Here is a 57671-nt window from a genome sequence, read left to right as displayed (position 1 = left end):
GGCCTGGAGACGACCCGGGTGGAGGGCCGCAGCGGGGTGTGGGTCCTCGGCGACCCCGTCGCGCAGCGTCCCTCGCTCGGCGGACTGTCCCTCGACCTCGACCCGCGTCTCCACGACGAGGAGTTCGACCCGCGCCTCGACGGCCCCGAGTACGCCCCCTCCAACGCCGGCCAGCGCCGCGAGGACCGCAAGATCGCGGCGATCGGCATCCGGGTCGCCAAGGGCGTCACGATGCACGGCTTCTCGCTCAACGTGAACCCCGACAACGCGTGGTTCGACCGGATCATCCCGTGCGGGATCCGGGACGCGGGCGTCACCTCGCTGGCCAACGAGCTGGGCCGGGACCTGACGATCGAGGACGTACTGCCGGTCGCCGAGCGGCACCTGCGGGATGTGCTGGAGCACGCGGAGCTGAAGCCGCGCGAGATCGAGAGGACGCCGGCATAAATCCGGCCGGCCGGGCGTTCGAGGTCATGGTGCTTCAGGTCGTAGGACCTCCGTCGTGACGAGCCGGGTCGCAGCCGATCAGGCGGTGGCGGGGCCCGGGGCGGCAGCCTTCGGCAGGATCCGCACCGGCGCCGGGAAACCATCAAAAGCACGGGCGTACCCTGGTGGACGCCGAAGAATCAATCGCTAGGGAGCCGGTCGTGTCCGCAGTCGCACCCGACGGACGCAAGATGCTGCGCCTGGAGGTCCGCAACAGCCAGACCCCCATCGAGCGCAAGCCCGAGTGGATCAAGACCCGGGCGAAAATGGGTCCCGAGTACACGAAGATGCAGAACCTCGTGAAGAGCGAGGGCCTGCACACGGTCTGCCAGGAAGCCGGCTGCCCCAACATCTACGAGTGCTGGGAGGACCGCGAGGCCACCTTCCTCATCGGCGGCGACCAGTGCACCCGGCGCTGCGACTTCTGCCAGATCGACACCGGCAAGCCGGAGGCCCTGGACCGCGACGAGCCGCGCCGGGTGGGTGAGTCCGTGGTCACCATGGACCTGAACTACGCCACCATCACCGGCGTGGCCCGCGACGACCTGGCGGACGGCGGCGCCTGGCTGTACGCGGAGACGGTCCGCCAGATCCACCAGCAGACCGCGGAGCGCGCGGAGGGCCGTACGAAGGTCGAGCTCCTCGCCCCCGACTTCAACGCGGTCCCGGAGCAGCTGGCGGAGGTCTTCTCGGCCCGCCCCGAGGTCTTCGCGCACAACGTCGAGACGGTCCCCAGGATCTTCAAGCGGATCCGCCCCGGCTTCCGGTACGAGCGTTCACTTAAGGTCATCACCGAGGCCCGTGACGTCGGCCTGGTCACCAAGTCGAACCTGATCCTCGGCATGGGCGAGACCCGCGAGGAGGTCAGCGAGGCGCTCAAGCAGCTGCACGACGCAGGCTGCGAGCTGGTCACCATCACGCAGTACCTGCGCCCGTCCGTGCGTCACCACCCCGTGGAGCGCTGGGTCAAGCCGCACGAGTTCGTGGAGCTGAAGGAGGAGGCCGAGCAGCTCGGCTTCTCCGGGGTGATGTCCGGCCCGCTGGTCCGCTCCTCGTACCGCGCCGGGCGGCTGTACCGGATGGCGGTCGAGAAGCGCGGGGAGTATGTCGCCTCGCAGGCCGTCTGACCCGACGCACCGGTCAGGCCGTCCGGTGGCTCCGACGGGCTGACTCTCCGTCACCCGCCTTTCCCCACAAGGAGTGCGGCAAGCGTGTGAACTCACGCACAAGCGACTACTCGCCGGTAGCGGCCGATATGACGCGGTCCTGACCGTCCTCGCAGCTGAGGGCGCCTGTCAGGGCCGCGTCCCCGTTCGGAGGCCCCGCATCAAGGTTTCATTGGCGTTTGACCGGTCGGTCATGCCCTGGTAACACCAAACAGTGACCCTGGACTCACAGCACGTAAACCCGTACCCGCAGGGGTACCGAGGGGGGACCTCCATCATGCAGGCCGCGCCCGTTCGCGCCACCGCCATTCCGACGTTCACCGACGCTCTGCGCGCGGTCGAGTCGCTGCTCCTGAGCAGTGGCCAGCGCACCGCCCGCCGTAACGCGTGGACCTCCGTCCTGGAGGACCGCCGCCGCGCCAAGGACCGTGTCGAGGCGCAGCTCGTGCTCGAGCAGACCTTCGCCGCCCGCTCCTGAACCCGCCCCTCCCCTTCCCCGCGGGCACTGCCGTCGTCGCCGCTTCCGGGGCCACGTAGACTTCACGGCATGGCGAGGAAGGACACGGCAGCGGACGCTGCGAACCCCGGGCGACTCAAGCAGATTGCCCTGACCTACAAGATGACCCGCAAGGCCGACAAGAAGATCGGTCTTGTACTCGCGGGTGTCGGCATCATCACCTTCGGTGTCTTCCTCGCGATCGGTCTGCTGATCGGTCACCCCATCTATCTCGGCATCCTGGGCGTGCTGCTCGCCTTCCTCGCGACGGCGATCGTGTTCGGGCGCCGGGCCGAGCGGGCGGCCTTCGGTCAGATGGAGGGCCAGCCGGGCGCCGCAGCGGCCGTGCTGGACAACATCGGCCGAGGCTGGACGACGACGCCCGCGGTGGCGATGAACCGCAGCCAGGACGTGGTGCACCGGGCGGTCGGCAAGGCCGGCATCGTCCTGGTGGCCGAGGGCAACCCGAACCGGGTGAAGAGCCTGCTGGCGGCCGAGAAGAAGAAGATGAACCGCATCGTCGCGGACGTGCCGGTGCACGACGTGATCGTGGGCACCGGCGAGGGCCAGGTCGAGCTGAAGAAGGTCCGCACGACCCTGCTGAAGTTCCCGCGCGTGCTGACCGGGCCGCAGGTCACCACGACCAACGACCGGCTGCGGGCCATGGGCGACCTGATGAACAACATGCCGTTGCCGAAGGGCCCGATGCCCAAGGGCATGAAGCTGCCGAAGGGCGGCCCGAAGGCCCGCTGACCTCCCTCCCACTTCGCCTTCGAACGTCACACGTCGTCGAAGCCTCGAGCCGAGAGAAGGGGCCGCCCGGATCACTCCGGGCGGCCCCTTCGTCACGTCATGCGGTCGCGCGTCGTACGCAACCGGCGGTGCTCAGATGCGGACCTCGACCGTGCGGGCCAGCCGGTCGTGCAGGCCGCGGCCGTCGCGGTCCCAGATCAGGGCCGGGACGGCCAGGCAGAGCAGAACCGTGCGCGCCATGGCACGCAGCGGGCTTACGGTGCCGGTGTCGAGGGACACCACGCGCAGGCCGAAGAGGCGCTTGCCCGGAGTGGAGCCGACCGTGCCGACCGTCAGGACGCTCAGCACGAAGAAGACGAGCAGGGCCCAGTTGCCGGTCGCCGGCCGGTAGCCGTCCGTGATCAAGCTGTATGCGATCAAGACACCGAAGCCCCAGTCCACGGCCAGGGCGCCGAGCCGCCGGCCCGGGCGGGCGATCGAACCCGGTCCCTCCTGCGGCAGACCGAGTTGCTCGCCCCGGTATCCGAAGTCGGCACCGGCTTCCTCCATGGCCGAGCGGGGTCCGGACAGCCACGATCCGATTGCTTGCCTGTTGTCCACCCGTCCACGGTACTGCGCCCATATATGCCCCCGGGACGGCGGGGTGTCGACAGGCTAGGCTCGAACCCGAGCCGGTTAACTTCTGCGAAACAAATGAGTCACGCCCGAGAAACCACCCGTCCCTAGGGTCGAGGTCAGCGTGTGCCACCGCACTGGCCGCACGAACGAACTACCACCCCGGCACGGGAACGGCCGGGAGTAGGAGGAGCTGGATGTTCCAGAACGCCGACGAGGCCAAGAAGTTCATCGCGGACGAGGACGTCAAGTTCATCGACGTCCGTTTCTGCGACCTGCCGGGAGTCATGCAGCACTTCACGCTGCCGGTGGAGGCCTTCGACCCGGACGAGGAACTGGCCTTCGACGGCTCCTCCATCCGCGGCTTCCAGGCCATCCACGAGTCCGACATGGCGCTCCGCGCCGACCTGTCCACCGCGCGCGTCGACCCGTTCCGCCGCGACAAGACGGTCAACATCAACTTCTTCATCCACGACCCGATCACGGGCGAGCAGTACTCCCGTGACCCGCGCAACGTGGCCAAGAAGGCCGAGGCCTACCTCGCGTCGACCGGGATCGCGGACACCGCGTACTTCGGCCCCGAGGCCGAGTTCTACGTCTTCGACAGCGTGCGCTTCCAGACCTCCGCGAACGAGTCCTTCTACCACATCGACTCCGAGGCGGGTGCCTGGAACACCGGTGCGCTGGAGGACAACCGCGGTTACAAGGTCCGCTACAAGGGCGGCTACTTCCCGACCCCGCCGGTCGACCACTTCGCCGACCTGCGTGCGGAGATCTCCCTCGAGCTGGCCGCCTCCGGCCTCCAGGTCGAGCGCCAGCACCACGAGGTGGGCACGGCCGGCCAGGCCGAGATCAACTACAAGTTCAACACGCTGCTCGCCGCGGCCGACGACCTCCAGCTCTTCAAGTACATCGTGAAGAACGTGGCCTGGCGCAACGGCAAGACCGCGACCTTCATGCCGAAGCCGATCTTCGGTGACAACGGCTCGGGCATGCACGTCCACCAGTCGCTGTGGAGCGGCGGTTCCCCGCTGTTCTACGACGAGGCGGGCTACGCGGGCCTGTCGGACATGGCCCGCTACTACATCGGCGGCATCCTCAAGCACGCCCCGTCGCTGCTGGCCTTCACCAACCCCACGGTGAACTCCTACCACCGTCTGGTCCCGGGCTTCGAGGCGCCGGTCAACCTGGTGTACTCGCAGCGCAACCGCTCCGCCGCGATGCGTATCCCGATCACCGGCTCGAACCCGAAGGCCAAGCGCGTCGAGTTCCGCGCGCCCGACTCCTCCGGCAACCCGTACCTGGCGTTCTCCGCGCTGCTGCTCGCGGGCCTGGACGGCATCAAGAACAAGATCGAGCCGGCCGAGCCGATCGACAAGGACCTCTACGAGCTGGCCCCCGAGGAGCACGCGGGCGTCGCCCAGGTCCCGACCTCGCTCCCGGCCGTCCTGGACCGCCTCGAGGCGGACCACGAGTTCCTGCTCGCCGGTGACGTCTTCACGTCCGACCTGATCGAGACGTGGATCGACTTCAAGCGCACGAACGAGATCGCGCCGCTCCAGCTGCGTCCGCACCCGCACGAGTTCGAGCTGTACTTCGACGTGTGATATCGCCCCAGGTCAGAGCACCTGTGTGCTCTCCTGGGCCGCCTGTGGGCCGTCGGCCGCGCTCTTCCCACTCTGGGAAGCGCGCGGCCGGCGGCTTTTGCGCTCAAGGTCCGGGAGACACTCTCTTGCCGAACACTGAGTCAATGGCCCGGCGCGCCCTACGTCGTCAGTCAAGGCCCGCGCACGGCGCAGGCGTGCGCCACTCTGCGGCGCGCTGTGTGGTGCAGGCGGACGAGATCAACGTCCACCATGCCGACCATGGGTTGGTAGGTGACCACGGGCTCCTGCGTCGCCGGGCACGTGGCGCAGGGCGCAGACTTCGTGTCGAGTGCGTCCTCATCACCGTGAGGTCGCCAGTCCTTTCGCCCTCTTCATCTTGGCCTCGTGGAAGTCGGCGTCGGCTGTCTTGGCTCCCGTCAGGTTCGCGTCGGTGAGATCAGCGTGGGATAGGTCTGCGGCGGTCAGATCGGCGTCACTCAAGTCGGCACCACGAAGGTTTGCCCCTGAGAGGTTGGCGCCCTTCAGATTAGCTGCGTTCAGGTACGCTCCTGTGAAGTTTGGGCATTGTGGCTCCGTGAAGACTTCATCCTGCTCCAGGCACAGAAGGGCACCGGATAGGTCCGACCCGACGAGAACGGCTCCGCTCAAATTTGCATCAGAGAGCACTGCGCCTGTCAGCTTCGTCTCACACCTGTCGCCGCCGGACTTGATTCCGCCTTCTGTATAGGTTCCTGCGCAGAAGTCAGTGTCAATAGCGTTCACGCCTTGAAGGTCGGCGTCCGAAAGATCAGATCCCCATATGATGGCCCCAGACAAGTTTGAATAGTCAAGGTACGCACCGCGAAGATCTAGACCTTCTACAGTCGAGCTGGAAAGGTCTGACTTGCTGAATAGGGCGCCCCGAAACTTTTTCGTCGGCGGGAACTCCAGGCCCTTCAAATCGGCACGCCGCAAATCCAGGCTATATCTATCGCGCTCTGGGTTGCGGCTGGTAAGTGCGTTGACTGCTGCGTCAATGTCAGGAGGTGGAGGATTGCCATCGTTGGCGGGTTCACCAATCTTTTTGAGGTCAGCATCGGATGCGGGCGCATGTTCGCGCACGTAAGCAGCGATCACGGAAACAATTGTTGCTTGATAATCTGGCGAGTCGTGCATGATTTGCTCAAGCGCGAATATTCCGCCAAGGCGTGTGTCCAGTGGTGCGGAACCGAGGTTGGTGACTGCAGAATTGAACCTGCCAGTGATCTGCCCCCGCTCACTGATCGTCAATTCCTTATTGGCCTGAGAGACTTGCATCCAAGTGAAGAGAAGGGCCAGCAGTGCGGCCAATCCCGGAAGGCTAGCTGCGAGTAGTCCTCCCCAACGCATCGAGCCTGCGCCTTCACCTCTGTTTTGGCGTGAAGAGTGCTGACTCCGCCTTGCGCGCTGAGCTGCCACACTGCGGAGTCGTGTGCGGTTTGGTTGCCAGAGCATGGTTCTTCTATGGCAGCACCGTCTCGTCTAGTGCGCCACCGCTCACTCAGGCGGCAGCGGGACTCCACCATTAGGTTCCCCATAGTCCTGCTCGTGAGCTTTGAGACGGCAAGCGGCAGGCAGCTCGCCGGCCAGTAGGCGACAGCCATGAGGGCGCCCCGCGTCCACGCGCCGAGGGCGACGTGTTCGCTGTCGCTCGTGGCATAGCACCCTGGACGATATGCGGACGGTGCGCGCGCACCAGCAGCCGGGTCGCCTTGTTCGCGCTGATTAGGCACCCACATAACACGGTATCCCGGCAATTCGTTCGACGGGTCTCCTGGGTCAAAGAGCACGATCGCTCCGAGCAGCCGGATGGCACGTACAAGACTTCGGCTGCGTCTGAGACTGTGGACCCTCGCACGTCTGCGGGAGTCTGGGGCGGGTTGACGGAGCGCGCTTGGGGGCATCCCTTCCCGAGCCGAGTAGCCCACGCCGCGAGGCCTACGGGCGGCAACAGCCCGGGCCTCTCGTGCTGGCCAACAACAGCGGGACACGGCATGCCTTGGGCCGTCTGTGGGCCGTCCAAGGGTGGCCGACCACGACCCGCGACGACAACAACCACAGCATCCGCGCTGGTTAGAGCGAGGCAGCAAACCCGCCCGCAAGGTACCGGCGTCGGGGCACCACTTCTTCGACGTGTGATCCGACCGACGCGTCACCGGCGCCCCGTCTCCCTCCCGGAGGCGGGGCGCCGTCGTTTTCGCGGAACTCGCTTCACAGACCGGGCACGGTCGGGGGATCATCCATACCGACACAGTTGTTCGAGAAAGGTAAACGGGGATGGCGCAACAGGACGACGAAGAGCGCGAGTTCGACCTCCGATGGGCGGACACCGCCGAGCACAAGGAGCCCTCCGCACGGGCCCGGATGCTCGCCGCGCGCTGGAAGGAGAACCCTCCCGCCCCGCAGCCCTTCCGCGCCGACCCCGAGCACTCGGGGCCCCGCCGGTCGTCATGGGTCTCCACCACCATCGTGCTGGGCAGCGTGCTCGCGATCATCGTCCTGCTGGGGTACGCGAACTTCCGCGCGCCGTACTGAGGGGACGGGCATGCGCGAGGAGATGCGGCGCGGGATCGAGGCCGCGGAGCGGCTGGCGCGGGGGGCGTCCGTGCGGGACACGATCGCCGCGGTCGACACCGACGCGTGGCCGGCGCTGGACGCCGCGGTCCGCGAGATCGACTGGTCCACGCCCGACGCGGGGTATGTGCCGGCCTGGGAACGGATCGCGGGCGGACGCTCGATGACCGCCGTGCTCCGCACCGGCCGGCTCACCGAGCCGCTGCTCGCGCTCGCCCTGTGCCACCGGGACGGCCGGATCCGCGACCGGGCCGTGCGACAGGCCACCGGGCACCGGGATCTGCTGCCGCTGGTCGTCCTGCGCTGCGCGGGCTGGGTGGAGCCGGTGCGCGAGCGGGCCCGGGCGCTGCTGGCCGAGGTCCTCGACCCGGGGTCGGCCGTGCCACTCACCCCGCTGATCCTGCGCGTCGGCCGCCGCGACCGGGGCGACTTCGCCGTGCGCCTGGTCGGCGACGTACTGCGCCGGACACCCCGCGAGCGACTCGGGCGTCTGCTCACCGACGCCGACCGCACCGTGCGCCGGTTCGCCTACCGCCTCGCCGTCGAGGAAGGGTTCCTCTCCCCCGCCGAGCTGGCCCGCGCCGGCGCCCAGGACGACGACGTCGTCGTGCAGAACCTGTGCGCCGAGGCCGCCCTGGCCGCCGTACGGGAGGACGGCGATCACCGCGACGTACTCGAACCGTTGCTCGGTGCCCGCAACCCGCGCGCCCGTTCGGCCGGGGTCACCGCGCTGCGGCGGGCCGGTCTGCCTGCGGAGGCGGAACGGTTCCTCGTCGACCGGTCCGCGGTGGTGCGCGCCTGCGCGCGCTACGTCGTGCGGCAGTACGGGACCGATCCGCTGCCCCTGTACCGCGCCTGGTGCGCCGCCGCCGACGGCCCCGCGCCCGGGGCGGTGTCGGGGCTCGGGGAGTGCGGGAACCGGGCGGACGCCGAGCTCTTGTGGTCGCTGACCGGGCATCCGGAGGCGATGGTACGGGCGCGGGCGGTGGCCGGGCTGCGGCTGCTGGACCTGGCCGACGTACGACGGTTGCGGCCGCTGCTCGACGATCCGGCGCCCGGCGTCGTCGGCGAGACCGCCCTCGCGATGCTGCCCTCGGTGGAGCTGGTGCCCGAAGAGTGGCTGATGGAGCGGCTCGGAGACGGGCGCCCGCCGCACGTCCGGGCGTCGGCGTTCCGGCTGCTCGACGCGCGGGGCGGGCTCGTCCGGCTGCGGGCCGCCCTCGCCGTGCTGGACGGCCCGGACGAGCGGCTGCGCCGGCGGGCCGAGTTGTCGGTACGGCAGTGGCGGCGTTCGCCGGAGGGGGCGTACCGGGACGCGGAGGCGGAGGCGCTGTTGGAGCGTGGTCGGCTTCTTCTGCGGGGGTGACCTTCGGCCGGGAGCCTTTGCTGGTCCTAGGGTCGATCGGGGGCTGTCCATGGAGGGGGCGGGTGCACACTGGCAGTGGGACGAGTGCCTGACTGCGGGGTGGTGCAGATGCAGAGCCGATTCCGGAGCGACCGGCGGCTGACCGTGCGGATGACGGTCACGCTCTTTCTGCTCGGGCTGTTGTACGTGGCGTTCATCGCCGCGTTGGTCGTGCTGCTGAAGTCCTGGGTGCTGGTCGTCGTCGTCGCTGCGGGGATGCTCGGTGCGCAGTACTGGTTCTCCGACCGGATCGCGCTGTTCGCGATGCGCGGCCGGGTCGTGGAACGGGAGGAGTATCCCGAGCTGCACGCGGTGATCGACCGGCTGTGCGCGATCGCGGACATGCCCAAGCCGGTGGTCGCCGTGTCGCACATGGACATGCCGAACGCGTTCGCGACCGGACGCAACCCGGACAACGCCGTGGTCTGTGTGACCACCGGGCTGCTGCGGCGGCTGGAGCCGGCGGAGCTGGAGGGCGTGCTCGCGCACGAGCTGTCGCATGTGGCGCACAAGGACGTGGCCGTGATCACCGTCGCGTCCTTCCTCGGTGTGATCGCGGGACTGATCGTGCGGTTCGCCTTCTACTCGCAGCTGTTCGGCGGGAGCCGGCGGGACCAGAACACCGCCGTCGTCTTCGCCGCCGTGATGGGGGTGTCCGCGGCCGTCTACGCGCTCAGTTTCCTGCTCATCCGGGCCCTGTCCCGGTACCGGGAACTCGCGGCGGACCGTGCGGCGGCGCAGCTGACGGGGCGCCCGTCGGCGCTGGCCTCCGCGCTGACCAAGGTCTCCGGTGACATCGCCCGCATCCCCACCAAGGACCTGCGGACCGCGCAGGCCTTCAACGCCTTCTACTTCGCCCCGGCCCTGGGCTCCGGGTCCGATCTGGCACGGCTCTTCTCCACCCACCCGAGCCTGGAGCAGCGGCTCGACCAACTGGGCCGGATCTCCGCTGAGTTGGGCGAGGCGGCGAGGCCGGGGAAGGCGGGCTGAGGATGGGATTGCTGGACATCCTGCTCGGCCGAACCAAACCGGTGGCCGCGGATCTCGACCAGCTCTTCGCGCTGCCGTCGGCCGCGGTGACGCTGGAGGCGGCTGCCGGGTTCACGCCGACCGGGGCCGGCGCGGTGTGCTTCGCCACGGTCGAGGGCGCGGCCTTCGAGCAGACGCACCGGGAGGTGCAGGCACTGCTCGACGCCGACGCGGACCGGGACGGCCCTCCGGTGGAGCTGCGGCGGGACGAGTTCGGCTACTCCTGGCTCGTCTCGCACCGCTCCTCCGCACAGCTCCCGCTGCTGGTCAACGACCTGCACGCGGTGAACAGTTCGATGGAGGTCAACGGCTTCGGCCCGCAACTGCTGTGTTCCCTCGCAGGTTTTCACGACCCGGAGGGCCGGCGGCTCGGACTCGTCTACCTCTACAAGCGCGGCACGTTCTACCCCTTCGCGCCGCTGCCCGGTGCGGAACAGCGGCGCGACAACCCGCTGGAACTGCGGATCAGGGCGACGCTCGCGAGCGACCTGCGGATCGAGCAGGACCTGAACCGCTGGTTCCCGGTGTGGGGAGCCCCGGGTCTGTGACCGGTGACGCCCGGCGGCGCCACCGGTCCTCGCGCCGGTCTCACTGGCTCTTCCCGCGCTCCTGACGGCGGGTCTCGAACGGGTGCTCGCGGCGGTAGCGGCGCTCCCAACGGGCCTGCTGGTCACGGCGCTCGCGGTAGGCGCGGTAGCTCCCGGGCCCGGCCGCCCCCGAGGGCGAGCCGCCCGAGGTGGACGCCGAGGACGAGCCGCGCCCGTACTGCGTGTAGAGGAAGAGGACGGCGACGGCGGCGAGCCACCAGACGTGGTTTCCGAATCCCAGAACGACCAGGACGACAGTCCCGGCTATGACGATGGTGCCCATCACGGGCCTCCGTGTGCGTGGGTTGGTCCGAGCGGTGATCGATGGGTCCGGCGGGACGCTGGGGAGGGTGTCCGGCCGCGGGTGCGTAGAGAGTAGCCCCGAGTCCGCCGGGTGATGCCGGTCGTGCGGGAAGCGGTGGCGGGCTGCTCCGTAACGCGTCTCCAGCGTAGGGAGGCGGTCACAGGGCGTGCATCTCCTTTTCCCGCGGTCGGGGCGGCGTGAGTGAATGAGGGCATGAGTGAGCTCCTCTTCTTCACGCACACCCACGACGGTGAACGACTCGCCTGCGTGTACGGCGACGGCGGTGGTCCGCAGGCGGCCACCGCCGTCGTGTTGCACGGCGCCGGCAACGGCAGCAAGGAGCGGTTGCTGCCGCTGCTCGGGGACTTCGTGGCGCACGGCTGCGACGCCCTCGCCCTCGACTTCTCCGGACACGGCGAAAGCAGCGGCGAGTTGAGGGAGTTGAGCCTGCGACGGCGCTTCGAGCAGGCGGTGGCCGTGATCGACGCGCGGGTTCCCGAGGACGGTCCGCTGGTGCTGGTCGGGTTCAGCATGAGCGGGCAGACGGTGGCGGACCTCGCCGGGCACTACGGGGACCGGGTGGCGGCCCTCGGGTTGTGCGCGCCCGCCGTGTACGCGGCGGAGGCGTGGGAGGTGCCGTTCGGCGAGGGGGACGGCCGGTTCAGCGAGATCATCCGCAGGCCGGACGGCTGGCGCGCGGCGCCCGCGCTGGACGTGTTGCGGGCGTACGGGGGCCGGGCGGTGCTCGCGGTGCCCGGCACGGACGCGATCATCCCGCCCGCCGTGACCGAGGCGGTCCAGGACGCGCTGGCCGTGCGCTCGCGGCTCACCCGCTTCGAACTCCCCGGCGCGGACCACATGCTGGGGCTCTGGTTCCGCGAACACGCCGAGGACCGGCGGGAGTTCGTGGACACGCTGCTGAGCGGCCCCGGCTACCCGGACGGCGCCCCGGAATCCGATCGGGAGCAGGGCCGGGGGCGGGGTCGCCGAAGCAGTACGCCCGCCGTGTGACCTGGCCGTCCCGGACCGTCGGTCGGATACCCGGGGCGGCCCTCGCCACCGCCGGTCGGATACCCGGGGCGGCCCTCGCCACCGCCGGTCGGATGCCCGGGGCCGCGGTCAGATACCCGGGGCCGCCCTCACCACGCCCGCCGCGACGGCCGCGCACAGCGTCGCGTGATCAACCGCCGTCTGGTCGGCGTAGCTCAGGGCGAAGTCCGCGACGGCCCGGTCGAAGGTGTCCGTGTCGCCCAGGTACCCGGCGATCGCGACACGGTCGCCGGAACGGGCGTGCGCGCGGGCCAGGGCGGTGCCGCACAGCCGGACGTACGCCACCAGGTCGGCCGGGGACATGCCGGCCACGTCCGCGGAGCCCTTCGGGTCGCGCAGCCGGCGCCAGTAGAAGGCGCGGCCCTGCGGCCCGGTCATCCACCCGAGGAAGATGTCGCCCTCGGCCTGCAGCAGTCGCTGCCCGGCGACGACCCGGTGCCCCGGATGGACGTACGGCCCGCCCGGCAGATGTTCCTCCAGGACGGACCTCCGGGCCTCCTTGATCTGGAGGAACAGCGGGTCGTCGTGGTCTCGGCCGGCGAGCAGTACGAGGAAGCAGCGGGTGCCGACGCTGCCCACGCCGACGGCCTTGCGGGCCACGTCCACGAAGCGGTAGCGGTCCAGCAGCATCCGGCGTTCCTCGGAGAGCGTCGAGCGGTAGTCGCAGAAGATCTTGCGCAGGGCCGCGGTGTCGGAGGCGCCGGCGGGTTCGAGGAGCGGCGGGTCGCTGATGATGCGCCGACGGCCGTCGACGACCTCGGTCAGCTTGCCGAGGGCCTGCAGGCTGGTGCGGCGGCGGGCGCGGGTGAGGCTGGACTCGACGTGGCGGCGCAGGCGGGCGGAGCGGACCAGGGGCAGCAGACGGTCGGCGTCGATGCGCTCGTGCCAGACGTCGAGTTCGCCGCGTGGCGCCAGTCGCCGCATGGTCGTGCGGTAGGCGGCCACCGCCTCCTGGGCGGCCCGGCGCACCTTGGCCTCGCCGTGACCGTTCTCGCGGGCGGCGACGGCGACGCTGGCGGCGAGCCGTTTGACGTCCCACTCGAAGGGGCCGGGGAACGTCTCGTCGAAGTCGTTGAAGTCGAAGAGCAGGGAGCGCTCCGGGGAGCTGTACAGGCCGAAGTTGAGCAGGTGGGCGTCGCCGCACAGCTGCACGGTCAGCCCGGAGTGCGGCTGGGCGGCGAGGTCGGCGGCCATCACGGCGGCCGCCCCGCGCAGGAAGGCGAAGGGGGAGGCGGCCATGCGCCCGTACCGGACCGGCAGCAGCTCGGGCAGCCGGTCGCGGTCCTGCCGTTCCAGTACGGCGACGGGGTCGGGCCGCTCGACGGAGGGTATCCACAGGGCGTGCGCGGAGCGGGGTACTCGTTTGCGGGCGGCCCTGCCCCGCTGCACGCGCTGAGCGGGGCCGGCGGGAGCGGTCATCTGCCCTGCCTCTGCATCACGCCTCCCGGTCGTCGCCTGGCTCTCCTGGCTTCCGTCACCTCCTGAAGGCAGTGAAGGCCAGGCGTGGGGGCGCCCGCATGCGGGGTACGGCGTTCGGGTGACGGCGGTTGTCAGTGGCGTCGGGGAGGATCGGCTCAGGGCGATACGGGTGGAGGTCGGCATGGCGGGCGAGGAGCGGTACATCGGAGTGGCGGAGCGCCGGACGAGGCTCGCGCTGCGGCAACGGGTGGCCGGGCCCGCGCGGGCGGCGAGCCCGGAGGAGGTCGCCGGTTCGCTCGTCGCCCTGCACGGCACCGATCCGGCGACGGTGTACCTGGCCGTGGGCGCGCGCCTGGCGGACCCGGCGAAGACGGTGCCGGACACCGGCCGCGCCCTCTACACGGACCGCACGCTGGTGCGTATGCACGGCATGCGGCACACCGTGTTCGTGTTCCCCACGGACCTGACCGCGGTCGTGCACGCCTCGACGGGTCTCGCGGTCGCCGCCCGCGAGCGTGCCGCGCTGCTCAAGGACATGGCGAAGGCCGGGGCGCCGGACGCGGCCTGGCTGAAGGAGGTCGAGGAGTCGGCCTTGGCCGCGCTGGCCCGGCGGGGCCAGGCGACGGCGGCCGAACTGGCGCAGGACGAGCCGCGCCTGCGCGAGCAGTGGGTGTACGCGGCGGGCAAGAGCTACGAGGGGCTGCACACCGTCTCGACGCGGCTGCTGAGAGTGCTGGGCGTGGAGGGGAAGGTCGTACGGGGACGGCCGCTGGGGTCCTGGACGTCCAGCCAGTTCCGCTGGGCGGTGGCTCCCGAGCATCCCGAGCTGGACGCGGCCGGGGCGCAGGCGTCGCTGCTGGGGAGGTGGCTCGCCGTGTGCGGGCCGGCCACGGAGGCCGACCTGAAGTGGTGGACCGGATGGCGGGTGACGGAGGTCCGCCGGGCGCTGGCGGCGATCGGGGCCCGGCCGGTGGCCGTGGACGAGGGCACGGGGTACGTCGTCGACGGCGACACCGGCCCGATGGCGGAGGCCGTCGAGCCGTGGGCCGCTCTGCTGCCGGGACTCGATCCGACGGCGATGGGCTGGCAACAGCGGGACTGGTACCTCGCGCCCCGGCTGCGCCCCCTGCTGTTCGACGGCAGCGGCAACGTGGGGCCGACCGTGTGGTGGGACGGGCGGGTGGTGGGCGGGTGGGCCCAGCGGCCGGACGGGGAGATCGCGTGGCGGCTGCTGGAGACCGACGGGGTCGGCCGGGAGGCACGCACGGCGATCGAGACGGAGGCCGAACGGCTGCGCGGCTGGGTGGGTACGACCCGGGTGACACCCCGGTTCAGGACACCGCTGGAGAAGGAGCTGTCGGCGTAGGGGCCGGCCGACGGGTGGCGCCGGGCACGCCCGGCAGGTCGGCGTACGGCCCGATCCGCACGTCAGCGCAAGGCATGCTCGCAAGTCGGCAGCGGCGCACGGCAGTTCGTCCTGGTCGATACGAACGCCGGGCGGGCTCGCGACGCGGCCCGCCCGGCGTTCGTTCAGCGCGAGTAGCGGATCAGCGCTCGCACCATGTGGCACGTCGTGTCCGACGGCGGGTGGACGCCGATCGTCTCCGCCGTGCTCCGTATCGTCTCGTTGCGGGCCTGGTTGGGTACGTAGACGCCCGAGTCGAGCAGGGCGATCGCCAGGCGCAGGGCCTTGAGACGGCGGTTGTGCGTGACGTACCACTCGCGCGGCCGGCCCGGCGGCAGCGCACGCTTCTCCACGGGCGCGTAGGGCAGGTCGAGCAGCACGGGGTGCTTCGCGGTGGACTGGGTGGACAACGGCTTCGGCTTCAGTGCGGCAGCGGGCACAGGCATCCTCCTGTCGCGGTCAGGGTCTCTCTCCCGGAGTTCGGCCACCCCGGCGACACCCTCGAACACTGCTTCTATTCTACTGCCCGGCGCTGACAAACACCCCTGGCCACAAGGGCTTTCGGGGTTGTAGTGACGCAGGTGGAGGACGGGTTTTCGCGTACCGTGGACGGTATGGAGATCTGGATCAATCCGGCCTGTTCGAAGTGCCGCAGCGCGGTCAGCCTGCTCGACGCCGAGGGTGCCGACTACACCGTCCGCCGCTATCTGGAGGACGTCCCGAGCCGGGACGAGATCCGCGAGGTCCTGGCTCGCCTCGGGCTGGAGCCGTGGGACATCACCCGCACCGAGGAGGCGGCCGCCAAGGAGCTCGGGCTCAAGGAGTGGCCGCGGGACGACACGTCCCGTGAACGCTGGATCGAGGCCCTGGCCGACCACCCCAAGCTGATCCAGCGCCCGATCATCACGGCCGACGACGGCACGGCGGTGGTGGGCCGCACCGACGAGGCCGTACGGGACGCCCTGTCACGGTAGTTGGCGGTATGACCCACGGCGATGTGGCCCACGTCACTTCGGTTGACTCCTGTAACCGCTGAGTAACCTCGTTCGGTATCTCGTACATCACGACGTACGCTCCCCGACCCCTCCAGGAGGCGCGCATGTCCCGTAGGAGAACTGTCAGTACGAAGAAGAAGCTCGCGCTGCTGGTGAGCGCGGCGGCGGTGGCGGGAGGCGGTGCCTTCGCCATGGCGAACACCTCGAACGCCGCGCAGACGCCCCGCACGCTGTCGGCCGCGGAGTCGACCGTCTGTCAGGGGCTGGCCACCGCGCTCGGCAACAACCAGACGTTCATCGACGGCCAACGGGCCCAACCGGACGCACAGTCCGCGGCGCGGATCGCCAACCGTGAGGCCGTCATCGCGCAGATCAAGGTTCAGCAGAAGGCGTCCGGTTGCGCCGTTGGGGAGTCGGCTCAGGGCTCCCAGGCGACGCAGCCGGCGCAGGGCGGACAGCAGGCGGGAGGCGCCCAGCAGACCGCGCAGCCCTCGCAGACGGCCTCCGCGGCGGCCCCCGCGGGAAACGCCGGCGGTGGCGCTGCGTCCGGCCAACAGGTGTGCAACGGCTCCACCGTCACTCTGTCCGGCGAGGCCGGAGCGCCTGCCGCGTCCAGCAACCAGTTCCCGGCGGGGACGAAGCTGAAGGTCACCAACCTGGACAACAACAAGTCCACGACGGTGGAGGTCACTTCGGTCTCCGGCAGCTGCGCACTGCTCAACAACGCGGCTTTCGAACAGGTCCGTGAGCCCGGCAAGTTCCTGATCCGCCGAGCGTTGATCGAGAAGGTGGGGTGAGGCGCGACCGCCGAGAGGATCGCTGAGGCGGCGGCCCCCGGCCGCCACCTCCCAGGTACGTGTCACGGGCCCGGTTGCTCCCGGCCAGGAGCAGCCGGGCCCCGCCGTGTCAGGACCGGCACCATCGCCACCCATCGCCCCATACAGCGGGCACAGCCGTACACGGCGGGCATCGAGCGCGAACGCTCTGCCCGGCGGCGGCCTACCCCTCGTACGCCGCTCAATCCCATCGCATACGAGCCGCCGGGACACCGCCCGTCAGGGCGTGCGGACGATCTCCTTCCGCGTCCCCCGGTCGACATAGGCGCCGGGCGCCTTCCCTCACTCCGTGAATCGCGGCACACCACCACCAGGTAACACGGGGTTCACGTTCGAGCAATGATCGGGAAATCGCCTGTTGACAGGCTGCCCGGCATCGAAAGCGGTGCCTCAGTGCCGCAGCACCGCAGCACCGCAGCACCGCAGCACCGCAGCACCCGCAAGTGCGCCCAGACCACCCCCGAAGGATGTGGCCCGTGACCTTCAAGGCTGAGTACATCTGGATCGACGGCACCGAGCCGACGGCCAAGCTGCGCTCCAAGACCAAGATCCTGGCCGACGACGCCAAGGGCGCCGAGCTGCCGATCTGGGGGTTCGACGGGTCCTCCACGAACCAGGCCGAGGGTCACGCGTCGGACCGGGTCCTCAAGCCGGTCGCCACCTTCCCGGACCCGATCCGCGGCGGTGACGATGTCCTCGTCATGTGCGAGGTCCTCAACATCGACATGACGCCGCACGAGTCCAACACGCGTGCCGCGCTCACCGAGGTCGCCGAGAAGTTCGCCTCCCAGGAGCCGATCTTCGGCATCGAGCAGGAGTACACCTTCTTCGACGGCTCCCGTCCGCTCGGCTTCCCCGAGGGCGGCTTCCCGGCCCCCCAGGGCGGCTACTACTGCGGTGTCGGCGCCGACGAGATCTTCGGCCGCGAGATCGTCGAGGCGCACCTCGACAACTGTCTCAAGGCGGGTCTGGCCATCTCCGGCATCAACGCCGAGGTCATGCCCGGCCAGTGGGAGTTCCAGGTCGGCCCGGTCTCCCCGCTGGAGGTCTCCGACCAGCTGTGGCTGGCCCGCTGGCTGCTCTACCGCACCGCCGAGGACTTCGGCATCTCCGCCACCCTCGACCCGAAGCCGGTCAAGGGCGACTGGAACGGCGCCGGGGCGCACACCAACTTCTCCACCAAGGCGATGCGCGAGGGCTACGACGCGATCATCACCGCGTGCGAGTCGCTCGGTGAGGGCTCCAAGCCGCTGGACCACGTCAAGCACTACGGCGCCGGCATCGACGACCGTCTGACGGGCCTGCACGAGACCGCCCCGTGGAACGAGTACTCCTACGGCGTCTCCAACCGCGGCGCCTCGGTCCGTATCCCGTGGCAGGTGGAGAAGGACGGCAAGGGCTACATCGAGGACCGCCGTCCGAACGCCAACGTCGACCCGTACCTGGTGACCCGCCTGATCGTGGACACCTGCTGCACCGCGCTGGAGAAGGCCGGCCAGGTCTGATCCGCCCCGCATCCCGGGGAAGGGGCGTCCGCCGTCACGGCGGGCGCCCCTTCCGCGTGCCCGGCCGCCGTCAACTTCGGGGCGGGAAGCGTCCAAGCAGTGAGAGGAGGGTCCTGCCGACGGCGTCGTTCTGCTTCAATGGGCTCATGGCCACCTACCAGAAGCACACCGCGACGGGTCGACATGACCTCGAGCCCTTCTGGCCCTCCCGTCAGCACCACGACTTCGACCGGGTGTGTTGCCGCGCGACGAACGCGCCGGCCCTCTAACGCCGTACACCCCCGGCCTTCGGCCAGCGCGAAACGACGTACGTCCTCGACGAGCCCGACCACGAACTCGGGTCGTCGGCCTCCCTGACGAACTCCTCGCGCGAAAGAGCTGACCTCTCATGGCGACCACTCGTTCTTTCTCCACCGCCACTCTTCCCTCCCCGTCCACCCCCGCGGCGGCCGGGACCGCCCGGCACCGGCTGCGCGCCGTCGACCGGGACGAGGTGATCGACGTCGCGGACTTCCTGCCCCCGGGTGCCACCTGGCTGCCCGCGCCCCAGCACACCCTGCCCACCCTGCCGGGCCGGCCGCCGATGATCGGCTACCTGGTGCTGGTCCCCGCCGACCAGCGGCCGCCGTTCCTGCCGGTGGCGGTGCCCGACCAGCCGGAGGCACCCCCGGCGGCCGGCCTCGCGGGCGACCTGCTCGTGCGCGTCGACACCGTGCAGCGCACCGCCGAGGTGGACGGACGCGCGCTCGACCTCACCTACCTGGAGTTCGAGCTGCTCTCGCACCTCGTCGCGCACCCGAACCGGGTGCACACCCGCGACCAGCTGGTCACCACGGTGTGGGGCTACGGGCACGTGGGCGACGGCCGTACCGTCGACGTCCACATCGCCCGGCTGCGCCGCAAGCTGGGCGCCGAGCACCGGTCCGCTATCCAGACGGTGCGCCGGGTGGGCTACAAGTACACACCGCCGACGGGGCACTGACCCGCTTCCTCTGCCGACGGCAGAGCACCGTTCCCCGCCGCCTCCGGACCGGGCACGATCACCGGTATGAGACTTCTGGTGCTGGGTGGTTCGGAGTTCGCGGGACGGGCCGTCGTCGAGGCGGCCCTCGGGCGCGGCTGGGACGTGACCGTTCTCAACCGGGGGCGGCACGCACCGGCCCCCGGCGCCCGGTCGCTGACCGGTGACCGCACCGCGCCCGGAGGCCTCGACGTCCTGGCCGAGGGCGACTGGGACGCCGTCGTCGACACCTGGTCGGCGGCGCCCCGCGCGGTGCACGAGGCGGCACGGCTGCTGCGCGGCCGCGCCCGCCGGTACGTGTACGTGTCGAGTTGCTCGGTGTACTCCTGGGCCCCGCCCGCCGGGTACGCCGAGAACGCGCCCGTGGTCGAGGGGGCCGACCCGGACGCCGGACAGACCGACTACGCCCGGGACAAGCGCGGCGGTGAGCTGGCCGTCGCCGACGCCTTCGGCGCGGAGGCCTCCGTCCTCGTACGGGCCGGGCTGATCCTCGGCCCGTACGAGAACGTCGGCCGGCTGCCCTGGTGGCTGACCCGGATCGCCCGCGGCGGCCAGGTCCTCGCCCCCGGCCCGCGTGATCTGCCCCTGCAGTACGTGGACGTCCGCGATCTCGCCGAGTGGATACTCGGCGCGGTCGAGCGGGAGCTGAGCGGGCCGTACAACCTGATGAGCCCGCAGGGACACGCGACGATGGGCGAACTGCTGGAGGCGTGTGTGCGGGCCACGGGCTCGGACGCCGTGCTGCGGTGGACCGCCCCGGAGATCATTCTCGACGCGGGCATCCAGCCGTGGACCGAACTGCCCGTGTGGGTGCCGCCGGGCACCGACATGCACGACGCCCTGCACGCGGCGGACGTCTCACGGGCGGTGGCGACGGGGCTGTCCTGCCGTCCCGTCGAGGAGACCGTCGCCGACACCTGGGACTGGCTGCGGTCGATCGGCGGTACGGCACCCCAGCGTCCGGACCGCCCCCGCAAGAGCCTGGACCCGGAGGTGGAGGCGAAGGTGCTCGCGACGGCCACCGCTGGCGGATCGAGGTCCGGGGGTGTACCTGGCACCACCCCCTGACCGGGGGTGTCGGGCCAGTGACCGGCGGTCCGCGGCTCGGCCAGACTGACGGCATGACCAACACCAAGGGCGCCGACGGCCGTTCGAGGGCCCGGGAGACGGTGCTCGCCGCCGGGCGGGGCCTCGCGCTGGCCGTCGTGTCGCTGCCGTCGGCCGTCCTCTGCCTCTGCCTCTGCCTCGTGTCCATGGCCCTGATACCGATCGGGGTCGGAGCCTTCACCACGCCGTACGTGGTGAAGGGAGTGCGCGCCTACGCCGACCGGCGGCGGGCGCTCGCCGAGCGGTGGGGCGGGGTGCGCATCCCGTCGGCGTACCGGCCGGTTCCCGAGACCGCCAACCCGTTCAGGCGCACCTCCGCGCTGTTGCGCGACCCGTCGACGTGGCGGGACCTGCGGTGGCTTCCGGTGGACATGACGGCGGGCTTCCTGACCGCTCTGCTGCCGGCCGTCCTGGTCCTCTATCCGCTGGAGGGGTTCGCGCTGGCGGCCGGTCTGTGGCGGACCATGACGGCGGGACCGTACGGCGCGTACGGACCGTACTGGTACGGCTTCGTGCCCGTCAGCGATCAGGCGACCGCGTTCGGCGCCGCCGCCCTGGGGGCCGTCATCCTCGTCGCCGCCCCCCGCTTCACCGGGCGCGCGCTCCAGGTGCACTTCCGCCTCACCGAGGCCATGCTCGCCCCGGGGCGGGCCGAACTGGCCCAACGTGTAAGAGCGTTGACCGAGAGCCGGCGGGACGCCGTGGACACCTCGGCCGCCGAGCTGCGGCGTATCGAGCGGGATCTGCACGATGGCGCCCAGGCCCGGCTGGTCGCGATGGGCATGGATCTCGGCACCGCCGAGATGCTCGTCGACAAGAACCCGGAGCAGGCCAAGGAGCTTCTGGCGCAGGCCCGTCATTCGTCCGCCGAGGCGCTCTCCGAACTGCGCGATCTGGTCCGTGGCATCCACCCGCCGGTGCTGGCCGAGCGCGGACTCGGCGACGCGGTACGGGCGTTGGCGCTGCGGCTGCCGGTCACCACCGAGGTGAGCGTCGATCTCGGGGCCGGCCGCGCGGACGCGCCCGTGGAGTCGGCGGCCTACTTCGCCGTGAGCGAGCTGCTCACCAACGCGGTCAAGCACTCCGGCGCCGACCGGATCTGGGTCGACCTCCACCACGAGGCGGGTCGGCTGCGGATCTCCGTCACCGACGACGGCGCGGGCGGCGCGGCGATCGGGGCCGGCTCGGGTCTCGCCGGTGTCGAGCGGCGACTGGGTACATTCGACGGCGTCCTGGCCGTCAGCTCCCCTGCCGGCGGTCCCACCATGGTGACCATGGAGATCCCTTGCGTGTTGTCCTAGCCGAGGACCTCTTCCTGCTGCGGGACGGTCTCGTCCGGCTGCTGGAGGCCTACGACTTCGAGATCACCGCCGCCGTCGAGAGCGGACCCGAACTGGAGCGGGCGCTCGCCGAACTCGAACCGGACGTCGCCGTGGTCGATGTGCGGCTCCCGCCCACGCACACGGACGAGGGCCTGCAGTGCGCGCTCCGGGCCCGCCGCGAGAAGCCCGGGTTTCCGGTCCTCGTCCTGTCGCAGCACGTGGAGCAGCTGTACGCGCGTGAGCTGCTCGCCGACGGGCAAGGCGGAGTGGGCTATCTGCTCAAGGACCGGGTGTTCGACGCGGAGCAGTTCGTGGACGCCGTACGGCGGGTCGCGGCGGGCGGTACGGCCATGGATCCGCAGGTGATCCAGCAGTTGCTGGCGCGCCGGGCGGCCGGCGACCGGCCGCTGGGGCGGATCACCCCGCGCGAGCTGGAGGTGCTGGAGCTGATGGCGCAGGGCCGCTCCAACGCGGCGATCGCCGGGCAGCTCGTGGTCACGGAACGGGCCGTCGCCAAACACACCTCCAACATCTTCGCCAAACTGGGACTCGAGGTGTCGGACGACGACAATCGCCGCGTACTGGCGGTGCTGGCCTATCTGGACCGTGGAGCGGCCCAAACCCCCTGACGGCATCGAATTCCGTGACGTGTGCGGGAGTTGGGGCCGAATTGTCTGACGAATCTCTCATCAATTTCTGAGTCGGCTGAACACCTGTGGGACCCCCCTCGTATGAATGGGAGCCGCTTCACTCCTGTCGGGCGCCTCGATGCTGCCCCGCAAGGAAGTCAGAGGAGTTCCATGGGACGCAACACACGCAAACGCCGCACGCCGCTGGCCAACAAGGCCATAGCCGCATCTGCGGCCCTAGCGCTCGGTGGGGGCGGGCTGATCTGGGCAAACTTCTACGCTTCTGCGCATGAGTCCAACAGCTCGTCGCAGAACCAGACGAAGGCCGCCGCCGCGCAGGTCGCGACGATTTCCTGCCCCGACGTGGGCCAGAAGCTGACGAACGTGCCCAACGGGGCACGTTCCGGCGTCGACAAGGAGTTGGCGAACCTCGACAAGCAGATCACCGAGGCCTACGCCCGCCTCGCCTCCACGCGCCAGGCACAGACGAACGACGCGAGCTTCGTGCAGAACGCGATCGTCGGCCCGCTCAAGGAGAAGCGGAACGCGACCATCGACCGCATCCGGATCAACATCCAGCGGGTCGGCGGCACGTTCAACAACTCGGTGAGCCAGCTCGCCGCCTGCACCACCCAGAACGCGAACAACACCACCGCGGGCGGCCAGCAGAACGGCGGCCAGCAGAACAACAACGGTGGTCAGCAGAACAACGGCGGCCAGCAGCAGGGCGGTGGCGCCACCGCCAGCGCCGCTCCCAGCCAGGGCGCCGGCCAGAACAACGGCGGCCAGCAGGCGGGCAACGGCGGCCAGGCCGGCAACGGCCCGGTGGCGGCCGACTTCGTGGACATCACGAAGGTGCAGGCGAACGTGAAGGCCAAGCCGCGCAAGTCCGGCAACGCCTCCACCGGCACCTTCACCACCAGGTGCGGTGTGAACGCCAACGGCAGCCACAACACCGACAACGTGATCGTGGCGCCCGGCGTGAAGAACGGCGCGCACCACCTGCACGACTACGTCGGCAACCAGACCAACGACGCCTTCTCGAACAACAACACGTTCGCGGGGGGCGAGACCACCTGCCAGAACCAGCAGGACAAGTCGCTGTACTACTGGCCGGTCGTCCGTGTGCAGGACGGCACGCAGGACTTCGACCAGAACAACGACGGCGGTGGCAAGGAAGGCAACGTCGGCAAGATCCTGGTCGCCAAGCAGGCTCAGATCAAGTTCGTCGGCAGCCCGACCAGCAAGGTCGTCGCGATGCCGCAGTTCCTGCGCATCATCACCGGTGACGCCAAGACCACGACCAACGGTCTGGCGAACGCCAACGCGCACTGGAGCTGCACGGGCTTCGAGAACAAGGTGCAGCTCACCGAGCAGTACCCGATCTGCCCGAAGGGCAGCAGCGTGGTGCGCACGTTCGCCTTCCAGTCCTGCTGGGACGGTCAGAACATCGACAGCGCCAACCACCGCACGCACGTCGCCTTCGCCGACGCCAACGGCAACTGCGCGAACGGCTTCAAGGCCATCCCGCAGCTGACGATGCGCCTGGTCTACGACGTTCCCACCCCGGTCCTGGCGAACGGGCAGATCAAGAACCCCTACGCGGTCGACGGTTTCCCGGAGCAGCTCCACAAGCCGTCCACCGACCACGACGACTTCATCAACGTGATGAACGCGAACCTGAACAACAAGGTCGCGAACTGCGTCAACACCGGCAAGAACTGCCAGTGACCTCTTGAGGTGACCCCATGAGGAAGGCCGGTGGCGGGATCTCCCGCCACCGGCCTTCTTCTGTGTCCGCACCAGGTTCGGCGCAGTGGTGCCTGCCGGGCCCCGCGCCGGTGGGATCAACCGGTGTGGCCGGCGGAGTGCGAGGCCCCGTGGTCGGTTCCCTGCTCGATGTCACCGCCGAGCGTGCCGCGCAGCGCCGACACCGTGGGGTTCTCGCCCACGGCCACCCACTTGCGTCCGACCAGGTAGTGACCGCCGTAGTCCTTCGCTTCGTTGATCCACTCGCGCTGGCCGCGGTCGGTGGCGAAGGTCACCAGGATGAACTTGCCGTCGGAGTTCTTGCAGACGGCCTGGCGGATCTCGTCGGCGTCGGTCTGCATGTCCGGGGTGCACTTCACCTCGGCGGCCAGGTGCTCCAGGCTGCCGGTGGCCGTCTCGGGCACGGCCGCCTCGCTCTTCGCGCCGGATCCGCAGCCCGCCAGCGCCAGCACCGCCACCGCGCCGGTCAGCGCGAGCATCGGTCGGGTCAGCCTCATGTGTTCCTCCGGTCCCTTCGGCGGCACGGTCCGGACGCATGCCGCACAGAGCCCGGGCGAGGGGCTCTGCCTTCGATACGGCTCCCGCGCGCCAAGCACTCAAAATACCCCTGCCGTCCCAGGCACACCCGTGCGAGAGTGACCCGGTGAACCAAGACTGGGAAGACCGTGTGAATGCCGCCTGGGCAACGTTCGACGACTACGCCGAGGCGGACGCGGCCGACTTCCGGGCGGTGGTCGACGCGCTGGTCGCCGAGCTGCCGGACGACAGTCCGCTCGGCCCCTTCGAGCAGGCCTGCGCATGGGACTCCACGGGTCACTCGGACCGGGCGGCCCCGCTGTACCGGGAGGCGCTGGCGCTCGGGCTCAGCGAGGCCAGCGGCTACAAGGGCCGCCGGGCCAAGATCCAACTGTCCAGCTCGCTGCGCAACATCGGGGAGGCGGAAGAGGGCGTCAAACTCCTGACCGCCGAACTGGACGCCCCCTCGGACGAGTTGGACGACGCCGTCCGGGCGTGTCTCGCGCTGTGTCTGTCCAGTCTCGGCCGGGACCGCGAGGGTCTCTCCCTGGCGCTCGGCGCACTGGCTCCCCATCTGCCGCGCTACCAGCGCTCCATGGCGAACTACGCCCGGCTGCTCGTGGAGCCCGAGGCGTAACTCTCCGCAGCCAGGTGACCATCCGAGGATTCGCTCGTTCTGCTGAACGTGCAGCCACAGGATGTCGCCCCGCGCCCCGGACCCGCCGCCTCCTCCTCCGCCGACCCGGTCGTCGGCGTCGAACAGGCCGAGGCCGCGCTCGTCGAGCACTACCCACGGCTGGTCCGGCTCGCCTATCTGGTGCTGCCGCCGGGCCTGGGCCGCAACCGGCGGGTGCTGACCGCGCACGCCCTCGTCCAGCGCGCCCTGCCCAGGGGCCGGGCCTCGACGCCCGTGATCCCGGCCCAGTCGACCGGCCGCGACGGCGACCCGGGCTACGCCTACGTCCGCCTCCAGGTCGTCCGTACGGCGCTGGAGGCCGGCCGGCCGCTCAGGCTCGGGGCGTGGCCCAAGCGGTCCCAGCTGCCGCCGCTGCTGCCCCAGGTGTGGGGCCTGCGCCTGTTCCCGCGCTCGGGCGGCGCCGACGAACTCGCCCTGGACCAGCGGTTGTCCGCCCTGTCCGGGCCCGCCCGGGCCGCGTATGTGCTGCGCGGCCTGGAGAAGCTCCCGGACGGCGTCCTCCGCACGGTGCTGAAGGCGGCGGGCGTCGACGACGCGGAGGCCGCGCTGCGCGAGGCGGCGGGGGACACCGACCGGTATCCGCTGCTCGACTCCCCCGAGTTCGACCCCTGCACGCTGCAGGCCCGGCCCACCGACCTGGTGCGGCGCCGGCAGCACTCGAGGGCGGCGCTCGCCGCCGCGGCGGCCGTCGTCGTGTGCGGGGCGCTGTTCGCCCTGCCGGGCGGCGGCTGGGGACCCGACGGCGCCGCCGCCCCCTCGTACGCGCAGAACCCGGCGGCCCGCGCCGCCCTCGACCCGGGCCGGCTGACCAGGGTCCCGGCCACGGCCTGGGAGTCCTCCGCGCGCACCGACTTCTCCGTCTGGCCCGCGCGCGGTGAGCTGGCCGACGACACGGCCCTGCTGCGCCGCGCCCTCGCCGTCTGGGCCCGCCCCGGGGAGACCGTCCGCGTCTCGGCGACTCCGGGCACCCCGTCCGGCGGCCCGGCCGGCCCGCCCCAGCTCCTGTACGCCGGGGTCGTCGACAACGCGCGCGTGGTGATCCTCCACGACGGTCTGCGCATCGCCCGCTACGCCGAGCCGAAGGACGGCACGCAGGGCGCGGCCCTCGACTTCGCGCGGGTCGACGGCGCCACCGGGGCCGGGGCCGAGGCGGTGGTGCTGGGCCGCTCGGACGGGAACGTCCGCTATCTGACGGCCCCCTGGGTGAGGAAGGCGGCCGAGCGGGACCTGCTGAAGCCGGGCTCCGGCGCGATGGCCGTTCCTCTGACCGGGGGCGTCACCTCGCCGCTGGCCACCGCCCCGCAGACCGGCGCCTGTACGTCCTGGAACGTGCTGCAGCTGACGGACGGCTCGGGCACGCGGCTGCTCAGCGACCTCGGCGAGCTGGTCCCCGCCCACCTCACCGCGGGCCGGCCGGGGTCCACCGGCGAGGCGTCCGGCGCCCGGGCACTGCGCGTCTGGTCGCCGTACGCCTGCTCGCTGGCCTCGATGCGCTCGGCGGGCGTGCGCGCCGTCAACGTGTGGGCGTACGCCGTGCAGCCGCTGCCGGACGCGAGCGGGTCGGCGGACTGGGTGTGCACGCGGGCCGAGACCTGGCGGGGCGGCGGGACGCGCGTGCTGGCCCAGTTCCACACGCCGGGCGGGGTGTACGGGGCGGTGGCGGCGAAGGCGGAGAACGTGCCGTCCTGCGGTCCGCGTGATCCCCATGTGCTCGCCGGAGTGCTGTGGAAGTCGGAGAAGGACTCCTGGTACCTGCTCGCGGCGGGCAGCCGGGGCACCTCGTCGGTCAGCGCGACGGGCGGGGTCGCGGGCACGGCGCGGGGCGGCCTGCTGGCCGTACGCGCCGAGCAGGGCGCTCGGGCGGAGCTGAAGGGGACCCTGGAGGACGGGCGGTCGATCGGCGGGCTCCGGTAGGGTCCCGTCGGCACCTGCGCGGACAAGTCCTCGCAGGAGGGTTTCCCTTGGACTTACCCGTCAGTACATTGACGCCATGTCTAACAACCAGGCCCGGCTGCCCCGGCCGGTCGAGTCCGAGCGGACCTCGCTCAAGGCGCGGAAGGTGTCCTTCTCCTGGGAGGGCACCCCGCTGCACTGGGTGCCGGGAGATCCCTTCGCCGCGCACACCATGAATGTGCTGCATCTCCTGCTGCCCGCCGGCGAGCGGTGGTTCGTGCACGTCTACAAGCAGGTGCTGCCCCACATCCGGGACGAGCGGCTGCGCGCGGACGTCATCGGGTTCATCGGGCAGGAGGCGATGCACTCCCAGGCGCACGACGAGGTGCTGCCGCACCTGAGGGAGCTCGGACTCGACCCGACGCCGTACACCGCGCAGGTCGACTGGCTGTTCGAGAAAATGCTCGGTGACCGGCGGCTGCCGCCGGGCAGGGCACGCAGATGGTGGCTGATGGAGCGGGTCGCGATCATCGCGGCGATCGAGCACTACACCGCCTTCCTCGGCAACTGGATACTGAACGCCGAGGAGTTGGACCGGCGCGGCGCCGACCCGACGATGCTGGACCTGCTGCGCTGGCACGGCGCCGAGGAGGTCGAGCACCGGTCCGTGGCCTTCGAGTTGTTCCAGCACGTCGACGGGAGCTACCGGCGGCGCGTCCGGACCTGGGCGACCGCGTTCGCGGCGCTGCTGTTCCTCTGGCAACGCGGGGCCCGCTTCTTCATGGCGAACGACCCCACGCTCACCGACGGGAAGGCCTCGTTCAGGGACTTCTACGTGCGCGGCAGGCGCGGCACGCTTCCGGCGACCGGGGACATGCTCAAGTCCGTCCCGCGCTATCTGAGCCGCTCGTACCACCCGTCCCAGGAGGGCTCCACCGCCCAGGCTCACGCCTACCTCGCCTCCTCCCCCGCCGCGCTCGCCGCCGACGCCGCCGCTGCCGACGCCGCCGCCTCCGCCGCCTCCGCCGCCTCCGCCGCGGAGAAGGGGACGGCGTGATGCCGAAGCTGTGGACCGTCACGGCCGTCGTGGGCGCCACGCTGCTCGCCCGGCGGGCGGTGCGGCGCCGCATACGCACCTCGCCGCTGTGGCCGGTGCCCGCCCTCGCAACACCCGTCTCCGGCCGGCCGCGGTCCCGGACACTGAAGGTGCTGGTCACCTCACGGGAGACGGTGGCCGACGGGGTCGTCCTGCTCCGACTGGAGGGGCACGACCTGCCGCCCTGGGAGCCGGGGGCCCATCTCGACCTGGTGCTTCCGTCGGGGCTGGTACGGCAGTACTCGTTGTGCGGCGACCCGCGGGACACCACGTCGTACACCGTCGCCACCCGGCTGGCGGCGGACGGGCGGGGCGGCTCGCGCGAGGTGCACGAGCGGGTGCGCGAGGGGACGTGGCTGGAGGTGCGGGGGCCGCGGAACCGGTTCCCGCTGGTGCCGGCCGACTCCTACGTCTTCGTCGTCGGGGGCATCGGGATCACCCCCGTCCTGCCGATGCTGCGGTCCCTGCCGGACGGCGTCGAGTGGCGGCTGCTCTACGGCGGGCGCACGCGGGGCTCGATGCCGTTCCTGGAGGAGCTCGGGAAGCTGGGCGGGACGGGGAGGGTCACCGTCGTCGCCGAGGACGAGGCGGGAGTGCCCGACCTCGACGCGCTGTTCGCGGACCTTCCGGCGGGCGCCGCCGTCTACTGCTGCGGGCCACAAGGGCTGATGAGGGCGGTCGAGGAGCGGCTGCCGGCGGGGGCCGCGCTGCACCTGGAGCGGTTCGCGCCGGGCACGCCGTCGTCCGGCGACGGCGCCTTCGAGATCGAACTGCGGCGCAGCGGCCGGACGTTGACCGTACCCGCCGAGTCCACCGTGCTGGCCGCCGTGCGCGCGGAGCTGCCGGACACCGTCTACTCCTGCGAGCAGGGCTTCTGCGGGACGTGCCGGCAGCGGGTGCTGGCGGGAGAGGTGGATCACCGGGACGAGCTGCTGACCGACGGGGAGCGGGCGGACTCGATGCTCATCTGTGTGTCGCGGGCCCGGGGCGATCGCCTTGTGCTGGATATGTGAACACCCCTGACTGGTCCGGTCCGTGAGAGGCTGGATCCGATCGGTAAGGTGTTCGTATGACTACCGGGGTGCGCCGCAGAATGGGCGTCGACGAGCGGCGACAGCAGCTGATCGGGGTCGCCCTCGAACTGTTCAGCCGCCGCTCGCCCGACGAGGTCTCCATCGACGAGATAGCGTCGGCGGCGGGCATCTCGCGTCCGTTGGTCTACCACTACTTCCCCGGCAAACTCAGCCTGTACGAGGCCGCGTTGAAGCGCGCCTCGGAGGATCTGGCCGGCCGGTTCAGCGAACCGCGCCAGGGCCCGCTGGGGGCCCGGCTGCTGCGGGTGATGCGCCGGTACTTCGACTTCGTCGACGACCACGGGCCGGGCTTCTCGGCGCTGATGCGCGGCGGGCCGGCCGTCGGCTCCTCGACGACGAACGCGCTCATCGACTCGGTACGGCAGGCCGCGTATGTCCAGATCCTTTCGCATCTGGGCGTGGACGATCCGCCCGCCCGACTGGAACTGGTCATCCGCTCCTGGATCTCGCTCGCCGAGTCGACGGCGCTGATCTGGCTCGACGGTCGTCGCATCCCACGCGGTGAGCTGGAGGTGCAGCTCGTGCACGACTTCGCGGCGCTGGCCGCCGTCAGCGCCGCCTACGACGAGGAGATGACCGCCCTGCTGCGCCGGATCCTGAGGGACGAACCGTCGGACGGACCGTTCGGCGACCTGGCCGTCCGACTGATCGCCCTCGCGTCCTGAGGGAACTCGGTCAGCTCTGGAAACTGCGGTACGACGGATCGAGGTCGCGGACCTCGGCGGACGCGTACACCTTCGACACCCCGTCGCTCGGCTCGACGTGCTTGCGCAGCAGATCCAGTACGGCTTCGGTGAGCTCGGCCTTGGTCTCCTCGGAGCGGCCGGCGAGCAGGGCCAGCGTGACGTGCACGATGGCCGGCCCGCCCTGCCCCGTTGTCCCCTCGTCTCCCACCACTTCGTCCTCGGTCCGCAGGACGCGCGTCTTGCACGCCTCGAGCCGCGCGGCCGCCACCTCGACGACCAACGGGTGCAGGGCGAGCGCGAACGCGTTCCAGTCGACGTGATCGAGCCCCGGGGAGCGTTCGACGGTGATCTGCGGCATGGGCACTCCTGTTCTGGGACAACGGGGCGGCTCAGCCTAGTTCGTCAGGCGCAGAGCCAGCATGGCGATGTCGTCCTCGCGGTCGTGGCCGAAGGAGGCCAGGAGCGTGTCGCACAGGGCGCCCAGGCCGGGCAGCGCACCGGCGGCGGCCGCGCGGAGCTGTTCCATCGAGACCCCGAGGTCGGTGCCCCGGGTCTCGATCAGTCCGTCGGTGACCATGAGAAGCCGGTCGGTGGGTTCGAGGAACAGTTCGGTCGGAGCCGGATGGGGCAGGCCCACGCCGAGCAGCGGTCCGACGGCCTTGATGAAGTCGGCGCCGCCGCTGTCCCGCACGATGAGCGGCGGGATGTGGCCCGCGTTGGCGACTCGGGTGCGCCCGGTGGCCGGATCGATCAGGACCAGGCAGACGGTGGCCGTGACGTCCGGGTGGTAGCGCTGGAGCATCCGGTCGAGACGCTCGGCGAGCACGGCCGGGTCGCTCTCCTCGACGCAGTAGGCGCGCAGCGCGTGCCGTATCTCGACCATGACGGTCGCCGCGTCCAGCGAGTGCCCGACGACGTCGCCGACCGCGGTGAGCACGCCTCCGTCGGTGCGCAGCGCGGCGTAGAAGTCGCCGCCGATCTCGGTCTGCCGGGAGGCGGGCACGTAGCGGACCGCGACGTCCACGCCCGGCAGTTCGGGCAGCCGGTGCGGCTGGGGCAGGAAGCTGTGCTGGAGGGTGAGGGCGACGTGTCGCTCGACCTGGTACATGAGCAGTGGCTGGGCGGCGAACGCGGTGGCCTGGGCGAGCTGGGCCAGCAGTGCCTCGGCCTCGGGGCCCGCCCGGCGCAGCCCGCGGGTGGGCGCGGTCAGGCAGACCGGGGCCTGGCCGTCCTGGGTGAGGGCCAGTGCCAGGCGGGCGTCGTGCTGCACGCCGGGCCGGAAGAATCCGGTGGGCCACAGGGGCGCGGGGACGGTGGTGATCCGTACTCCGGAGTGCCCTCGGCTGAGCCGCCGGAGCAGACTGGCCACGGTCTGGTGGGCGCCCTCGTCCGGCAGCGCGACCGCGCCGCGCTCGCGGGAGAGACCGCGGTACAGCTCGTCGTCCTGGTCGAGGACGAAGACGGCGGCGGGGGTGCCGGTGATCCGCGCGGTGCCCTCGGCGGCGGCGGCGACGAGTTCCGGCAGGGAGCGCGCCGCCTGGATGGTGACGATCGTCTCCGAGAGCAGCGTCAGCCGCCGTACCAGCGCCTGGTCGTCGGCCCGCAGCCGGGCGGCCCGCACGGCGGCCCGGACCGCCGACTCGATCTCCTCGGGCTCGGCGGGCACGGTGAGATACGCCTCGGCGCCCTCCTCCAGCGCCTGGCAGCGGTCGACCGGGGCGGCGGCGAGGGCCGAGAAGTGCACGACGGGCAGGTCGGCCATCCGCGGCCGTTGCTTGAGCAGCCGGCACAGTTCGAAGCCGCTCATGTCCGGCAGGTGCACGTCGACGAGGGCCACGTCGGGGAGGGTGCCCTTGCGCAGACGTACGTCGAGTTCGCCGAGCGCCTCGGCGCCGCCGCCGACCGCGACGACCTTGTGGCCGGCGCGCCGCAGCACGGTGCTCATCGCGAACCGGCTGGCCTCCACGTCGTCCACGATGAGCACGATCGCGTCTGTCAGCTTGCCGTTGACGTCCATCTTTCCAGCCCTTGGGCAACACCGGTGGGACAGACCGGGGTTCGAGGTCTGTCCCACCAAGGTAGTGCCTCGGTCAGGTGGACGGGGAGAATACCGCCACAGTCCGCCCGGGAACGGTGAACGTGCCCGATTCCCGTTCATAGGCGGCACGCCTGACGACCGGGTCGGCGCCCGCCGCCTGCACCGGGTGCAGCCGGTAGCCCGTTCCGGCCGGCGCGTCGATGCGCTGCTTCTGCGTTCCCGGTGTCGCGTTGAAGACGACGACGAGGTCACCGAGCTTCATGGTGATCACGCCGGGCGTCTCGTCCTTCCCGGACAGCGGGAAGGACAGCTTCGACTGGACCTGGCCGGCCGTGCGGAGGGAGAAGACGCTCTCCGTCGTACGGATCCGCTGCAGGTCCCGGTACGCGGCCGAGGTGCCGTCGATCTGCTCGCAGCCGACCTTGACCGCACCCAACAGGGGTGTGGCGTAGGGCCACTTGGACGCGTTGTCGGCCGCCGGCGGCAGTCCGCGCCCGAAGCCGTTGCCGTCCGCGCAGTTCCAGTGGACGGCGTTGAACCAGTCGCCGCTGTCGTAGGAGTTGCGGTCCAGGGACTTGGAGCGCAGCAGGTCGGAGCCGGCCTGGGAGAGCGACGGGCCCTGCGAGAGGGTGGCCGTCGCCATGGCGAGGACCTGCATCCGGGCCCGGTCGGCCGCGGAGGTGTCCTTGGGCAGCTTGTACGCCAGCGCGTCGAACAGCGACTCGTTGTCGTGCGCGTCGGCGTAGGCGAGGGCGTCGCCGGGCGCGTCCGCGTAGCCGGCCGGTGCGCCGTTGTAGTCGACCTCGGCGCCGGTGACCTCCTTGCCGTCGGTGTCCGTGAAGCCGTACGAGGCGAGGTTGCCGCTCAGCCCGACCTTGATCAGGTCCTGGTAGTGCAGCAGCCGGGCCTTCTGCTCGGCCGAGGTGCCGTTGTTCTTCGACGCGTTGGGGTCGGTGTACAGCCCGGACGCGAAGCCCTGCACGCCCGGGTCCTCGTCGAAGGGTCCGCCGCCGCGCACGGCGTCACGGGCCCGGTCCGAGAAGGTCGCGACACCGGTACCGGCCATGTTCTTCTGCGTGGCCTGCACGAAGCGGGCGTCGTCGGCGACCTCCCCGAAGTTCCAGCCCTCGCCGTACAGGATGATCTTCTTGCCGTCGACGCCGTCCTTGGCGGGGGTCAGCGCGTCCAGGGCTGCGCGCACGGCGAGGATGTTGGCCTTCGGGTGGTGGCCCATGAGGTCGAAGCGGAAGCCGTCGACCTTGTACTCCCGGGCCCAGGTGACGATGGAGTCGACGACCAGCTTGCTCATCATGGCGTTCTCGGTGGCCGTGCCCGCGCAGCAGGTGCTGCCGGCCACGGAGCCGTCGGCGAGGAGCCGCTGGTAGTAGCCGGGCACGATCCGGTCGAGCACCGAGGTGTCGGCCTGGCCGCTCGCGGCGGTGTGGTTGTAGACGACGTCCATGACGACCCGCAGGCCGTCCCGGTTCAGCGCCTTGACCATCCGGCGGAACTCGACCGTACGGCCGGTGCCGTCGGGGTCGGTGGCGTAGGAGCCCTCGGGGACCGTGTAGTGGAAGGGGTCGTAGCCCCAGTTGTAGGCGTCCTTCGCGGCGACCGCGGAGACGCACGCCTGCTGCTTGTCGGAGTCGGCCGCGTAGGAGGCGAGATCGCAGCCGGGGCTCGCCTGGTCGGCCTTCTTCTCGGCGATGGTGGCGATGTCGAAGACGGGCAGGAGGTGGACGTACGACGTGCCCGACCTCGCCAGCTCCCGCAGGTGCTTCGAGCCGTCGCTGCCCCGGTCGGTGAAGGCGAGGTAGGTGCCCCGGTCCCCGGCCGGCACGGTCGGGTCCGCGACGGAGAAGTCCCTGACGTGCAGTTCCTGGATCTGGGCGTCCCGCAGCGGCACCGCCTTGGGCTTGGCCAGGGTCGACCAGCCGCCCGGGGCCAGGGACCTGTCGTCCAGGTCGACGACGAGGCTGCGCCCGGAGTCGGCGGTGAGGGCGACCGAGTACGGGTCGGTGACCTTGTTGGTGACGAGCTTGCGGACGCTGGGCGCCCACACCGTCACGACGTAGCGGTAGGGCTTGTTCTTCCAGGACCCGGGCCCGGTGACGGACCAGACTCCGGTGGTGCCGTTCCGTCGCATGGCGACGGTGGAGCCGCCGATCTCCAGTGCGACCCGCCGCGCCGTCGGCGCCCAGACGGCCAGCGTGGGACGGCCGGCCCGGAACGTCGGCCCGAGTTCGGCCTTCGTCGCGCCGGCGTACAGATCGTCGAGCACTCCGGCGGTCTGGACGCCCGTCGCCGCGAGCACGGCTCCGTTCGCGGCTCGCTGCGAGGCGACGAGCTGGCCGCGGAGGGCCTCCCGCACCCGGTCGCGGTCACGGGGGTCGACGGACCAGGCGGTGTAGTCCTTCAGATGGGGGAACTTCGCCTTCTGGGCGTCGGTGAGCGTGGTTCTGGACAGGCGCAGCCAGCGCTCGTCGTCGCTGGTCAGCGTGAAGTCCTTGACGGCGATGGAGCCGTCGCGGGAGGAGAGCAGCTGGGTGGAGACGGCCGCGTCGGAGCCGTTCCAGGCCACGGTGTCCCGGTCGATCCAGACCGCCTTGGAGGTGGTCGGGTCGAGGGCGGCCGCGGAGCCGGCCGGCTGCGGGAGCAGATACTTCTCCTGGCCGTTCAGCAGCCACACCTCGTGGCCGTTCGCCGTGAGGTCGAGCGACTGGTCGGTGGGCAGGTCCTTCTCGTCACCCTTGTGGATGATGTAACTGACGCTGGTGGCACCGTCGGTGAGGGGTACCTCGAAGACCGCGCCGTAGGCGTCGGTCCGCACCGGCCGCAGCGGGCTCGACCAGTCCGTGGGGTTCGCGGCACCGGTCCACACGTGCAGACCCCAGCCGTCGTAGTCGCCGTCGGCACGGTGGTAGTGGAGGACGGCCTTGGTCGCGTCCCGTGCCGGGTAGTCGGGCCGCTGCGTCTGTACGGCCTCCTCGCCCTGCTCGATCCAGACCTCGCCGGTCGCGGAGACGTCGATGGTGCGGTCGGCGGAGACGTCCTTGTCGCCGTCCTTGTCGATGACGAGGAAGCCGACCGAGGAGGCGCCGGGCTTGAGTTTCACGTAGGCGAAGGCGCCGTAGGCGTCACGGCCGGTGAAGGGGTGGCTGTCCGGCCAGGTGGTCGACTCGCCGTCGGCCAGGTCGCCCCAGGCGTACAGGCCCCAGTCGGCGTAGTCGCCGTCGGTGCGCTTGTAGTGGACGACCGCGTAGTCGCGGGAGGAGGCGGTGGGGATCTCCTCGGCGGGCGGGGTGCCGGTGACGCTCGCCGCCGTGGCACTGGAGGTTCGCCCGGCCGTGTCGATCACGACCGCCTTGTAGCGCAGGACCGTGCCGGCCGGTACGTCCGTGCCGACGGTCTGCGTGACCTTGTACGGGGCGTGGTCGGCGGAGCCGAGGGCCCGCCACCTGCCGTTGCCGGTCTGGGCGGCGAAGACGACCCGGTTCAGCCGGCCGCCCTGGACGTCGGCGGTCAGCTCGACGGTGCCGGTCGCGCCGGCGGCGGGGGCCTGGAGAGTGATCGTCGGCCTGGTGGCCGGCTCGGCGAGCCCGGCGGCCGCCTTGAGGACGACGGCCGAGCCAGCCGGGACGGTGACGGTGATCTTCTTGTCGGCGTCGGAGGTGACGGTGGCGCGGGTGCCGTGGATCCCGCGGTACGTCATGGCCGCCGAACCGGTGGCGAAGGTCGCCGTCCGCGCGGTGCCGGCGTTGTTGAGGGCGACGACGTACTCGGTCGTGTCCTTGCCGGTGCCGGTCCGCGTGAAGGCGTAGACGCCGGCACCGTCCGCCGCGTAGCGCTCGGTCTGGACGCCGTCGGTGAGGGCCGGGTTGGCCTTGCGGAGCTTGGCGAGCGCGGAGATCTGCCGGTACAGCGGGGCGCTCGTGTCGTACGCGGCGCTCGCGTGGGTGCGGTCGGTGCCGATCTCGTCGTCGTCGAGGTAGTCGGCGGTCTTCGAGGCGAACATGGTCTGGCGGGCGTCCTTGTCGCCGCCGGAGCCGGTGAAGCCCTGCTCGTCGCCGTAGTAGACGACGGGGTTGCCGCGGCTGAGGAACATCACCTCGTTCGCGAGCCGGTCCTTGGCGAGCAGTTCGGCGTCGGTGGCCTTCGGGTTGTCCTGGTTCAGGAAGTACCCGATGCGGCCCATGTCGTGGTTGCCGAGGAAGGTGACCTGCTCGTAGGCGTTGGCCTTGTCGGTCGTGTACTTGTAGTCGTCACCGAAGACCGACGCCAGTTTCCGCGCGCTGCCGCCCTGCGAGGCGTAGGAGCGGGCCGCGTCCTGGAACGGGAAGTCGAGCGTGGCGTCGAGGCGGCCCTGGGTGACGTACGGGGAGGTGATCGACGGGTCGGCGGAGTAGACCTCGCCGAACATGAAGAAGTTCCTGCGCCCCTGCTTGGCCGCGTACGCGTCGAGGGCGGTCGCCCACTGCGTCCAGAACTCCATGTTCACGTGCTTCACGGTGTCGATCCGGAAGCCGTCGATGCCGAAGTCCCGCACCCACCGCTGGTAGATCTTCTCCATGCCGCTGACCACCTCCGGACGCTCGGTCCACAGGTCGTCGAGACCGGAGAAGTCGCCGTACGTGGTGGACTCACCGGCGTAGGTGGAGTCGCCGCGGTTGGTGTACATCGTCGTGTCGTTGAGCCAGGACGGGACCTTGGCGTTCTCCTTCGCTGCGGGGACCGTGGGCGTGCGGGGGAAGGAGTCCGCGTCCACGGACGGGAAGCCCTTGGTGCCGTCCGCGTAGTCCGCGTCGTCGAACGGCTTCCCGTCCTTCGTCAGGTACGGGAAGGCGCCCTTGGAAAGGTAGCCGTAGGACTTCTCCCGGTAGTCGACGACGTCGGCGGTGTGGTTGGTGATGACGTCGAAGAAGACCTTCATGCCCTTGGCGTGGGCCTTGGAGATGAGGTTCTCGAGGTCCTTGTTGGTGCCGAAGTGCGGGTCGACCTGGGTGAAGTCGGTGATCCAATACCCGTGGTAGCCGGCGGAGGCGTCACTGCCGGTGCCCTGCACGGGCTGGTTCCTGAAGATCGGCGCCATCCAGATGGCGGTGGTCCCCATGCCCTTGATGTAGTCGAGCTTCCCGGTCAGGCCCTTGAGGTCGCCGCCCTGGTAGAAGCCCTTGTCGGTGGGGGCGTAGCCGGTGGACAGCCGTGAACCGGTCAGGCCGCCCTTGTCGTTGGCGGTGTCACCGTTGGCGAAGCGGTCCGGCATGACGAAGTAGAACTGCTCGCGGGTGTCGTCGTGCCGGGCGGGCTCGGCGGCCAGCCTGGCGTCGGACGGGGGCGGCGGCGGGGCGGCGGCCCGGGCGGCGAGGGGCTGGACGAGTGCCGCGGCCAGCGCGGTCACGGTGACCGCGGCGACTCGTCCGGCATGGGCGCTGCGGCGCCTCGACGGCGCCGGCCATCTCGGTATCACTGACGTGGACTCCTTGCGATCGCGGCTCTCGTGGGTCCGACCCCGCGCGACCGTATCGCCGACGAAAGGTTTACAGCAAGAGTCCTGAAAGCACTGGAAAGAAGTTTCAGCGACAGGAGACGATCCGGGGGGCCGGTTAACCTCTCGCGTACCGCGCGTTGCCAGGTGTCACAACGCGCGGCACGCGCCGTGCGGGAGCGGCTCAGCAGCTGGACTTGCCCGCGTAGATCGCCAGGGCGGTGTTGGCGCTCAGGGTCGCGGTGAACTGGCCCGAACTGTTCACGGTCAGGGTCGTGTTGTTCTGGACGTTGCAGTACGTGCCCGCCGACAGGGACGTCTGGTAGGTGCGGGCCAGGGAGCCCGACTCGTGGTTGATGGCCACATAGCCCTTGGCGCCGCGACCGAAGGCGATCGCGTCGCCACCGTTGTCCCACCAGTCGGTCATCGACTGGCCGCGGGTCGCGTTGCGGAAGGCGACCATCGACCTGATCTCCGGCCAGGCGTGCTGACACTTCCAGCCGTCCTGCCAGCAGGCGTTCACCGTGCCGCCGTTGGGCGGGCCCGCGTCCGCGTCGGACCACTCGTAGCCGGAGTTGACGTCCGGGGCGCCGTAGGGGTGAGCCAGCATGAAGACGTTGGCCAGGGTGTAGTTGGCGCCGTCCTTGTAGTTCAGGGTGCTGCCGTTGCGCTCGGTGTCGTGGTTGTCGACGAACACACCGGCGACCGAGCTGCTCATGTACCCCCATCCCTCGCCGTAGTTCTTCAGGTAGGCGAGGTTCTCGTTGTTGAAGACCCGCTTGAGGTCGTAGGCGTAGCGGAACTCCTGGACGTCGCCGTTGCCCGTGTACTCGGTGGGCTGGACGGCCTCGCCGCTGCCGTGGATGACCTCCTGCTTCCAGTAGGCGGAGGGGTTGGTCAGCCGGGACTTGATGTTGGCGAGGTCGGCGGTGTCGATGTGCTTGGCCGCGTCGATGCGGAAGCCGTCGACACCGAGGGTGAGCAGGTCGTTCAGGTAGCCGGCGATGGCCTGGCGTACGTAGTTCTCGCCCGTGTCGAGGTCGGCGAGGCCGACGAGTTCGCAGTGCTGGACGTTCCACCGGTCGCCGTAGTTGGAGATCTGGGAGGTGCAGTCGTCGAAGTCGTAGGACGAGTACAGGCCGGGGTAGCCGTACTTCGTGTACGACGAGCCGCCGGTGCCGGTGCCGCTGCCCGCCGACATGTGGTTGATGACGGTGTCCGCGACCACCTTGACCCCTGCCGCGTGGCAGGTGTTCACCATGTTCCGGAACGCCGTACGGTCGCCGAGCCGTCCCGCGATCCTGTAGCTGACCGGCTGGTACGAGGTCCACCACTGTGAGCCCTGTATGTGCTCGGCGGGCGGGGAGACCTGGACGTATCCGTAGCCGGCGGGGCCGAGGGTGTTGGTGCACTCCTTGGCGACCGAGGCGAAGTTCCACTCGAAGAGGACGGCCGTGACGTCCTTGGTGCCGGGTGGGGCGGCGTCCGAAATCGTCGGGTTCATGACAAGAGCGGCGGCCGAGAGGGCGAGCGCCCCGGAGAGGATTCTGCGTGCCATGTGGGGTTCCTTCGTCGTTGAAGGCATGTTGAAGGCTCTTGCTGAAATCTTTCAGCAAACTTGCGGTGACGCAGATGTTAAAGGCCCGCTGCCTGAAAAGGCAGCGGGCCGAATGAAGTTGATGCAAGAACTTGCCAACAAGCGGAGGGCGGCCCTCCGGCAACCGGTCAGACCGTGCTGAACCACACCGTCGTGTTCGCGGGCACCTTCGCCTCGCCGTCCGTCTCGGCCACCTCACCGCTGGCGAGCAGCACACGGCCGTACACCGGGGTCGTCACCGACTCGCCGCCGGTGTTGGCGACACACACGAAGTCCCCGCGCCGGAAGGAGAGCACGCCCTCGGGCGCCCGCAGCCACTGCACCGAGTCGCCCGCGCCCAGGTCGGGCTGCGTCCGGCGGATCGCCAGGGCGGCCCGGTACAGCTCCAGGGTGGAGTCCGGCGCCCCCGTCTGCGCCTCGATGCTCAGCTCGCCCCAGCCCGCCGGCTGCGGCAGCCAGCTGCCTCCGCCGCCGAAGCCGTACGACGTGCCGGTGCGCGTCCACGGGATCGGCACCCGGCAGCCGTCGCGGAAGCCGTCCTGACCCTCGCCCCGGAAGTAGGCGGGGTCCTGGCGCACCTCGTCCGCCAGGTCGACGACGTCCGGCAGGCCGAGCTCCTCGCCCTGGTAGACGTACGCCGAGCCGGGCAGCGCCAGCATCAGCAGGGTGGCCGCGCGAGCCCGGCGCAGGCCGAGTTCGCGGTCGCCGGCCAGGCGGATCTGGGTGCCGAGGCCGGGCGGGTTGGCGAAGCGGGTGGCGTGCCGGGTGACGTCGTGGTTGGACAGGACCCAGGTGGCGGGGGCGCCGACCGGGCGCATCGCGTCCAGCGTGCGGTCGACGACCTCGCGCAGTTCCTCGGCGTCCCAGGCGGTGGCCAGGTACTGGAAGTTGAAGGCCTGGTGGAGCTCGTCCGGACGCACGTAGTTGGCGGTGCGCTCGATCGTCGGCGTCCACGCCTCGGCCACGAAAATACGTTCACCGGAGTACTCGTCGAGGATCGTCCGCCACTGCCGGTAGACCTCGTGCACGCCGTCCTGGTCGAAGAACGGCATGACATCGTTGCCCAGCAGCTTCACCTGGTCGTGGGATCCCAGGTCCGGCAGACCCGCCGCCTTCACCAGGCCGTGCGCCACGTCGATCCGGAAGCCGTCCACGCCCATGTCGAGCCAGAAGCGCAGGATGGAGCGGAACTCGTCGCCGACGGCCGGGTGTTCCCAGTTGAAGTCGGGCTGCTCGGGGGCGAAGAGGTGCAGGTACCACTCCCCCGGCGTGCCGTCCGGCTCGGTGACCCGGGTCCAGGCGGGGCCGCCGAAGATCGACTCCCAGTCGTTGGGCGGCAGCTCGCCGTTCGCACCCTTGCCCGGGCGGAAGTGGTACCGGTCCCGCAGCGCCGATCCGGGGCCCTCCCGCAGCGCTCGCTTGAACCATTCGTGCTGGTCGGAGGAGTGGTTGGGGACCAGGTCGACGATGATCCGCAGGGACAGCTCGTGAGCGTCGCGGATCAGCGCGTCGGCGTCCAGGAGGTTGCCGAACATGGGGTCCACGGCCCGGTAGTCGGCCACGTCGTAGCCGGCGTCGGCCTGCGGCGAGGCGTAGAAGGGGCTCAGCCACACGGCGTCCACGCCCAGGTCGCGCAGGTACGGGAGTCGGGACCGTACGCCCTCCAGGTCCCCCATGCCGTCGCCGTTGCTGTCGGCGAAGCTGCGCGGGTAGACCTGGTAGATCACCGCGTCCCGCCACCAGTCGCGGCTCTGGGCGACGGTGGCGACGGCGGAGTTCGGTGCCGGGTCGGCGGAGTGCTGGCTCATGGCGTCCTTGAAGCGATGGGGGTCCCCCCGCTCGGGCGGAGGCGGGAGCGGGGAGGCCTTCTGGTCGTATGGCGGTGGGGTACGGCGGCAGGTGACGAGGCGGCCGCGGTGCTGCGGGGTCGGATGGGCACCGCGGCCGCCACCCGCGCGCGGTGAGGCGCGCGGGAGTCTGTGGGCGTCAGCCCTTCGTGCCGCCCGCGGTCAGGCCGGTCACCAGGTTCTTCTGCACGAAGTAGAAGAACGCGGAGACCGGTATGGCGATCAGTACCGCGGTGGCGGCCATGAGGTTGCGCTGCGCGTCGTGCTCACTGACGAAGGTCTGCAGGCCGACGGCGAAGGTGTACTTCGTGTCGGACAGCATGAACGTCGACGCGAACGCGACCTCACCGAACGCCGTGAGGAAGCTGTAGAACGCGGCGACCGCCAGGCCCGGCTTGGCGAGCGGCAGGATCAGTCGCGCGAACGTGCCGAAGGGGGTCAGCCCGTCGACGCGTCCCGCCTCGTCGATCTCGAACGGGATGGTGTCGAAGTAGCCCTTCATCAGCCACGCACAGTACGGGACGACGGTCGAGCAGTAGACGAGGACAAGACCAAGGTAGCTGTCGATGAGCTGGAGGTCGGAGAGAATCTGGTACATCGGCACCATGAGGACGGCGACCGGGAACATCTGGGTGACCAGGAGTACCCACATGAACTTCTTGTAGCCCGGGAAGCGCATCCGGGAGACCGCGTAGCCGGTGGTGGCGGAGATGATCACACCGATGGCCGTGGTGCCGAGTGTGACGATGAGCGTGGTCTGCAGCCAGTCGAAGAACTTCGTGTGCCGCAGGACGAACGCGTAGTTGTCGAACGTCATCTTGTGCCAGATGCCGCCGGGGTGCAGGTAGTCGTCCTTGTCCGGGCCGAGGGACAGGTAGACCAGCCAGGCGACCGGGAACAGCGCGATCAGGCTCGCCACGATCAGCAGGCCGTGGGAGACGAGGCGCGCGGTGGGGCCGGTCTCGCCACGGCGGACCCGGCGGGCCGGGGCGGTGGCGGGGCCCTGCACGGTGTCCGCGCCGGGGGTCTCGACGGTGGTGGTGCTCATGGGAACTCCTGCCTCAGATCGCGAGCTGCTGGTCATTGCGGTTCAGCCAGCGGCGGTAGAAGGAGGTGAAGACGATCAGGATGGCCAGCAGCAGGATGCCGTAGGCCGCCGACTGGGCGAAGTCACGCGGCTGCTGTCCGAAGCCGAGGTAGTAGGCCCAGGTGACGAGGATCTGCGCGTCGGGGGCGGTGTTGCCGAACAGCAGGAAGATGATGGCGAACTGGTTGAAGGTCCAGATGATGCCGAGCAGGACGACGGTCGAGCTGACGGACCGCAGGCCCGGCAGGGTGACGTACCGGAACTGCTGCCAGGCACTGGCCCCGTCCATCTCGGCGGCCTCGTACAGCGAGGCGTCGACGGACTGCAGGCCGCCGAGCAGCGACAGCATCATGAAGGGGACACCGCACCAGGTGTTGACCATGATCGCGGCGAACCGCTGCCAGAAGGTGTCCTCCAGCCACAGCGGTGACGGCAGGTGGAGCGCGTCCAGGGCGGTGTTGATGATGCCGCCGTCGGCGAGCATGAAGCGCCAGCCGAAGACGGTGACGAAGGTCGGCACGGCCCACGGCAGGATCAGCACCAGCCGGTAGAAGGTCCGGCCGCGCAGCTTCTGGTTGAGCAGCAGGGCCAGGCCCAGGCCGATGCAGTAGTGCAGGGTGACGCAGAGCGCGGTCCAGGCGATCGTCCAGACGAAGTGCGACCAGAAGCGGTCGTACGCCGTCGGACCCCACAGGATGTCGGCGTAGTTGTCCAGGCCGATGAACTGGTAGGTGGCGTCGATGTGGTTGACGCCGATCGTGCGGGCCGTGTTGAGGCTGTTGGCGTCGGTGAGGGTCAGGTAGAGGCCGTACACCAGGGGGTAGATCACGAGGACGCCGAGCACGACGACCACGGGCGCGATCATCGCGTACGCGTACCAGTGCTTCTGGTATCCGTGCTTGAGCCGCTGGAGCGGCCCGGGGCGTGACCCGTGGTCGCCTCGGGTCTTTCCGGTCGCGCGGTCGATGGCGACTGTCATGGTTCGACAACCTTCGTGAGGAGCAGCTGCGGATCGGGGAGTACGGCGCACAGGCCGGTGGCCGCCGGATCGCTCGGGGGAGGATCCGACGGCCACACGGGCTTACTTGCTGAAGTCCGGAACCAGCTTCTCGATCGCGAGCTCGGCGTTGCCGAGGCCCTTGTCGAGGGACTCGTTGCCGCCCGCGATCTTCACCAGCTCGGTGTCCAGCGGGCCCCACAGGGAGCTGTACTCGGGCAGTGCCGGGCGCGGCTGGGCGGCGGCCAGGACACCCTGGTAGCCGGCGATGCCCGGGTCGGCCTTGACCTCGGCGGTGTAGGCGTCGTCACGCGTCGGCAGCGTGGAGTTCTTCAGGGCGATCGTCTCCTGGGACTTCGCCGAGGTCATGAACTTCAGGAACTTCAGCGCCGCCTGCTGGTGGGCCTTGTCCGAGCCGGCGTACACCGAGAGGTTGTGGCCGCCGGTCGGGGCGCCCGCCTTGCCGCTGGAGCCGGCCGGGACGGTGGCGATGCCGAGGTTGCCCTTGTCCTTGAACGCCGAGCCCTTGTAGAAGTTCGTGATCTCCCACGGGCCCTGGATGATCGAGGCGACCTTGCCGTTGACGAACGCCTCCTGGATGTGGGCGTAGGCGTCGGCGGTGGTGTCGGCCTTGTGCAGGCCCTTGCCGGAGAAGAGGCTCTGCCAGGTGCCGTAGCCCTTCTTGGCGGCGTCCGAGTTCACGGTGATCTTCTTGGCGGCGGCGTCGACGGTGTCGGTGCCCTCGCCGTAGAGGAAGGTCTGCGCGTAGTAGGCCTGGGTGGAGCCCCAGTAGCCGTCGACCTTGGCCTTGGCCTCGACCTTGGCCGCGTCGGCCTTCAGCTCGTCCCACGTCGTGGGGGCCTCGGTGATGCCGGCCTTCTTGAACAGGGCCTTGTTGTAGACCAGCGCGAGGGTGTCGGTGACCAGCGGAACGCCGTACGTCTTGCCCTCGTACTTGGCCTGCTCGATCAGGCTGGGCTGGAACTTGGCCTGGTCCGCGAGGGCCTCCGTGCCGTCCAGCGGCAGGAAGAAGCCCTTCTTCGCGAAGGCGGGGGTCCAGCCGACCTCGGAGCGCAGGATGTCCGGGGCGCCCTTGGAGCCGGCGGCCGTGTCGAACTTGTTCTGCGCCTGGTCGAAGGGGACGTTGACGTACTTGACCTTGACGTCCTTGTTGGCGGCCTCGAACTCCTTGACCAGGGCCTGGTACGTCGGGGCCTCATTGGTGGCGTTGGAGGTGTCCCACCAGGTGATGGTGACCGGGCCGTCCGCCTTGTCGCTGCCGCTGTCGTTCCCGCCGCAGGCCGTCGCCGCGAGGGCGAGTGACGCCACCAGCGCAGTGGCCGCTATGCCACGCCGCATGAGTTCTCCTTGAGGGTGAAAGCCCGTGTGCTCACAGGAGGCGGTCCCGTCCGCCGCTCCTGTCGACTTGCCGACTGCGCCGTTGCCGCCGCCGGGCGACGTGAACGTAACAGCGATGTAAGCCCTGCGAAAGACCTTGCAGCAAAAAAGTGCAAGACGGCCGTGGAGTTACCCGGCCGTGACCTCTCCGGGACCCTCCGGAAACCGCATGACCCGGGCTCTGAGCGGGCAGAGCCACCGATGTGCAAGACTCTGCAAGCTCTGCAAGCTCTTGCTGAAGCGCGGAGCAGACGCCGACCAGAACACGAGGGAACGCGATGACGCAGCAACCCGCACGGGGCCGTTCAACCGCTCGTGCCCGGCGTCCGATTGGTGCGCAAGGTGAAGGTCGACCGGTACAGTCCACCCCTGTGACCACACGGCTTGCCGACATCGCTGCTCAGGCGGGGGTGAGCGAAGCGACCGTCAGCCGGGTCCTCAACGGCAAGCCGGGCGTCGCCGCCACCACACGCCAGTCCGTGCTGGCCGCCCTCGACGTGCTGGGCTACGAACGCCCGGTGCGTCTGCGGCAGCGCAGCGAGGGCCTGGTGGGCCTGATAACGCCGGAGCTGGAGAACCCGATATTCCCGGCCCTGGCCCAGGTCATCGGCCAGGCGCTGACGCGGCAGGGCTACACCCCGGTCCTCGCCACCCAGACCCCGGGCGGGTCCACCGAGGACGAGCTGACCGAGATGCTGGTGGACCGCGGGGTCGCCGGCATCATCTACGTCTCCGGTCTGCACGCCGACACCACCGCCGACATGCAGCGCTACGAGCAGCTGCGGGCGCAGGGCGTGCCCTTCGTGCTCGTCGACGGCTTCTCGCCGAAGGTGCAGGCGCCGTTCATCTCCCCCGACGACCGGGCCGCGATGAGCCTCGCGGTCACGCACCTGGTGTCCCTGGGGCACACCCGGATCGGCCTGGCACTGGGCCCGAAGCGGTTCGTGCCGGTGCAGCGCAAGATCGAGGGCTTCGTCCGCACGATGCAGGACCAGCTGGGGCTGAGCGCGGAGGCCGTCGAGTCGCAGCTCGTCCAGCACTCGCTGTACACCCTGGAGGGCGGCCAGGCCGCGGCCGGCGCGCTCATCGAGCGGGACTGCACCGCGGTGGTGTGCGCCAGCGACATGATGGCGCTCGGCGCCATAAGGGCCGCCCGGCAGCGGGGCCTGGACGTCCCCAAGGGCGTGTCCGTGGTGGGCTTCGACGACTCCCCGCTGATCGCCTTCACCGACCCGCCCCTGACGACGGTCCGCAAGCCGGTCCCCGCGATGGGGCAGGCGGCGGTGCGCACGCTGCTGGAGGAGATCGGCGGGACGCCAGCTCCGCACAGTGAGTTCGTGTTCATGCCGGAACTGGTGGTGCGCGGTTCGACGGCTTCGGCCCCTGGGGCCCGAAATCGTCCGTAGGGCGGAGACGTCACGGTTTCACCCACTGCGCCGGTAGGAGACGCGGCAGTCCGTACGCCGTAGAACATGCGGCCCGGACCCGCCCCGTGGATGATCGGTGAAGAAGGCTTTTCTGGCAGACTTCGTGTCTATGGGTGATACGACCGTGACGACACTGGAAGGCCGTACCGAGGCCGTTCCGCACCCCGTCACGAACGAGGCGGCGGGGCAGGGTCTCCTGCGCCGGCTGCGCACCCCGCGCCGTCCTCGGCTGTGGTTCGAGATCCTGCTGATCGCGGTGAGTTACTGGACGTACTCACTGATCCGCAACGCGGTCCCGGAGCAGCGGGGACAGGCGCTGCGCAACGCCGACTGGCTCTGGCGGGCCGAGCACCACCTCGGCATCGCCGTCGAGGAGTCCGTCAACCACGGGATCAACTCGGTCACTTGGCTCATCGTCGGGATGAACTACTACTACGCGACACTGCACTTCGTGATCACGCTGGGTGTGCTGGTGTGGCTGTACCGCAGTCATCCGGGCCGCTACGCGGCGGCGCGTCTGGTGCTCTTCGCGACCACGGTCGTCGCCCTGGTCGGTTACTACCTGTACCCGCTCGCCCCGCCCCGGCTGATGACCGGCGGCCACTTCGTCGACACCGTCATGGTCCACCAGACCTGGGGATCGATGGCTTCGGGCGACCTGAAGAACATGTCGAACCAGTACGCGGCGATGCCCTCCATGCACATCGGCTGGTCCCTGTGGTGCGGGCTGACCATCTTCGCCCTGGCCAGGGTCCCGTGGGTCCGGGTGCTGGGCCTGCTCTACCCGGCGGCCACCCTCGTGGTCATCGTCGCCACCGCCAACCACTTCTGGCTGGACGCGGTGGGCGGCATGCTGTGCCTGGCCTTCGGCTTCGCGGTGGCACGGGTCTGGTACGGGGCCCTGCCGTACACACTCCCGCCGACGCCACCGGCACAGGACGCGATGGGACCGCTGCTGCCGGCGGTGAAGGGGCGGGCCCGGAGCCAGGGCCGGGGCTGACCAGGAACAGGTCCAGGACCGGGGCTGTGACCAGGACCGGCGGCCGGTTCCGGCCGCCGTCGGGCCCCGTGTCCGTCACGGATCCCAAGTCACCGGGTGCATCACGTCACCGGCGGTGACCACGCGGCGAGAGCCGGCGGCCTACCGTTCCGTGGCCCCGTAGAACAGCTCGTCCACCACGCTTCGGGCCCTGCGGGTCGTACGCCGGTAGTCGTCCAGCATGTCGCCCACGTGGCCGGGGCCGTAGCCCAGATACCGGCCCACCGCGCCCAGCTCACGGGCGTCCGAGGGGAACGTGTCCCCGGCGCGGCCCCGCACCAGCATCACCGCGTTGCGGACCCGGGTCGCCAGTACCCACGCCTCGTCGAGGGTCGCGGCGTCCTCCTCGCCGATGAACCCGGCGGCGCGCGCCTCGGCCAGGGCCTCACGGGTGCGGGTGGTGCGCAGCCCGGCCCGCGTCGAACCGTGCCGCATCTGGATCAGCTGCACCGTCCACTCGACGTCGGACAGGCCGCCGGGCCCGAGCTTGGTGTGCAGCTTGGGGTCGGCGCCGCGCGGCATCCGCTCGGACTCCATCCGGGCCTTCAGGCGCCGGATCTCCCGTACGGCGTCCTCGCCGAGTCCGTCCGCCGGATACCTCAGCGGGTCGACCAGCTCGATGAATCGGCGGCCCAGGTCCACGTCCCCGGCCACGGGTTCGGCCCGCAGCAACGCCTGCGCCTCCCAGACCAGGGACCAGCGCCGGTAGTAGGCCCCGTACGACTTCAGCGTCCGTACGAGCGGCCCGGACTTGCCCTCCGGGCGCAGGTCGGCGTCGATGAGCAGCGGGGGGTCCGCACTGGGCAGCTGGAGCAGGCGGCGCATCTCGGAGACGACCTTGTTGGCCGCCTCGGCGGCCTTGCGCTCGTCGACGCCCTCGCGCGGCTCGTGCACGAACAGGACGTCCGCGTCGGAGCCGTAGCCCAGTTCGTGGCCGCCGAAACGGCCCATGCCGATGACGGCGAAGCGGGTGGGCAGGCTGTCGCCCCAGCCTTCGCGGACGACCGCGCGCAGTGTGCCGGCCAGGGTCGCGGCCGTCAGGTCCGAGACCGCGCCGCCGACCAGGTCGACGAGCGCCCCCTGGTCGGCCTCGACGGGCTGGGCCTCGGTGCCGTAGGAGCCGACGATGTCCGCGGCGGCCGTACGGAAGAGTTCGCGGCGGCGCACGCCACGGGCCGCGGTGACCGCCTGCGCGGCGCCTTCGGCGCGGCCGACGGCGGCGAGGATCTCCTGCTCCAGGTGGCCGCCTCCGCGTGGCTCCAGGCCACCGGCGTCGCCGTCGCCGAGCAGCGCCACCGCTTCCGGTGCGCGCATCAGCAGGTCGGGGGCGAGCCGGCCGGCGGACAGGACGCGCGCCAGGTTCTCCGCGGCGGCGCCCTCGTCCCGCAGCAGCCGCAGGTACCAGGGGGTCTTGCCCAGGGCGTCCGACACCTTGCGGAAGTTGAGCAGACCCGCGTCCGGGTCGGCGGAGTCCGCGAACCAGCCGAGCAGGACGGGCAGCAGGGTGCGCTGGATGGCGGCCTTGCGGCTGACTCCGGAGGCCAGCGCCTCCAGGTGGCGCAGCGCGGCCGCGGGGTCGGCGTACCCGAGCGCGACCAGTCGTTCCCGGGCCGCCCGCGGGCTCAACCGGGCCTCGCCGGAGGCGAGTTGGGCGACCGCGTCGAGCAGCGGCCGGTAGAACAGCTTCTCGTGCAGACGCCGTACGACGCCGGTGTGCCGTTTCCACTCGCGGCGCAGGTCGGCGACCGGGTCGGCGCGCAGGCCGAGGGAACGGCCGATGCGGCGCAGGTCGGCCTCGTCCTCGGGGACGAGGTGGGTGCGGCGCAGCCGGTAGAGCTGGATGCGGTGCTCCATGGAGCGCAGGAAGCGGTAGGCCTCGTCGAGCTGCACGGCGTCCGCGCGGCCGACGTAGCCGCCGGTGGCCAGGGCGTGCAGGGCGTGCAGGGTGGTGCCGCTGCGCAGCGAGACGTCGGCTCTGCCGTGCACCAGCTGGAGCAGTTGCACGGCGAACTCGACGTCCCGCAGGCCGCCCGGACCGAGCTTGAGTTCGCGCTCGATCTGGGCGGCCGGGATGTTCTCGACGACCCGGCGGCGCATCTTCTGCACGTCGGCGACGAAGTTCTCGCGCTCCGCGGCCTTCCAGACCAGGGGTTCGAGCGCGGCGACGTACTCCTCGCCGAGCCCGATGTCGCCGGCCACCGGGCGCGCCTTCAGCAGGGCCTGGAACTCCCAGGTCTTGGCCCAGCGCTGGTAGTAGGCGAGGTGGCTGCTGAGCGTGCGCACCAGCGGGCCGTTCCTGCCCTCGGGGCGCAGATTGGCGTCGACGGGCCAGATCGAGCCCTCGACGGTGGTCTCGGAGCAGATCCGCATCATGTGCGAGGCCAGCTTGGTCGCGGAGCGCAGTGCCTTGCCCTCGTCGGCGCCCTCCACGGCCTCGCCGACGAAGATGACGTCCACGTCGGACACGTAGTTCAGCTCGTGGCCGCCGCACTTGCCCATCGCGATCACCGCGAGCCGGCACAGCGCGGCGTCGTCGGGCGCGGCGGCGCGGGCCAGGCCGAGGGCGGCGCGCAGGGTCGCGGTGGCGAGGTCGGCGAGTTCGGCTGCGGTCTCGGCGAGGTCGGTGGTGCCGCACACGTCCCGGGCGGCGATGGACAGCAGGCAGCGGCGGTAGCCGACGCGCAGGGACACCGGGTCGGTCGCCTCCGCGAGGCCCCGCTCGAACTCCTCCACCCCGGGGTGCAGGTCCCGCGGCTCGTAGGTGACGAGTGCCTGCCAGTCGCTCGGATGCCGGGCGAGGTGGTCGGCGAGGGCGGCGGACGCCCCGAGCACGCCGAGCAGCCGGTCGCGCAGCGGCTTGGCCGCTATCAGCGTGTCGAGCAGTTCCCGCCGGGCGGTGGGGGCGGGCTGCGCTTCGAGCAGCCGGACGAGACCGTGCAGGGCGAGGTCGGGGTCGGCGGTCGCGCCGAGCGCCTCCAGCAGGACCGGGTCGTCGCGCACGGGGGCGAGTTCCACGCTGTCCAGGAGGCGCTCGGCGGCCGAGGGATCGGTGAAGCCGTGCCGCAGCAGCCGCGTGAAGGTACTGCTCCTGCGCCCCGGCGCCGTCATCCTCGGCCTCCCGTCTGGATCACGTGCGTACGAGCCGTCGGATCAAGGTCGTACCCGGTCGAGCCTAACCGGAGAGCGCCGGGGAAGCGCCGGGGCGGGTGAGTGGTTTCCGCGGGTCACCTGCCGTCCGGCAGGCGCGGGGCGGGTCGCTTCCCCGGCACGTCCTCGGGGCGGTTTCGCGTTCTCGGTGGCGCCCGGCCATGTTTTCGGCTTCGGTGAGGAGAGCCGTCCAGCCGGACACGGCGGCGATTCGGTTGACGGAGGTCCGGCGTACGACGAAGGAGTCGTTCCATGGAGATGACGCTCGAAGTGATCCTGTTGCCGGTTTCCGACGTGGACCGGGCCAAGGAGTTCTACCGGGACAAGGTCGGCTTCCACGTCGATCTCGACGGCGAGGTGATGGAGGGCGTACGGATCGTGCAGCTCACCCCGCCCGGCTCCGGGTGTTCGATCGCGCTCGTGGACGGGCTCCAGGTGCCGACCGGGACGCCGCAGCCGGGGACGTACCACGGGATGCAGCTGTGCGTCACGGACGCGAAGGCGGCGTACGAGGAGCTGACCGCGCGCGGTCTCGAGGTCAGCGAGCCGCAGCAGTTCGCGCCGCAGGACGGAGCCACCTTCATGTACTTCAAGGACCCGGACGGCAACGGCTGGGCGATCCAGGAGTACCGGCGACGGGTGACGGAACCCCTGCACCAGGTGCTCGCCGGTCTGGCGGGCCCGCAGGAGTAGTTCACCCGCTCTTCATCCGCCCGGTTCGATGAGGTCGGGCAGGGGAATATTGGCGTGTGCATGCTCTGTCTGCACCGCCGCCCCCCGCCCCTCCCCCCACCGGAGGTCTCCCGTGTCCGGCAGAACCGTGTACCGACGCAGTCGTGCCCTCGTGGCCTCGGCCCTGGCCTTCACCGCGGCCGCGGCCGGGCTCTGGACCGGCCTCGGCGGCCTCTCGTCCGCCCAGGCGGCCGCGGCCGCCGTGCCGAGCCCGGACCACGTGATCGTCGTGGTCTTCGAGAACCACGCCTACAGCCAGGTGATCGGCTCCTCCAGCGCGCCGTACATCAACTCGCTGAGGACCGGCGGCGCGAACCTCAGCCAGGCGTACGCCGAGACCCACCCGAGCCAGCCGAACTACTTCGCCCTGTTCTCCGGCTCCACCCAGGGCGTCACGGACGACAGCTGCTACAGCCCCGGCTTCTCCTCGGCCGCCAACCTCGCCTCCGAGCTGATCGCCGCCGGCCACACGTGGGCGAGCTACAACGAGACGCTGCCCAGCCAGGGTTCGACCACGTGCAGCAGCGGCACGTACGCCCGCAAGCACAATCCGTGGTTCGGCTTCAGCAACGTACCGACGTCGACCGCGAAGACCTTCGCGCAGTTCCCGACCGACTACACGACACTGCCCGACGTCTCCTTCGTCGTCCCCAACCTGTGCAGCGACATGCACGACTGCTCGGTGGCGACCGGCGACACCTGGCTCAAGAACAAGCTCGGCGCGTACGCCACCTGGGCGAAGACCCACAACAGCCTCCTCGTCGTCACCTTCGACGAGGACAACCGGCTCAGCGGCAACCGCATTCCGACGGTCCTGTACGGCCAGCCGGTGACAGCGGGTTCGTCCTCCTCCACCACCTACAACCACTACGACCTGCTGCGCACCCTGGAGGACTTACAGGGCCTGGCGACCCACGCGGGCAACGCGGCCTCCGCGAAGGACATCACCGGGATCTGGACGTCCTGACCCGTTGCCCCGAAAGCGACGTCCCGACCCTCCGTCCGAAGGCGACGTCTCGACCCTCCGCCCGAAAGGCACGGCACCGGCATGACCGTCCGCACCGGCATGACCGTCCGCACCCGCGTCCTGATCCTGCTCTCGGCAATCGTCGCCCTCGCGGCGGTCGCGGCGGCCTCGGTCCTGCACGCCTCGGCGCGCGCGGAGCGCCGGAACCAGGCCGTGCCGGGCGGCCCGGAGGTCACGTCCGGCACGGTCACCCTCACCGCCCCCGGCCGCATGGTGTTCCGCAACATGGCCTGGGGCCCGCACCGCGACGAACTGACCACGGTCCCGTCGTCCGACCCGTCGGGCCCCCGCACCTCGTCCGGCGTCAAGTGCCTGCGCTTCTACGCCGCCTCGGGCACGGGAGTGTGCCTCCAGGCGGTCCACGGAACGGTCTCGGACACCTACCGCGCGGTGATCCTCGACGCGCGTCTGCACACCAGGGCCCACTACGCCGTCCCCGGCATCCCCTCCCGGGCCCGCGTCTCCCCGACGGGCCACCTGGCGGCGTGGACGGCGTTCGTGGGAGGCGACTCGTACGCGGGCACGGACTTCTCGACGCGGGCGGCGATCGTGGACACGAGGACGGGGAAGCTGATCCCGTCCCTGGAGTCCTTCCGCATCGTCAAGGACGACCGCCCCTACCGTGCGGCCGACGGGAACTTCTGGGGCGTGACGTTCGCGTCGGACGACCGCACGTTCTACGCGACGCTGGCGACGAAGGGCCGGACGTACCTGGTCAGGGGCGATCTGGACACCCGCACGGTGACGACGGTCCACGAGAACGTCGAATGCCCCTCCCTCTCCCCCGACGGCACCCGCATCGCGTACAAGAAGCGCGCGAAGGGACTCCCGAAGGACGCCCCCTGGCACCTGTACGTCCTCGACCTGCGCACCCAGCGGGAAACCGCCCTCGCCGAGCCCCGCAGCGTCGACGACCAGGCGGTCTGGCGCGACGGACACACGGTGGTCTACGCACTGCCGGGCGACTACGGAGCGGACCTGTACGCGATCCCGTCGGACGGCTCGGGAAAGCCCCACCGCATCCTGACAGCCGGGGTGTCCGCCGCGTTTCCTCGGTGACGCGGACGGCGGCGGGGTCTGCCGGACCGCCGAGGCTCACGACCCGGTGGGGCGGGGGTTCAGAGGACAAGCCGCAGGCCGAGTTCGAGCTCGGCCCAGACCGTTTTCCCGGGCTCGGGCCCCAGTTCGACACCCCAGCGGTCGGCGTATGCCTCCACGAGGACGAGTCCCCGTCCCGACTCGGCGTCCGACGCGCCGCGTCGAGTGACGCGGGGAAGGTCTTCGCCCCGGGTGTCGGTCACCGCGATCCGGAGCGTGTCCGTGACAGACAGCCTGAGCGTCAGCCGGAAATCCCGACCGGCAACACGGCCGTGGCACACGGCGTTTGTCGCGAGCTCGGCGACGACCTGCGCGGCGGCATCGGCTGACGGCCGTCCCCAGTCGAGAAGTTGCTGCACGGTGAGCAACCGGGCCAGCCGGGCACCTCGTCGCCTGGACGAGAGCAGCACGGTGAACTGACGGGCGGTAACGGAGATGTGGGTCATTTCCTGATTCACGTCACTCAGCGTGGCCGTCCGCACCTACGCTGCACAGTGACGACGCCGGGACGCGGCGTTACTGTCCGGGTGCCGACCGGCGTTGTCCGGCCAGTACCCCGTGCCGGATGCGGAGGCGGGCTGCATGGACCACCCGATGGCCGAGCGCGCGAATGCCCCCGGCTGGGACAACGGCTCCGAGGACGACTCCGGGGCCGTACTCAAAGCCGTCGGCCGGCAGATCAAGGCATGGCGCGAACGGGCGTCGCTGACACAGGGCGAGTTCGGGGCGTCGATCGGCTACGGCGAGGAGTTGGTGTCGTCGGTCGAGCGCGGGCGCCGCGTTACTAGGCCGGAGTTCCTCGACAAGGCGGACGAGCTCCTGGACGCGGGCGGCATCATCGCGGCGATGAAGCGGGACGTGGCGGAGGCGCGGTACCCGAAGAAGCTCCGGGATCTGGCGAAGCTGGAGGGCGAGGCGGTGGAGTTGGGGGCGTACAGCAACCACAACATCCAGGCGCTGTTGCAGACCGAGGAGTACGCGCGGGTCTCGTATCGCATGAGGCGGCCGCTGATCACCGAGGACGTCATCGAGCGGGAGGTCGGCGCTCGCATGGCGCGGCAGGAGATCGTCGACAGGACGCGGACCGAGCCCGTCTTCAGCTTCGTCCAGGAAGAGGTGACGCTCCGGCGGCCGCTGGGCGGCAAGATGGTACGGCGTCGGCAGCTCGAACACCTTCTGAAACTAGGGCAGTTCCGCAATATCGAGATCCAGGTGATGCCCACGGACCGGGAGGACCACGCCGGCCTGGGTGGCGCCTTCCGGGTGCTGAAGCTCCGCGGCGGCGCCGCATTGGGATACGTGGAGGTGCAGCACGTCACCCGCCTGATCTCGGAGCCGAGGGAGGTGCAGCTCCTGGAGATGCAATATGGGAGCATCCGGGCTCAGGCTCATACGCCGCAGGAATCAATGGCCTTCATCGAGAAACTGCTGGGAGAGACATGAGCATCAGGTCCGCAGCCGACGACGGCTCCGAGCTGAACTGGTCCAAGAGCAGCTACAGCAGCAACGAGCCCGGCTCCGACTGCATCGAGATAGCCCCCACCCCCGAAACAGTCCACGTCCGGGACTCCAAGGACAGGACGCGGACCCACCTCGCGTTCGCGACCGGGCCGTGGACCGACTTCGTGACGCACACGGCCGGACGCTGACGCCGCTCACCCGACGCCGAAGGCCGAAGGCCGAAGGGAAGCGACCGTGAGCGGCGCATGTGAAAGCAGTTCACGGCCCTGGTTCCTCGCCTGGCTCGCGATCGGCGCCGCCGCCGGTCTCGGCGTTCTGACCATCCCGACCATCGGCCCGTACGTGCTGCTGATCTCCGTCGCGGCCGCCCTCGGAGTGGCCACCCGTCGGCGGAGTGCGGCCGGGCTTCCCGGTCTGCTCTCCGGCGTCGGCCTGCCGCTGCTGTACGTGGCGTATCTGAATCGGCATGGCCCGGGCACGGTCTGCACGACGACGGCGACCGGCCAGTCGTGTGTGGACGAGTGGAGCCCATGGCTCTGGCTCGCGGCCGGAGGCGCGCTGCTCCTGGCCGGAGCCGTCTGGTCCACCGCGACGGACAGACGCCGCCGGTCGAAGTGATCACCGGGCAGTGCGACCGTCAGGCAGAGCGGACTTGTGCATGACAGGACTGCCCACCTCTGACCTGGTGTTAGACGCCAGGTCCGCACACCAGGGGTGGGAATTGGGAGGACTCAGACAGACGACGGCAGTCGGCGTCGTTGCCATGCTGCTGCTCGCGGGCTGTGGAGGCGCCGAGGAGGCACCGGCCACGTCCGGAACGCGCCGGCCGTCGTCAGCGTCAGCGGAGAAGAGCCGGACCCAGGCATTGAACGACTTCACTTCCGCCACCGCGAGCTTCGGGGGACGCCCGAGCCTCCTCGACCGGGGAGAGCGCCTCAACGCCTGCCAGATCGATGCCACTGTTTTCTCCCGCGCGGTCCCGGACAAGGCGGACTTCCGCCTTGTCGTGAGCCGTCTGCAGAAGCGTGGGTGGAAGTTTCCGGGCCCGGAGGGCGTGAAGACGGCGGGAAAAGAAGTGACGACCGACCTCACGTCCGGCGGCTGGCGCGGCTTCATGGGTGTCGGGCCCCTGCCGGAAAAGGTCAAAGCGCAGGCGGCCCCTTACACAGGGGGCATCTCCTTCTCGGCGTCGAGAACGTGCGACCCGGCATAGCGCCGGAAGTCCCCCAGGGACCGTGAGACACCACGGGGCCGACGGTCCAGGGCCGTCGGCCCCACACGCCGAACCAGCAGGAAAGGTCTCCCGACCTGCCCCTACAGCACCGGCAGGTTCTTCCGCAGCTCGAACGCCGTGACCTCGCTGCGGTACTCCTCCCACTCCGACTTCTTGTTGCGCAGGAAGTGACGTCGGCCCGGAGCGACCTCAGGCGATCGTCGTCGGCGCAGCGCTGACCTGCGGTCGAGCGGTGGTCATTGGTCGTTGTTGGTCGCTGTGGGCCACCCTTCGACGGCCCACGGACGGCCCCGCACGACGGCCCATTCATCCTGCACTCCGGGCCCTGAAAATCCATGCGCTCTGACCTGCATGGCCTCTCCCTTCGAAAACGGCTGCGCGACGAGCACCGAATGAATAAGATCAGGCGAAATGCAACAGAGCGGTTGAATAGGGAAGAAAAGTGAGTCACGTGACCGAAGCAGAAGAGCTTTCGAATTTCTCCATCAAAGTCGCTTCGGTTAATTCAGATTTGGAAATCCAAGTAACAATCGATGGGGCCTTTCCACCACCTGACCATCACGTCACTGCGAGCATCTACGGCCACGATGACGTTTCTAGTGATTGGTACGCAGGTGTCAACCTAACCCTCACTGAGGGAAATGTATGGGTAGGGAGAGCCGCAGATGTTGTCCATGAGGGGTGGCCCCACCTTGTCGAAGTGGCTGCTCTGACTCCGGTCGACGCCAATTCCGGGGAGGCGTTGCAGCAAAAGGCACTCAAGGCTGGAGTCGACTACAAGCGGTCACTTCACCTAATCGGCGACAACGAATTCCGTGGATCTGATTGCGCGGCCACGCCGGACCTCGAATTGCAGCGTCTAGCCGATATTCGGAATGAACGAGTCAATCGCACCTTGCGCACAGGCGATGGAGGGAGCAAAGAATACCGCGTTGCTTTCCTCGCCGACGGTGTTCTCAATACACGCTCTCTTTACATTCCCGGTGTCGTACTATTCCCGGTTAACGCCTCCACTCGGGGCTCCGATATTCCTGAGATGTTCAATTCGCTGCTCGCACAGTCTGGTTGGCCCTCCAGGATGGACCCAACCAAATGGATCGCGGAGTACTCCCGACGACGACCAGTGGTAGTGGCAGTCGCGGCATCCGTAAAGGCAGGAAGCGGCGGATCAGCAATTCAGTACGTGCGGGATAGAGTGCAATCGTTTCTGCATCTGATGTCGCTGCTTCGCGGGGCAGAACCTCAATTGATCTCGGCCGTAGCCGAGATTCGCGACCCGCTCGGGGAATGGAAACCAGAACTCGCATGGATCGATGGCGCACCGTATGGCGGAAATCTAATCGGCGGATTCATTTCCGGAGAAGACCAACACTCCATTTTGGCATCATGGGACGCCATTGAAGCCGATGAGAAAATCCAACTCTGGATTTCCCTCTACAGCGACTCCCTTCGCGAGCAGAGGTGGGACTTTAAGTGGTTTCGACTTTTCAACCTCCTGGAGTCAATCGGGTTGGAGAGATACGGCGACACCTCCCTGGTTAAAGATTTCTCGGGCGCGGTAATCCAAAAACCAGATAACAGGAACATCCTCAGAAACGTTAAAACCAAGGAAGCTCGCGGAAAGGTCTATCAAACCGTCCGGGATGCGTCCGTGCTCGCTTCGGTCGCAGAGTCAAGCTTCTGCGCTAACACCGGCGAATCCCTTTGGGATGTGGCAAGGATTTGGACGGATGTCAGAAACGCCGTGGCACATGAGGGCGGTTACAGAGAAAACGACAGCGTCCAGAATTTGACCACCAGGAATCAGCGAGTTAACGCCGCCTTCGCCAGGCAGCCCAAAGATTCCTACCTGCACGGTTTGGATGAGGCAGTGCGGCATGTTCTGGGGATGTTGATCGCCAAAAGGATGTAACTGGCGTCGGTCTCCCACGTCGCTGCGTCCTCACACGTCTCGCACTGTGACTTGCCGTGGCTCA

At 70.0% G+C, this 57671-nt stretch carries 50 protein-coding genes and 2 pseudogenes (1 of these 52 cut by a window edge); 35 read left to right on the top strand and 17 right to left on the bottom strand.

Going from position 1 to position 57671, the window contains the following annotated elements; translation table 11 throughout:
* The 4 genes from lipB to OG985_RS32920 form a co-directional block, all read left to right on the top strand.
* Positions 1-447: the 3' portion of a lipoyl(octanoyl) transferase LipB gene (gene lipB / locus OG985_RS32935; RefSeq protein ID WP_371671987.1), read on the top strand. It extends 396 nt beyond the left edge of the window; the window shows 447 of its 843 coding nt (coding positions 397-843); its start codon lies off the left edge, out of view; its stop codon occupies positions 445-447.
* A gap of 200 nt (positions 448-647) precedes the next feature.
* Positions 648-1613: a lipoyl synthase gene (lipA, locus tag OG985_RS32930; RefSeq protein ID WP_371671986.1), complete on the top strand. Its 966-nt coding sequence runs from the start codon at positions 648-650 to the stop codon at positions 1611-1613.
* A gap of 316 nt (positions 1614-1929) precedes the next feature.
* Entirely contained in the window at positions 1930-2130 is a 201-nt protein-coding gene (locus OG985_RS32925; protein ID WP_371671985.1) for a hypothetical protein, read from the top strand.
* Between the two features lie 69 nt (positions 2131-2199).
* A complete protein-coding gene (locus OG985_RS32920; RefSeq protein ID WP_371671984.1) occupies positions 2200-2901 on the top strand; it encodes a DUF4191 domain-containing protein in 702 nt (233 codons plus the stop codon).
* A 132-nt stretch (positions 2902-3033) separates the two neighbouring features.
* Here OG985_RS32920 and OG985_RS32915 read toward each other — a convergent pair whose 3' ends face one another.
* Entirely contained in the window at positions 3034-3501 is a 468-nt protein-coding gene (locus tag OG985_RS32915) for an RDD family protein (RefSeq protein ID WP_371671983.1), read from the bottom strand.
* A gap of 212 nt (positions 3502-3713) precedes the next feature.
* On the opposite strand from OG985_RS32915, the gene glnA reads away from it, so the two are divergent.
* Positions 3714-5123 (top strand): type I glutamate--ammonia ligase, encoded by a 1410-nt coding sequence (gene glnA, locus OG985_RS32910; RefSeq protein ID WP_371671982.1) that lies wholly within the window; start codon positions 3714-3716, stop codon positions 5121-5123.
* A 339-nt stretch (positions 5124-5462) separates the two neighbouring features.
* Here the strand turns inward: glnA and OG985_RS32905 are convergent, their stop codons facing one another.
* Positions 5463-6452 carry a pentapeptide repeat-containing protein gene (locus OG985_RS32905; protein WP_371671981.1) on the bottom strand — a complete coding sequence of 330 codons (990 nt, stop codon included), beginning with the start codon at positions 6450-6452 and terminating at the stop codon, positions 5463-5465.
* Between the two features lie 326 nt (positions 6453-6778).
* Here OG985_RS32905 and OG985_RS32900 point away from each other — a divergent pair.
* The 5 genes and pseudogenes from OG985_RS32900 to OG985_RS32880 form a co-directional block, all read left to right on the top strand.
* Positions 6779-7036 (top strand): annotated as a pseudogene (locus OG985_RS32900) (DUF6009 family protein); the annotation flags it as partial.
* Positions 7037-7418: 382 nt separating this feature from the next.
* Entirely contained in the window at positions 7419-7676 is a 258-nt protein-coding gene (locus OG985_RS32895) for a hypothetical protein (RefSeq protein ID WP_371671980.1), read from the top strand.
* Positions 7677-7686: 10 nt separating this feature from the next.
* Positions 7687-9081 carry a hypothetical protein gene (locus OG985_RS32890; protein ID WP_371671979.1) on the top strand — a complete coding sequence of 465 codons (1395 nt, stop codon included), beginning with the start codon at positions 7687-7689 and terminating at the stop codon, positions 9079-9081.
* 108 nt (positions 9082-9189) lie between these two features.
* Positions 9190-10110, top strand: a complete 921-nt coding sequence (htpX, locus tag OG985_RS32885; RefSeq protein WP_371671978.1) for a zinc metalloprotease HtpX — start codon at positions 9190-9192, stop codon at positions 10108-10110.
* A gap of 2 nt (positions 10111-10112) precedes the next feature.
* Positions 10113-10697 (top strand): hypothetical protein, encoded by a 585-nt coding sequence (locus OG985_RS32880; protein WP_371671977.1) that lies wholly within the window; start codon positions 10113-10115, stop codon positions 10695-10697.
* A gap of 40 nt (positions 10698-10737) precedes the next feature.
* Here the strand turns inward: OG985_RS32880 and OG985_RS32875 are convergent, their stop codons facing one another.
* Positions 10738-11019, bottom strand: a complete 282-nt coding sequence (locus OG985_RS32875; RefSeq protein WP_371671976.1) for a hypothetical protein — start codon at positions 11017-11019, stop codon at positions 10738-10740.
* A gap of 234 nt (positions 11020-11253) precedes the next feature.
* Here OG985_RS32875 and OG985_RS32870 point away from each other — a divergent pair, with 234 nt between their 5' ends.
* On the top strand, positions 11254-12051 hold the full coding sequence (locus OG985_RS32870) for an alpha/beta hydrolase (protein ID WP_371671975.1): 798 nt from the start codon (positions 11254-11256) through the stop codon (positions 12049-12051).
* Between the two features lie 108 nt (positions 12052-12159).
* Here OG985_RS32870 and OG985_RS32865 read toward each other — a convergent pair whose 3' ends face one another.
* Entirely contained in the window at positions 12160-13509 is a 1350-nt protein-coding gene (locus OG985_RS32865) for a DUF2252 domain-containing protein (RefSeq protein WP_371671974.1), read from the bottom strand.
* A gap of 181 nt (positions 13510-13690) precedes the next feature.
* Here OG985_RS32865 and OG985_RS32860 point away from each other — a divergent pair, with 181 nt between their 5' ends.
* Positions 13691-14875, top strand: a complete 1185-nt coding sequence (locus OG985_RS32860; RefSeq protein ID WP_371674571.1) for a winged helix DNA-binding domain-containing protein — start codon at positions 13691-13693, stop codon at positions 14873-14875.
* Positions 14876-15039: 164 nt separating this feature from the next.
* Here OG985_RS32860 and OG985_RS32855 read toward each other — a convergent pair whose 3' ends face one another.
* Positions 15040-15354, bottom strand: a complete 315-nt coding sequence (locus OG985_RS32855) for a hypothetical protein (protein ID WP_371671973.1) — start codon at positions 15352-15354, stop codon at positions 15040-15042.
* Between the two features lie 174 nt (positions 15355-15528).
* On the opposite strand from OG985_RS32855, the gene OG985_RS32850 reads away from it, so the two are divergent.
* The 8 genes from OG985_RS32850 to OG985_RS32815 all read left to right on the top strand — a co-directional run bounded on the left by OG985_RS32850 (position 15529) and on the right by OG985_RS32815 (position 24060).
* On the top strand, positions 15529-15888 hold the full coding sequence (locus OG985_RS32850; protein WP_371671972.1) for an arsenate reductase family protein: 360 nt from the start codon (positions 15529-15531) through the stop codon (positions 15886-15888).
* A gap of 125 nt (positions 15889-16013) precedes the next feature.
* The gene (locus OG985_RS32845) at positions 16014-16706 is read left to right on the top strand and encodes a hypothetical protein (protein ID WP_371671971.1); all 693 of its coding nucleotides are present in this window, start codon (positions 16014-16016) and stop codon (positions 16704-16706) included.
* Between the two features lie 515 nt (positions 16707-17221).
* Complete coding sequence (glnII, locus tag OG985_RS32840) at positions 17222-18250, top strand: glutamine synthetase (RefSeq protein WP_371671970.1); 1029 nt, start codon at positions 17222-17224, stop codon at positions 18248-18250.
* Between the two features lie 388 nt (positions 18251-18638).
* Positions 18639-19232, top strand: coding sequence for a winged helix-turn-helix domain-containing protein (locus OG985_RS32835; RefSeq protein WP_371671969.1), 594 nt, complete (start codon positions 18639-18641; stop codon positions 19230-19232).
* Between the two features lie 66 nt (positions 19233-19298).
* Positions 19299-20339, top strand: coding sequence for an NAD-dependent epimerase/dehydratase family protein (locus tag OG985_RS32830; RefSeq protein WP_371671968.1), 1041 nt, complete (start codon positions 19299-19301; stop codon positions 20337-20339).
* A gap of 53 nt (positions 20340-20392) precedes the next feature.
* On the top strand, positions 20393-21679 hold the full coding sequence (locus tag OG985_RS32825) for a sensor histidine kinase (protein ID WP_371671967.1): 1287 nt from the start codon (positions 20393-20395) through the stop codon (positions 21677-21679).
* Positions 21664-22329, top strand: a complete 666-nt coding sequence (locus OG985_RS32820; protein WP_371671966.1) for a LuxR C-terminal-related transcriptional regulator — start codon at positions 21664-21666, stop codon at positions 22327-22329. The genes OG985_RS32825 and OG985_RS32820 overlap by 16 nt, the downstream gene beginning before the upstream one ends.
* A 171-nt stretch (positions 22330-22500) precedes the next feature.
* The gene (locus tag OG985_RS32815) at positions 22501-24060 is read left to right on the top strand and encodes a DUF1996 domain-containing protein (protein ID WP_371671965.1); all 1560 of its coding nucleotides are present in this window, start codon (positions 22501-22503) and stop codon (positions 24058-24060) included.
* A gap of 116 nt (positions 24061-24176) precedes the next feature.
* On the opposite strand, the gene OG985_RS32810 is transcribed toward OG985_RS32815, so the two are convergent.
* Positions 24177-24596 (bottom strand): hypothetical protein, encoded by a 420-nt coding sequence (locus OG985_RS32810; RefSeq protein WP_371671964.1) that lies wholly within the window; start codon positions 24594-24596, stop codon positions 24177-24179.
* Between the two features lie 146 nt (positions 24597-24742).
* Here OG985_RS32810 and OG985_RS32805 point away from each other — a divergent pair, with 146 nt between their 5' ends.
* The 5 genes from OG985_RS32805 to OG985_RS32785 all read left to right on the top strand — a co-directional run bounded on the left by OG985_RS32805 (position 24743) and on the right by OG985_RS32785 (position 30060).
* Positions 24743-25252, top strand: coding sequence for a tetratricopeptide repeat protein (locus OG985_RS32805; RefSeq protein WP_371671963.1), 510 nt, complete (start codon positions 24743-24745; stop codon positions 25250-25252).
* A gap of 48 nt (positions 25253-25300) precedes the next feature.
* Positions 25301-27226: a hypothetical protein gene (locus OG985_RS32800; RefSeq protein ID WP_371671962.1), complete on the top strand. Its 1926-nt coding sequence runs from the start codon at positions 25301-25303 to the stop codon at positions 27224-27226.
* 76 nt (positions 27227-27302) lie between these two features.
* Positions 27303-28262, top strand: coding sequence for a metal-dependent hydrolase (locus OG985_RS32795; protein ID WP_371671961.1), 960 nt, complete (start codon positions 27303-27305; stop codon positions 28260-28262).
* Positions 28262-29314: a 2Fe-2S iron-sulfur cluster-binding protein gene (locus OG985_RS32790; protein ID WP_371671960.1), complete on the top strand. Its 1053-nt coding sequence runs from the start codon at positions 28262-28264 to the stop codon at positions 29312-29314. The genes OG985_RS32795 and OG985_RS32790 overlap by 1 nt, the downstream gene beginning before the upstream one ends.
* A gap of 56 nt (positions 29315-29370) precedes the next feature.
* A complete protein-coding gene (locus OG985_RS32785; RefSeq protein ID WP_371671959.1) occupies positions 29371-30060 on the top strand; it encodes a TetR/AcrR family transcriptional regulator in 690 nt (229 codons plus the stop codon).
* Between the two features lie 10 nt (positions 30061-30070).
* Here OG985_RS32785 and OG985_RS32780 read toward each other — a convergent pair whose 3' ends face one another.
* The 8 genes from OG985_RS32780 to OG985_RS32745 all read right to left on the bottom strand — a co-directional run bounded on the left by OG985_RS32780 (position 30071) and on the right by OG985_RS32745 (position 44491).
* Complete coding sequence (locus tag OG985_RS32780) at positions 30071-30439, bottom strand: 5-carboxymethyl-2-hydroxymuconate Delta-isomerase (protein ID WP_371671958.1); 369 nt, start codon at positions 30437-30439, stop codon at positions 30071-30073.
* Between the two features lie 36 nt (positions 30440-30475).
* The gene (locus tag OG985_RS32775; RefSeq protein WP_371671957.1) at positions 30476-32098 is read right to left on the bottom strand and encodes a SpoIIE family protein phosphatase; all 1623 of its coding nucleotides are present in this window, start codon (positions 32096-32098) and stop codon (positions 30476-30478) included.
* Between the two features lie 73 nt (positions 32099-32171).
* Complete coding sequence (gene pulA / locus OG985_RS32770) at positions 32172-37586, bottom strand: pullulanase-type alpha-1,6-glucosidase (RefSeq protein WP_371671956.1); 5415 nt, start codon at positions 37584-37586, stop codon at positions 32172-32174.
* 202 nt (positions 37587-37788) lie between these two features.
* Positions 37789-39162 (bottom strand): alpha-amylase family protein, encoded by a 1374-nt coding sequence (locus OG985_RS32765; RefSeq protein ID WP_371671955.1) that lies wholly within the window; start codon positions 39160-39162, stop codon positions 37789-37791.
* A gap of 167 nt (positions 39163-39329) precedes the next feature.
* The gene (locus OG985_RS32760) at positions 39330-41009 is read right to left on the bottom strand and encodes a glycoside hydrolase family 13 protein (RefSeq protein WP_371671954.1); all 1680 of its coding nucleotides are present in this window, start codon (positions 41007-41009) and stop codon (positions 39330-39332) included.
* Positions 41010-41187: 178 nt separating this feature from the next.
* Positions 41188-42096 carry a sugar ABC transporter permease gene (locus OG985_RS32755; RefSeq protein ID WP_371671953.1) on the bottom strand — a complete coding sequence of 303 codons (909 nt, stop codon included), beginning with the start codon at positions 42094-42096 and terminating at the stop codon, positions 41188-41190.
* 13 nt (positions 42097-42109) lie between these two features.
* Positions 42110-43114: a carbohydrate ABC transporter permease gene (locus OG985_RS32750; RefSeq protein ID WP_371671952.1), complete on the bottom strand. Its 1005-nt coding sequence runs from the start codon at positions 43112-43114 to the stop codon at positions 42110-42112.
* A 102-nt stretch (positions 43115-43216) separates the two neighbouring features.
* Complete coding sequence (locus OG985_RS32745) at positions 43217-44491, bottom strand: extracellular solute-binding protein (RefSeq protein ID WP_371671951.1); 1275 nt, start codon at positions 44489-44491, stop codon at positions 43217-43219.
* Between the two features lie 410 nt (positions 44492-44901).
* On the opposite strand from OG985_RS32745, the gene OG985_RS32740 reads away from it, so the two are divergent.
* Positions 44902-45936 carry a LacI family DNA-binding transcriptional regulator gene (locus OG985_RS32740; RefSeq protein ID WP_371671950.1) on the top strand — a complete coding sequence of 345 codons (1035 nt, stop codon included), beginning with the start codon at positions 44902-44904 and terminating at the stop codon, positions 45934-45936.
* A 130-nt stretch (positions 45937-46066) separates the two neighbouring features.
* Positions 46067-46957, top strand: coding sequence for a phosphatase PAP2 family protein (locus OG985_RS32735; RefSeq protein ID WP_371671949.1), 891 nt, complete (start codon positions 46067-46069; stop codon positions 46955-46957).
* A gap of 141 nt (positions 46958-47098) precedes the next feature.
* Here OG985_RS32735 and OG985_RS32730 read toward each other — a convergent pair whose 3' ends face one another.
* Entirely contained in the window at positions 47099-50104 is a 3006-nt protein-coding gene (locus OG985_RS32730; RefSeq protein ID WP_371671948.1) for a bifunctional [glutamine synthetase] adenylyltransferase/[glutamine synthetase]-adenylyl-L-tyrosine phosphorylase, read from the bottom strand.
* Between the two features lie 291 nt (positions 50105-50395).
* Between OG985_RS32730 and OG985_RS32725 the strand changes: the two genes are divergently transcribed.
* The 3 genes from OG985_RS32725 to OG985_RS32715 all read left to right on the top strand — a co-directional run bounded on the left by OG985_RS32725 (position 50396) and on the right by OG985_RS32715 (position 52961).
* Entirely contained in the window at positions 50396-50836 is a 441-nt protein-coding gene (locus OG985_RS32725) for a VOC family protein (protein ID WP_371671947.1), read from the top strand.
* Positions 50837-50948: 112 nt separating this feature from the next.
* Positions 50949-51842 (top strand): alkaline phosphatase family protein, encoded by an 894-nt coding sequence (locus tag OG985_RS32720; RefSeq protein ID WP_371671946.1) that lies wholly within the window; start codon positions 50949-50951, stop codon positions 51840-51842.
* Positions 51843-51941: 99 nt separating this feature from the next.
* Positions 51942-52961, top strand: a complete 1020-nt coding sequence (locus OG985_RS32715; RefSeq protein ID WP_371674570.1) for a TolB family protein — start codon at positions 51942-51944, stop codon at positions 52959-52961.
* 59 nt (positions 52962-53020) lie between these two features.
* Here OG985_RS32715 and OG985_RS32710 read toward each other — a convergent pair whose 3' ends face one another.
* Positions 53021-53458, bottom strand: a complete 438-nt coding sequence (locus OG985_RS32710) for an ATP-binding protein (RefSeq protein WP_371674569.1) — start codon at positions 53456-53458, stop codon at positions 53021-53023.
* A 124-nt stretch (positions 53459-53582) separates the two neighbouring features.
* On the opposite strand from OG985_RS32710, the gene OG985_RS32705 reads away from it, so the two are divergent.
* From OG985_RS32705 to OG985_RS32690, 4 genes are all read left to right on the top strand, one after another.
* Entirely contained in the window at positions 53583-54443 is an 861-nt protein-coding gene (locus OG985_RS32705) for a helix-turn-helix transcriptional regulator (RefSeq protein WP_371671945.1), read from the top strand.
* A complete protein-coding gene (locus OG985_RS32700) occupies positions 54440-54649 on the top strand; it encodes a DUF397 domain-containing protein (RefSeq protein ID WP_371671944.1) in 210 nt (69 codons plus the stop codon). Before OG985_RS32705 ends, OG985_RS32700 begins: the two co-directional genes overlap by 4 nt.
* Before the next feature lie 46 nt (positions 54650-54695).
* Complete coding sequence (locus OG985_RS32695; RefSeq protein ID WP_371671943.1) at positions 54696-55079, top strand: hypothetical protein; 384 nt, start codon at positions 54696-54698, stop codon at positions 55077-55079.
* Between the two features lie 145 nt (positions 55080-55224).
* Positions 55225-55674, top strand: a complete 450-nt coding sequence (locus OG985_RS32690) for a hypothetical protein (RefSeq protein WP_371671942.1) — start codon at positions 55225-55227, stop codon at positions 55672-55674.
* 101 nt (positions 55675-55775) lie between these two features.
* Here the strand turns inward: OG985_RS32690 and OG985_RS32685 are convergent.
* A pseudogene (locus OG985_RS32685) lies at positions 55776-55862 on the bottom strand (glutamine synthetase); the annotation flags it as partial.
* Positions 55863-56146: 284 nt separating this feature from the next.
* On the opposite strand from OG985_RS32685, the gene OG985_RS32680 reads away from it, so the two are divergent.
* On the top strand, positions 56147-57607 hold the full coding sequence (locus tag OG985_RS32680; protein ID WP_371671941.1) for a hypothetical protein: 1461 nt from the start codon (positions 56147-56149) through the stop codon (positions 57605-57607).
* Positions 57608-57671 lie beyond the last annotated feature (64 nt).

Source organism: Streptomyces sp. NBC_00289 (assembly GCF_041435115.1).
Lineage (GTDB): Bacteria > Actinomycetota > Actinomycetes > Streptomycetales > Streptomycetaceae > Streptomyces.
Note: the sequence above shows the minus strand (reverse complement) of the source record. Positions and strands in the feature narration are given on the sequence as shown.

Excerpts from the sequence above, each read along its gene's own strand:
- OG985_RS32925 (WP_371671985.1), top strand. The coding sequence starts at position 1,930 with ATGCAGGCCGCGCCCGTTCGCGCCACCGCCATTCCGACGTTCACCGAC.
- OG985_RS32920 (WP_371671984.1), top strand. The coding sequence starts at position 2,200 with ATGGCGAGGAAGGACACGGCAGCGGACGCTGCGAACCCCGGGCGACTC.
- glnA (WP_371671982.1), top strand. The coding sequence starts at position 3,714 with ATGTTCCAGAACGCCGACGAGGCCAAGAAGTTCATCGCGGACGAGGAC.
- OG985_RS32895 (WP_371671980.1), top strand. The coding sequence starts at position 7,419 with ATGGCGCAACAGGACGACGAAGAGCGCGAGTTCGACCTCCGATGGGCG.
- OG985_RS32890 (WP_371671979.1), top strand. The coding sequence starts at position 7,687 with ATGCGCGAGGAGATGCGGCGCGGGATCGAGGCCGCGGAGCGGCTGGCG.
- htpX (WP_371671978.1), top strand. The coding sequence starts at position 9,190 with ATGCAGAGCCGATTCCGGAGCGACCGGCGGCTGACCGTGCGGATGACG.
- OG985_RS32880 (WP_371671977.1), top strand. The coding sequence starts at position 10,113 with ATGGGATTGCTGGACATCCTGCTCGGCCGAACCAAACCGGTGGCCGCG.
- OG985_RS32875 (WP_371671976.1), bottom strand. The coding sequence starts at position 11,019 with ATGGGCACCATCGTCATAGCCGGGACTGTCGTCCTGGTCGTTCTGGGA.
- OG985_RS32870 (WP_371671975.1), top strand. The coding sequence starts at position 11,254 with ATGAGTGAGCTCCTCTTCTTCACGCACACCCACGACGGTGAACGACTC.
- OG985_RS32865 (WP_371671974.1), bottom strand. The coding sequence starts at position 13,509 with ATGACCGCTCCCGCCGGCCCCGCTCAGCGCGTGCAGCGGGGCAGGGCC.
- OG985_RS32860 (WP_371674571.1), top strand. The coding sequence starts at position 13,691 with ATGGCGGGCGAGGAGCGGTACATCGGAGTGGCGGAGCGCCGGACGAGG.
- OG985_RS32850 (WP_371671972.1), top strand. The coding sequence starts at position 15,529 with ATGGAGATCTGGATCAATCCGGCCTGTTCGAAGTGCCGCAGCGCGGTC.
- OG985_RS32845 (WP_371671971.1), top strand. The coding sequence starts at position 16,014 with ATGTCCCGTAGGAGAACTGTCAGTACGAAGAAGAAGCTCGCGCTGCTG.
- OG985_RS32835 (WP_371671969.1), top strand. The coding sequence starts at position 18,639 with ATGGCGACCACTCGTTCTTTCTCCACCGCCACTCTTCCCTCCCCGTCC.
- OG985_RS32830 (WP_371671968.1), top strand. The coding sequence starts at position 19,299 with ATGAGACTTCTGGTGCTGGGTGGTTCGGAGTTCGCGGGACGGGCCGTC.
- OG985_RS32825 (WP_371671967.1), top strand. The coding sequence starts at position 20,393 with ATGACCAACACCAAGGGCGCCGACGGCCGTTCGAGGGCCCGGGAGACG.
- OG985_RS32815 (WP_371671965.1), top strand. The coding sequence starts at position 22,501 with ATGGGACGCAACACACGCAAACGCCGCACGCCGCTGGCCAACAAGGCC.
- OG985_RS32810 (WP_371671964.1), bottom strand. The coding sequence starts at position 24,596 with ATGAGGCTGACCCGACCGATGCTCGCGCTGACCGGCGCGGTGGCGGTG.
- OG985_RS32795 (WP_371671961.1), top strand. The coding sequence starts at position 27,303 with ATGTCTAACAACCAGGCCCGGCTGCCCCGGCCGGTCGAGTCCGAGCGG.
- OG985_RS32790 (WP_371671960.1), top strand. The coding sequence starts at position 28,262 with ATGCCGAAGCTGTGGACCGTCACGGCCGTCGTGGGCGCCACGCTGCTC.
- OG985_RS32785 (WP_371671959.1), top strand. The coding sequence starts at position 29,371 with ATGACTACCGGGGTGCGCCGCAGAATGGGCGTCGACGAGCGGCGACAG.
- OG985_RS32780 (WP_371671958.1), bottom strand. The coding sequence starts at position 30,439 with ATGCCGCAGATCACCGTCGAACGCTCCCCGGGGCTCGATCACGTCGAC.
- OG985_RS32775 (WP_371671957.1), bottom strand. The coding sequence starts at position 32,098 with ATGGACGTCAACGGCAAGCTGACAGACGCGATCGTGCTCATCGTGGAC.
- OG985_RS32765 (WP_371671955.1), bottom strand. The coding sequence starts at position 39,162 with ATGGCACGCAGAATCCTCTCCGGGGCGCTCGCCCTCTCGGCCGCCGCT.
- OG985_RS32760 (WP_371671954.1), bottom strand. The coding sequence starts at position 41,009 with ATGAGCCAGCACTCCGCCGACCCGGCACCGAACTCCGCCGTCGCCACC.
- OG985_RS32755 (WP_371671953.1), bottom strand. The coding sequence starts at position 42,096 with ATGAGCACCACCACCGTCGAGACCCCCGGCGCGGACACCGTGCAGGGC.
- OG985_RS32750 (WP_371671952.1), bottom strand. The coding sequence starts at position 43,114 with ATGACAGTCGCCATCGACCGCGCGACCGGAAAGACCCGAGGCGACCAC.
- OG985_RS32745 (WP_371671951.1), bottom strand. The coding sequence starts at position 44,491 with ATGCGGCGTGGCATAGCGGCCACTGCGCTGGTGGCGTCACTCGCCCTC.
- OG985_RS32735 (WP_371671949.1), top strand. The coding sequence starts at position 46,067 with ATGGGTGATACGACCGTGACGACACTGGAAGGCCGTACCGAGGCCGTT.
- OG985_RS32730 (WP_371671948.1), bottom strand. The coding sequence starts at position 50,104 with ATGACGGCGCCGGGGCGCAGGAGCAGTACCTTCACGCGGCTGCTGCGG.
- OG985_RS32725 (WP_371671947.1), top strand. The coding sequence starts at position 50,396 with ATGGAGATGACGCTCGAAGTGATCCTGTTGCCGGTTTCCGACGTGGAC.
- OG985_RS32715 (WP_371674570.1), top strand. The coding sequence starts at position 51,942 with ATGACCGTCCGCACCCGCGTCCTGATCCTGCTCTCGGCAATCGTCGCC.
- OG985_RS32705 (WP_371671945.1), top strand. The coding sequence starts at position 53,583 with ATGGACCACCCGATGGCCGAGCGCGCGAATGCCCCCGGCTGGGACAAC.
- OG985_RS32700 (WP_371671944.1), top strand. The coding sequence starts at position 54,440 with ATGAGCATCAGGTCCGCAGCCGACGACGGCTCCGAGCTGAACTGGTCC.
- OG985_RS32690 (WP_371671942.1), top strand. The coding sequence starts at position 55,225 with ATGCTGCTGCTCGCGGGCTGTGGAGGCGCCGAGGAGGCACCGGCCACG.